The following is a 57,671-nucleotide window of genomic DNA, read 5'->3' on the forward strand; positions in this document are numbered from 1 at the left end:
AACAACAAAAGCCAAACAACAAAAAAAACAACCAACATCAAATAAAAAAGGAACGCTTTCGCGTTCCTTTTTTATTTTATTTTTTCACAATGCGCTCGGTCTTATCCAAGCCATTGCCTTTTATTTTTACAAAATACGTTCCTTTTGTTAGGCCTGTCATATTTACTTCCACTTGATTGGAGGTAAGTGTGGGCAAACTCTGAACTAAACGACCTGTCATATCAAAAATCTCTATTGAAACTCCTTGAACATTCACCTCCTCTGGAATAGTAACATGCAATACATCTACCACTGGGTTTGGCCAAATAGCAAATGACGATTGATCCAATTCAAACTCTTCTGTTGAAAGATTATTAAAGTCATTTCGACTCATAATAATAGAGAACTCTTGACTCCCTCCTTTCAACGTACCTTTATGTGTTACCTTTACAGTATACGTTCCAGCCTCAGCCGCTTCGATTTCTACTTTTTCGATATTATCTACATCATTATCTCCTTTTTGAGCCACTAGATTATTAAAATCTTTGTTTAATCTCCAAGGTAGATATTCCACTCCATCTTTGTACACGCGTAAATCTAAATCGTTGACTAAAGAAGGATTATTTTTCGCGAAGGTTTCATCGTTATTTCTTCCATTATTCCATGAACCTTCAGGATCTGTCCAAGCCATAGTAACGATAACATTAATACCGCTTTCACTCACCAAAAATTGTTTTTCATAGGTTGCACCTTGTACAAGTTCATTTTCTTCTAAAACGACACCGCTTACCTTACTACCCTCTAAAATCTGAACCCCAGCTTTAGCATTAATCAATCCCCAACCAAATTGATGATCTGGACCTTTGTTTGCTCCCGCCTCATCTGCCGTATGTGCCATTAAAGCACGAATTGTTGCAGACTTAAACGCTTCATTATTCTTTTCCATTGCCCATTGTTGCCATAGTGCAATAATTCCCGTTACCGAAGGCGCCGCCATTGATGTACCATTATTATTTAAATACAAATTGTTTTTAGGCGTTCCTGTTACTGGAGTTGGTAATTGATAATTAGTAGAGAACACACGTACACCTTTAGCCGAGATATCTGGTTTAATACGGAAATCATTTGTTGGTCCATAATTACTAAATGATGACATATTCACACTAGTTGGTCCTGAATATACCGTTACCTGTTCTACCGCAGCCACAACAATTGTATTCTTAGCAACTGCTGAACCAGTCAATAAATCATTTCCTCCTTTAGAAGGGTTTATAATTCTGTAATTATCTCTATCATTTCCAGCTGCAATAACTGGTTGATAGTATTTAAACTCAGAAGTAAGTTTATCGTAATTGATACTTGTATAATCATAGGTACCAAAATCACTAACCGCCAAAGTAGCATTACCATAATCATCAATTGCACCATATCCATAGGAGTGATTTGAGACAAGTAAAGCATCTTGTGCAGCTGCACGGCGCATATACTCCATATCTCTATCCCAGTCGTAGCTACTAATTTTTGCTTCTGGTGCCATTCCTTTTGCGGCTCCATTTACTCCTTTTGCTGCAATTGTTCCTGACACGTGTGTTGCATGTGAACGACCACCCTCAAACTCCAAGCGTTGTTCAGGAGTAGCTGTTCCTAAGTTTAACAACGGTTTTTTTAGTGTCATACGACTTACTCCTGCTTGACTTCCTTGAAACTCCACATGCGTATCCAAGGCGGGTGCACCATCCCAAACTCCAACAGTCATTCCACTACCATCTAGATTTAGCCCTAAGCTTCCTCCTGGTGCTATATCATCTACCCTAGCTGTCTTTCTACTACCTGCATTGCTTGTTACATAGTAAATATAAGTGCCATTTTCGTTAATTCGTTGAAGCGAAAACATTCTTCCGTCCTTCGTTATACCTGAAGTTGGTTTATTGTTTTCTTTTGCCATTTGATATGCGTATGCTTTTGCTTGAGCATATTCTTTTTCCAAAGCTTTAAACTCTTCTACATTTACTTTTTCATATGTAGCAATAATTTTTTTTCGAATTTCTTCCGTTTGCGCACTCGTACTTACTCCCCATAAGGTAAACAAGCTGAATAACAGCAAGGTATTTTTTTTCATAAATCCTGTATTTTTGGTTGTTTCTATTTTTAGGTGGTGAAAGTTAAGCATAAAACCTATAATAATGGTAATTTTAACTAAAAATCTATACTACCATCATTAAAACAAAAAAACAGTAGCTAAAACACAAAATAAAAACAACAACACATCATTATTATCAACAATAAGGCGTATATCAAGCGATTAAAACAAAAAAGGTTCGACTACGCATAGTCGAACCTTTTTTATATATTTCTTAGGATAAAAAACAAGCCTATGCTTAGAACAAAAACTACTGCAAACCCATTTGAAAAACCACACTTTTGCATAAATCTTTCATTTTTGAAGATATAACTTTCTATTAGAAGTACATAGATATAAACTAAAACACCTAAATACAGATATATCAATTGGTTATACAGGAATGCTTCTTTAAATTTTCCTTTTATGAGGGCGTCAATTGCTCGTTGTCCACCACATCCAGGACAATCCCATCCTGTATAGTTTTTAATCGAACAGGTTGCCATGACAGGAAAATAATTTAATCCTTGACTAAATACAAGTATGATTCCTAACGGAACTACTGCATAAAGCAGGATACGATAAAAAAAGCGCATGCGTTACTATCTTACAATCCTTGTCCTTGTCTAAAGATTTCTTGAAAGCTTTCCATGTATGCATCCCATCCTCCTAATTGTTGGATATTATACCAAGAATAAGCGATGTTTATTACGAAAATAGCCAATGCGATTAAGCTCAATACTTTTGCATTTTTAGCTGATTTTACTGCTCCATCATAATCTCCATTCTCATATTTTTTACCCGATTGTACAGCCATAACGATAGCTACAATTCCCAATACGAGTCCAATACAAGAACAAAGTCCTAAAACTGTTGCTACGATAGACAAAGCTAAATTATTCTTCGGCCTTGCAGGCATTTGATTTTGTGCTCTACTTACAGCATTATCAAATTGTTGGTTAAACTGGTTTTGATCCATTTCTTAAAATTTTAACGCAATATACTACTTTTTGTTGTTTCTAAACAAAACGTTTGATGAACTGTTCCAATTTTTCTTGAAATGTCGCTTGGGCTCGATCGACGATAGCATCTACATCCTCAATAGTCAGTACAGGTTTCAATTTTGCATCTGTGCGTAACCAGTCTAAATATTCGGTATAAAACTCAGCAGGATTAAATTCCGCTTCTTCTTCCAATACTTCTTTATCTTGGAAATAAAACTCATCTTCATAAACTACTGCCTCCACATCATATGCCGCTATTTGCAATAATTCTTGGATATTGTTCGCTACGACAAAAACACCCCCTTCATCTCCAAATACTACGATTGGCACCTGAGTTAAATCATCTGTTTCGTTACTACTTATCCAAAAAGCATATATACTTCCTGCACTATTTGCTTCAGCAAAGGGAATAAATACCTTTAAAAACTCCTCGTTGGTCGAAAAACTTTCAATCAACGCAGTTTCTTCTGTCATTAAATAAATCGCATTGGAATAATAAGATGGAATGTTTTCGGATACTTGAAACTCTAATAAGCTCTTTAATTCCTTAGGAATTTTGTATCCTTTAAATAATGCAGTAAATTCTTGTTTTACCATTGTACTGTTCATTTTCGCCTTGGATAGAGGCGCTATTTTCAACTTAAATTAAATTAAACTATACAAGATTCAATCCTAATCTGAGAACCTTGTTTGATTGAATAAAGATAAAATTTTTTCTTTTACAAAAAACAATTCTATAAACATTCTTATTTTTTTCTTTCATCATACTATAATATTATGATTTACACTTAGAATAAACACAATCTTTCCTCGAAATCCTATAGAGAACATCGGAGTTTTATTTTTATTTCTCAAAGAACATAGCAAGAATTCTTTTGCTATGCTCTTAATTCTCTTACATTTGAAGCATAAAACAGGAAGAGGTTCATGAAAAAAACAATTTACCTAGCATCGGCTATGATTACCAATATTGAGGGAGCGCTGTTAACAGTTCGAAAAAAAGGGTCTATCTATTATATGATGGCTGGTGGTAAAATTGAAGAAGGTGAAACACCAATTGATGCTTTAATCCGTGAGTTACAAGAAGAGCTACATCTTCGGGTTTCTCCAGATTCGCTAACCTATCTAGGCGTTCATCAGACGCAAGCGGTGAATGAATCGAACACTTTAGTACACGCTACAATTTTTCACCTTTCTCTTGACACACCTCTTTTACAGCCTCAAGCAGAATTAGAAGAAGTCAAGTGGGTCACTTATGAGGACTATCAACAGCTGCCATTAGCTCATCTTTTAAAAGAATTTAGCATTCCCCTTTGGTTAAAAAACAAAAAATCCCAGTAATATCTGGGATTTCCTTATTTTCTAACCTTGTTTCTTTACATATTTAGTAAGTATCACAATCATTTGTCCATCGACTTTACCTTCTATATATTCTACGTTGTTAGGATCTAATCGGATATTGCGAACTGCCGTTCCAATTTTGGCATTTAAGGATGATCCTTTTACATCTAAGTCTTTAATTAACGTAACGGTATCACCTGCAGACAGAATATTTCCGTTACTGTCTTTATGTAATTCAACTGATCCATCTCCTGTATGATCACCTGTTGCTTTAGCAAATTCCATCAACTCATCATCCAAATACATCATTTCTAAATTATCAGCAGCCCAGCTTTCTTGTCTAAAGCGATTCAACATTCGCCAAGCAACCACTTGTACAGCTGGCACTTCACTCCACATAGATGTGGTTAAACACTGCCAATGCTTGCTGTCCAATTCTTGTCTTTTCTCAATTTGATCCAAACAAGTTTCACAAATATAGATTTCTTTATCTGCCTCATTAGCAGCTACAGGAGGAACTTCATAAACCTTTAACGATCCAGTCGATTCACATAATTCACATTTATTTCCACTTCTGTCTTTTAACTCCGCTTCCGTTTTCATAATACGTATAGAATATAATTTAAAGGTGCAAATATAACGTTAAATATCTATTTATAAAAAACAATAAAACACCTTATCATTAAAAGTAAATACACAGATACAATAAGAATTCAATAAAGTTATTTTTCTTTTTCATTTCATTCTATTATTCCTTCATATACGTTTATTTTATCGAACAGGTCTGGAAGAATATTCTGGTAAAAGCTGTAACTTTACTCCATAACAACACATTTCTATTTACTTATGAAAACAGATATTGAAATTGCAAGAGCGAGTGAATTAAAAAACATCGACGAGATTGCTAAAGATATCCAACTGTCGCAAGAGCATCTTATTCCTTACGGCAAACATATGGCAAAAGTTCACCTGGAAGCCCAACAACCCGAACAACAAAAGAAATCCAACTTAATTTTAGTCACTTCCATTACCCCGACAAAAGCGGGCATTGGGAAAACCACGGTTTCTATTGGTCTAGCATTAGGGTTAAATAAAATAGGAAAAAAGGCAGTTGTTGCCTTAAGAGAGCCGTCATTAGGTCCTTGTTTCGGTATGAAAGGGGGAGCCGCTGGAGGTGGATATGCTCAAGTTCTACCTATGGAAAACATCAACTTGCATTTTACGGGTGATTTCCATGCAATTACTTCTGCCCATAATACCTTGAGCGCTCTACTTGATAACTATATCTATCAAAACCGAGCAGAAGCCAATGGTTTAAAAGAGATTTTGTGGAAACGTGTCTTGGATGTTAATGATCGCAGTTTGCGCTATATTACTACAGGACTTAGAGGAAATGCCAATGGCATTCCACAAGAAAGTGGTTTTGACATTACACCAGCGTCAGAGATTATGGCTATTATGTGTTTAGCTACGGATATTGATGATTTACGCAGACGCATCGAAAATATTCTATTAGGGTATCGCTATGACGGCAGTATGTTTACGGTAAAAGATTTAGGTGTCGCAGGAGCGATTACCGTTTTATTGAAAGATGCCTTAAATCCAAATTTAGTTCAAACTACAGAAAATACAGCTGCTTTCATTCACGGTGGTCCATTTGCTAATATTGCCCATGGATGTAACTCGGTTATTGCAACGAAGATGGCAATGAGTTATGGAGACTATGTAATTACAGAAGCAGGTTTTGGAGCTGACTTAGGAGCGGAAAAATTTTTCGACATCAAATGTAGAAAATCGGGTTTATCCCCTAAGCTAACCGTTGTGGTTGCTACCGCACAAGGATTAAAAATGCATGGTGGAATTGCTCTAGAAGAGATTAAAAACAAGCATACAGAAGGCATTACAAAAGGCTTAGAAAACTTGCAAAAACACATCGAAAATCTAAAATCCTTTGGTCAAAGTATTGTAGTTGCTTTTAATAAGTACGCAACAGATAGCGCAGAGGAAATTCAGCTAGTAGAAGCGTATTGTCGCGCCAACGGTTTGGGCTTTGCAGTAAACAATGCCTTTGTCGAAGGTGGTACAGGAGCGATTACTTTGGCTCAAGAAGTGGTACACATGATTGAGCAACATCCAAGTCAACACTTGACGTTTCCCTATACTGATGACCTCACTATTGCAGAGAAAGTTCAGGCAGTTGCTACTAAGATATACGGAGCAACTGGAGTTACTTTTAGCCCAATAGCACAGAAAAAACTGAATCAAATTAAAGGAACCGCTATGGACCAATTTCCCGTATGTATAGCGAAAACGCAATATTCTTTTTCTTCTGATCCACAAGCGTATGGCGTGGCTAAAGATTTTTCAATTGCCATTAACGATATTGTAATTAATAATGGAGCTGAATTTATTGTAGCAATTGCAGGAGATATTATGCGAATGCCAGGCCTTCCTAAGGTACCGCAAGCTACTAAGATTGATTTAGTAGAAGGTTTAATAGAAGGTTTAAGCTAGGTTCCGTCGGACTTTATACGTATAAAAAGCGAAAAATTGAATTTTTCGCTTTTTTTTATTCTCTAATCTAGGAATTAAATAATTTTACCCTCCTCCTTTTTAATTTTTAACTTTTAACAAAATACGATTAACAATCAAAAAAAGTATTCATTATATTTGAGAAAATTTAGAAAAAATAGCAAGTAAAAATACGTATACCCACTATTTTTAATGAAAGATATTATTCACCACTTATTTTTCCCGCTTCCGAACGCAATTATGAGCGTTCTTCTGTTAATTTCAGTAATCTACTGGTTATTTTCAGCAATAATGGGCGGTTTTGATGGAATTCTTCCTGAAGCTGACGTAGACCTAGATGTAGATGTTGACACCGATTTTGATTTTCAGCAAAATCACTTGGATATAGTTCACGATAAGGAACTAGATACTGCTGATCCTGAATCATCAACAACACCAAGCCTTTTTGCAAAGCTCTTGCACTATATGAATGTAGGTCAGGTTCCTTTCATGATGATTTTAACCCTCTTTAAATTTTTCACTTGGGCAGGCTCTATATTAAGTACGTTCTCTCCTAAAATCACCAAACTGGGTAATTGGTCCATAATCATCTTAATTCCCTTAGCCATTATAGCGATTATCCTCACCCATTATGCAACGATTCCCTTAGGGAACTTTCTAAAAAAAACGGGGTATCACGGCGATGAAATAATTGATTTTATTGGCAAAGAGGGCATTATGCAATCTAGTATTCATTCAGACAAACACGGTATCCTACACTTGATTATCAACCAAGACCCTTTCAAGCTTATGGTAATGAGTTGGGATGGGACTCCCCTTCAATTTGGCGACCGCGTATATATTATCGAAAAATCAACAAGCGAAAACCTCTATTACGTGGTCAAACGCATGTAATCATTTTATCAATCACTAAACACAATTTTTATGGACTTTGAATTAGGAACAATAATAGCTATCATAATAGGCGCTTTATTTCTATTAATTCTATTATTCTTTGCAGTACTCGCTACGTTTTACAAGAAAATACCGCAAGGAAAATCAATTGTTAGAACGGGTATTGGCGGTACCAAAGTTGCTTTTAACAAAGGGATCTATGTGGTTCCTGTATTTCACAAAATGGAAATCATGGATATTTCTGTAAAAAAGCTTCAAATTGACCGTATGCAAAAAGAAGGATTAATTTGTAAGGATAATATTCGTGCAGATATTAAGGTTGCCTTTTTTATTCGTGTCAACAAATCCATAGAAGATGTAATTAACGTAGCGCAAACGTTGGGATGTGAACGTGCAAGTGATGTGGAAACACTGCGTAATATTTTTGAGGCTAAGTTTTCTGAAGCGTTAAAAACAGTAGGGAAAAAATTTGAATTCATCGAATTATATGAAGCCCGTCGAGAATTTAGAGATGAGATTATCAATATTATTGGTCGCGATTTAAACGGTTATATTTTAGATGACTGTGCAATTGATTATTTAGAGCAAACGAATATTTCACATTTGGATCCACAAAATATTTTGGATTCTGAAGGGATTAAAAAAATTACAGAGCTAACGGCCTTACAAAACATCAATGCGAACTTGATTCGCCGTGATGAGCAAAAAGTAATCAAGAAGCAAGACGTAGAAGCGCGTGAAGCAATTTTGGAATTAGAACGACAACTGTCAGAAAAAGAAGAGAAACAGCGCAGAGAAGTTGATAATATCAAAGCACGTGAAGAAGCGGAAATTCAAAAAGTACGCGAAGAAGAGCGATTAAAATCAGAAAGTGTTCGCATTTCTACGGAAGAGAGTTTAGCAGTACTCGAAGAAAACAAGCTACGTCAGGTGATTATTGCGGCAAAAAACAAAGAACGCACGGATGCTGTTGAAACTGAACGCGTAGAAAAGGATCGTGCTTTGGAGCAAACCGAGCGCGAGCGCATTGTATCTTTAGCTCAGATAAACAAAGAGCGCGTAGTAGAAGAGGAAAAAAAGACTATTCAAAATGTTATTCGCGAGCGTGTTCAATTGGAAAAAGGTGTAGTAGAGGAACAACAAGGTATCAAAGACGTAGAGGCATTCAGAGCCGTTGAACGAGAGAAACAAGTAGGTATTACCCATGCGAGTAAAACAGCAGAAGAGAATTTAATTAAAACAATAAAAGAAGCAGAAGCAAAGAAATTTGCACAAGAACAACTTTCGCAACAGCTCTTAATCGAAGCAGAAGCACAAAAAGAAGCATCAATCAAACACGCAGAAGCACGTAAGATCTTAGCCGATGCACAAGCCCGTGAAGATGCTACATTAGGACTTGCTGAAGCAGAAGTAATCAAAGCAAAAGCAGAAGCAATCGAGCAAGAGAGTATTGTTGAGGCGGCTAAAATCCAACGTATTGCAACAGCAGAAGCAGAGGGAATAGCTGCAAAAGCAGAAGCAAAACGCAAAGAAGGTTTGGCGGAAGCAGAAGTAATCAAAGAAAAAGCCATTGCGGATGCGGATGGATTAAAAGAAAAAGCAGATGCCATGAAGCAAATGGACGGTGTTGGAAAAGAGCATGAGGAGTTCAAACTACAGCTTCAAAAAGAAAAAGAAGTCGAACTAGCGGCTTTAAACATTCAAAAAGATATTGCTAAATCACAAGCTGATGTTCTTTCTTCAGCTTTACAAACAGCAAAAATTGATATTGTTGGTGGAGAAACGATGTTCTTTGAGAATATTATTAACCAAGTAAGCCGTGCGAAAGGATTTGATCAATTAGTGGAGAAAAGTCAAAATGCACAAGATATTAAGACAGCGCTTTTAGGCGATGGGACTTCCATCAACCAAGGAGACTTATTCAACAATATCAAATACTACGCGCAACAATTTAACGTGACAACGGAAGACCTGAAAAATCTGAGTATTGCTGCTTTAGTCATGAAAATGCAACACAATGCTACGGAAGAGAATCAAGGTCTATTAGGGACAATCTCCGATGCCGTACAGCGTTTAGGTATAGGAAATAAGAAATTATCTTAACTATAAATACAACAGTCACTCCTTTTTAGAAAGAGTGACTGTTGATTCCTTAGACCACTACCCTATTTTTAATTTACCTCCGTATTAGATTTGAATTCTATTACCAAGTATCCTTTATATATGGCTGAATTAGAAAACCAACCTATAGAATCTTTGGATTCGAATACGTATGAGATTATACAGCGCCGACTTCAGCAACAGAAAAGTGATTTAATCCAACGATTACAAGCACTTAATGATGATCGAAAGGAAGTTTTCACCGCTGTTGATTTAAAGCTTATCGCCAATCAGCGCATTACCACAGAAAACAATTGTACGGCTCGAGGAATTATTGCCTTTGACAACCTTTGTATTTTTGGGTATAACGTTCACTTTGGATTAAAAACTGCCATTGAACTCAGCGATGTATTCAGTATTTATCGCTTTGAGAACAATCAGTTTATTCCTCAACCGTTGGATTTTATCAACGATGCAAACTTTGTCAACGATTACAAAAATTTATACAAATACTACCGTGACTCTATTTTCAGTCGATTTCAAAAAACGGCGAATTACCTCTATATGGTTTTTCAAACGAGTAAGCATGTCGATAGTTTAAAAGCGTTTAAGTGGTTGATTAAAGACGGTCAACTGATTTATCAGGATGATCGTAGCATTCACGAAGTAGTAAAAACCCCACAATTTGAATTTGATTGGAACAAAACAACCCTTGAAAACAGACGATTGGGTGTACACCCTCATGTTTCTATTCAGGACAAAGTATTTATCGAAGCTGTTGGCGGTGACATTACCTTTAAAGTTGAAGACAATACAAGTAATGGGCAGGGTATTTACTCAGAGCCTGTACAAAATATTGACCAACAATTGGATGATGCGGATTACTACTATGCGGATTTGGGAAATTTCATCACTATCCGCATTAAGCCGTATCAAGAGGAATTCCGTGCCTTTATCTTCAATACCAAAACCAAGCAAGTACTTAATGTACCCGCCCTGAATCACACGGGAATTTTACTCCCTGATGGACAAGGAATTATGTTCTCCAATGGGTATTATTTGCAAACGGGTGAATACAAAATTTTTGACAACAATATCAAAAACTTAGAATTCATCAAACAGATTCCTTCGCACAACGGAGAGGATTTCTTGTATATTTTTTATCAGGCTGAACAGCACGTTTATACCTTGATGTCATATAATATTATTAAACAACAAATCGAAACGCCAATTGTATGCAGTGGTTTTACGTTGTTTAATGATGGAAAACTCACCTATTTCCGTTCTGAAAATGAAGCAGTCAAACACCATGTAGTTCAAATTTGGGAGACTCCTTATGCGGCAACTTTAATTGAAAACAAGGAGCAAAAAGAAAATCAATTATATAAAATAGGCAATAAGGATTTGGTGAAAGCGATGGCTGAATGTCAAGAGATCATTCACCTCATCGACAAAGAGGATTCTTATGAAGGGTTATATGGTGACATTGCCAAGAGAGCGAATGATATCATCGACGCTTACTATTGGATTAACACAACTGAAACCAAACACTTAAACGAACCTTTAGATCAAATCAAGCGCATTGCTAATACGGCTATTGATGAGTTTGAAAAGGTACAGGAACAACGTAAAAGGGCTTCTACTCGATTAAGTGAATTAAAGGGAATTGTTGAAAAACAATTGTTCAATGTAACCAATGCCAAAGGAGATACCTTAGAAAGCCTGGTTCACTTACTCGCTGAAAACCGAAAACTCTTGGGTGAAATTATCAGTTCACGTCAGATTAAATACATTGATGTTGCTGTATTAGAGCGTTACCAAGAAAAATTGGGTAAAACCAACGAAACCCTTTCTGCTAAAACGATTGATTTTCTCTTACAAGAACAAGCTTTAGTTCCCTACGAACAGAAAGTGCTTGATCAAAAAGCAAACGTTCAGAACGTAACCAAAGTGATTGACGCCAATGCCATTGATGAAAGTTGCAAATCGATTTCGAGTGAATTAGAGCTGCTGATTGATATACTCAACAGCTTAAACATTGAGGATACCACCCAAGCGACAGCGATTATAGCCAAGATTTCGGTTATTTTTGCTTCGCTTAATGAAGTGCGTGCACAATTAAAGCGAAAAATAGATGCCTTGCGTACCAATGAGTCTATTGCAGAATTTCACGCCCAACTTACACTTCTTGATCAAAGTATCATCAACTTTTTAGAACTATCCAATTCACCTGAAAAATGTGATGAATACCATTCTAAAATTAGCGTTCAGGTAGAGGAATTAGAAAGTAAATTTGCCGATTTTGACGAATTTATTTTAAAAATCGCCGATAAACGCGAGGAAGTTTCCAAAGCTTTTGACACGAGAAAAACGCAGTTAGTTGAACAAATCAATCGCCGTACCCAGACTTTAGAGCAAATCGGTGTTCGCATTTTAAAAAACATTGAAAACAAATCCGCTTCTTTTAAAACCAAAGAAGAAATATTAGCTTTCTTTTCTGCCGATTTGATGGTGGATAAAGTACGTCAGCTCATTATAGAGCTCCGCGATTTAGGTGATGTTTCTAAAGCAGAGAGCTTAGAGAATAGCGTAAAAACCAGCCAAGAAGATGCCCTTCGAGCGTTAAGAGATAAACAAGATTTATTCGTTGATGGCGAAAATATAATCAGTTTAGGTACACACAAATTCTCGGTGAATAAACAACCGTTGGATTTGACCATTATTCGCAAAAACGATCTTTTATACTATCACCTAACGGGAACGAGTTTTACTTCTCTTATTCAAGAGGACAGTATTTACTCGTATAAAGAAATTTGGAATCAGGATATTTTATCGGAAAACAATCAGGTCTATCGAGCAGAATACTTGGCTTATCAGGTATTACAATCACCTACTACTACATCATTGACGTCCCTACAAGAAGGAATTAAACTACGCGCAGAGCAAAACTATGCCGAAGGTTACCTCAAAGGTGTACACGATTTTGATGCTTTAGCGATTGCTCAAGCCTTTTTACAGCTAAAAACAGCTTTGGGTATCCTTACCTATCCCCCTGCTATTCGCGTATCAGCTCAACTTTTTTGGCATCAATTGGAAGAGTCAGTAAGTGAAATGCTGTTGAAACAGATTAACAGTGCAACGGCAGTACAAAAACTATTTCCTTCTAGTTCCAACTATCAGTATATTTTAAACCAGTTGGAGGATTTATACTTGCAATGGGAATCTCCTTTTCGCCTCCTTGACTCTAAAGAAATGATTTCTCACTATTTGTTTGAGGAATTTTCAAGTGGCACGTATTTTACAAAATCCAAACAAGCCCATCAACTCAAAAAAGAGTTTATTGCCTTCTTACAACAACACCATGCATTCGTCACGTTTGAGCATGATAGTCAAGAGGAATTCCTATCTACTTGGGATCGTTTCTACCTGATTCAAAACTGGTTGTATTCGTTTTTGGATCATCATCCTGAATCTAAGGTACTACACAAATACATCGATGAAACGTGTTGTTTATTACTCTTTGAGAAACACTACAACTATACCATAAAAGAGAGCGACGATCAACAGGTACTAAAAACGCTTAAAGGCAATCATGCTTTGATTATAAATGACACATACATCCTTGATTACCATTTATTCATGGATAAGCTATGTTCGTTTGAAGCGACGAGTGTGCCGTTGTTTCGCGCATTTCTTTCAACCAAAGAGCGCTTGTTGCGTGAGTACAAACAAAGTTTAAAAATCAATGAGTTAAAGCCGCGTGTTTTGACGTCCTTTGTCCGCAATAAATTAATCAACGAGGTTTATTTTCCCTTGATAGGCAATAATTTAGCTAAACAGATTGGCGTATACGGAGAAAACAAACGCACAGCGCGTATGGGTATGTTGCTCTTGGTTTCTCCACCAGGATATGGAAAAACAACCTTAATGGAATATTTAGCGAATACCTTAGGATTGCACTTCGTCAAAATCAATGGTCCGACCATTGGACATTCCATTACTTCTATAGATCCCAACGAAGCAAAAACTTCAGGAGCTAGAGAAGAGTTAAAGAAAATCAACTTATCCTTTGAAATGGCAGACAACGTGATGCTATATTTAGATGACATTCAACATTGTAGCCCCGAATTCTTACAAAAATTCATTTCCTTAGCCGATGGTCAACGCAAAATGGATGGTATTTTTGAAGGCGAAAGTAAAACCTATGATTTGAGAGGAAAGCGCTTCTGTATTATTATGGCGGGAAATCCTTACACAGAATCTGGAGAGAAATTTCAAATTCCCGATATGCTAGCCAACCGTGCAGATACCTACAACTTAGGAGATGTTATTGGTAGTACCGAACAGCTGTTCAAACTGAGTTTATTGGAAAACGCTATTGCAGAAAACACCTACTTACAACAATTGAGTGGGACGAGTTTGGATGATTTCTATCGATTAATTAACCACATCGAAACCCAATCAGAAGAAACACTTGCTTTGGAAGGTAATTTTAGTCCACAAGAAATCGAAACATTTACGGCTGTATTGAAAAAATCGCTGATTATTCGCGATTTAGTGATTAAAGTCAATCAACAGTATATTCTCAGTGCGAGTATGGATAACGCTTATCGTACAGAACCTGCTTTTAAATTACAAGGTTCTTATCGCGATATGAATAAAATGATCAGTAAAGTGGTTCCGTTGATGAATGACAAGGAGGTTGAAGCGCTCATTTTGACTCATTATGAAAATGAATCCCAAACGTTAACTTCCGATACGGAGGCGAATCTTTTAAAATTAAAAGAACTGGCGAACCAACTTTCAAAGGTAGAACGCGAACGTTGGGAAAATATCAAAGCAATATTTGTCAAACAAAACAAATTGGGCTTTGCTGCTCAAGATAATCAAGCAGCTCAAGTACTTAGTCAATTGATGGATTTTAATGTCAATCTTGAGCAAATTGCAAAAGCAATAAAAATAAAGTAAAAAAAGGCGATTGGTCTAAATCAATCGCCTTTTTTATATGCTGGGCATTTTTTTTACCCCTTGTTTTTTTAATTCATTCCCAACAAAAAACACCGCTTTCCACGAATAGGATCCTTTGGTTAAGGTATTCCCTTTGTCTTTCACATTAAAATAACAATTTACTTGCCTAATGAATTGATGTTCTCTATACATTTGTGCGATTTTATTTTTATATTTGATCCTATTTTAAACGATTTTTAATGTTTACATTTTTGCAAGCTTCACCAGATGCAATTACTACTGCAGTCACTGATTTAAACGAAGTAGTAACACAAGAAAGTCAAATTTCTGCTTTAGATTTTGTTATGAAAGGAGGAATCTTTATGGTTCCTATCATCCTTTTGTTTATTTATACGATTTATCTTTCCATCGAGCGGTATTTGTATATCCGAAAACAAACAAAATTCGACTCATCCGTATTACCCAGTACGCTAACCTTATTGGAAAAGGGACAACTGGATTCCGTAGAACTAACACTTTCTCGAGAGACCAATTCGTATGCTAAAGTTATTTTAGAAGGAGCGCATTCGATTGGTAGACCGATTACGGAAATTGAAGGTAATATGGAGCGACTAGCGACCATTGAGATTGGAAAAATGGAGCAGAAGATGGGACACTTAGGATTAATTGCTGGTATTGCACCTACTTTAGGTTTCGTTGGAACCATTTTAGGAGTAATTCGTATCTTTTATAATATTAGTATTTCTGAAGATATCAGTATTGCTAATATATCAGGAGGATTATATGAGAAGATGATTAGTAGTGGATCTGGTCTAGTTGTAGGTATTATAGCATATGCTGCCTATCACCTGTTGAACTCCTCTATTGATAATTATTTGTTGCGCACCCAACAAACGATTTTAGATTTTATTAATGCAATACAACGACCAAATGGCAATTAAAAGAAATAAACGCTTTAAAGCGGAAATCGCAACTTCCTCTTTAAGTGACATTATGTTCTTCTTGCTTTTATTCTTTCTTATTTTATCAACATTAGCGAATCCCAATGTGATAAAGATGATGCTTCCAAAAGCAGCATCGAATGAAAAGACGAATAAGCAACATTTGACCATCTCGGTTACAGAAGACAAACGCTTTTTCATCAATAAGACGGAAGTCCCATACGAGGAATTAGAACAAACGTTATTAGCGGAATTAGGAGGCAATACGGATCAATCCGTTGTAATTCGAATTCCATTTAATTCACAAATACAAGAATTAGTAGATGTTTTACAAATTGGCGTAAAGAACAACATCAAGTTTGTAATTGCTACACAAAAACAATAAAAAAAAGGAGTAATCAATGATTGCTCCTTTTTTTGTTGCTGTAATGTTTTTCCTTGGTATGTCAACGTCATAGATATAGTGTGAATCCGTGGCTAGTCTATTAAAAAGCCTTGTTTTACTGGAGTCACTATGGACTCACCCTGGAGTCACTATGGACACATTACCTATCAATCTTTTTTTACTTGCTACTAATTCAGTTTAAACTGATAGACGATTTTTCCTACTTGTTTAGCAGGCGCTTTATCGTTGGCTTGCCATTTCGTTTGTAAAGCCGCAATTTTAGCCTGTTCTAATAAACAGTTAGCTGTGTTAGTTGTTCCTTTCACTCCAGCTCTTGCATCTACTGTATTTCCAGCCTGATCAACCCAAACCTCAACCACAACCGTTCCAATTTCATTACAGGTATATTTAGGAATAGCTTTGACTGTTGCACTACGTCCATCGAGTGTATATCCAATACCATCGCCTCGTCCATCTCCATGTCCGTTTCCTACTCCACCGCCAGATCCACTGCCGATACCTGTCCCTGTCCCACTTCCCATTCCGCTTCCGCTTCCTGTTCCGTTTCCAGTACCTGTTCCGTAATATCCTCCATTGGTAGATAGTCCTCCTTTTCCACTTCCTGTTGTTCCACCACCTCCTGAACCTGTTCCTCCATTCATAAAGCTGCTAATTGCATCTTTAGTTGTATTGGAAACATCTTGTTTTGCTGGAGTGGTTGCTTTTTTCTCCGTGGTTTCTACCTTCTTTTCTGTTGTTTTTTTGGCTGTGTTTTCCAACGGTTTTTCTACCACTGCTTTTGCCTTTTTTGTTTCTTCTTTCTTCGCTACAACAACCGTAGTTTCCTCTCCTTTTTCATAAGCTAAAACCTCCTTTTCTTCTACAGGTTCTGCTTTTGCAATTTGTTGCTCTTCTTCTACTACCTCAACTGGCTTTGATGATGTAGTCAAATGATCACCTGGTGTTCCCTCTAAGGAAATAGCAACGCCATCTCCTCCTCCACCTCCTCCACCAAAACTGGTATAAGACGTGTGGCTATCCATAAATTTAATAAAGAATAAAAGAAGGAAAAATAAAAGTGTAATCACTATAGTTATAGCAATTGACGTTTTTTCCTCTTTTGAATAGTTAAAGTTCATCGTATTTATTGCGTGGAATTAAAAGTTCATTTTGTCTAACAAATGTACTTATTTTTTTGACTCTACTCTTTTTCTTGCGTTTTTTTTAAGAAGAGACTACCCTACTTCCCTTTTCTTCGTCTTTGACAATGGATAGAGACATAGGAATACGCTCTTGAAGTTCATCCACATGGGAAATAATACCTACAATGCGATTCTCTTTGTGTAAACTATTCAGCGTTTCAAATACTAGGTTCACCGATTCGGTATCTTGTGTTCCAAATCCTTCATCAATAAAGAAAAAGTTTTTATTAGATTTCGATAAGCTCTGTACGCTTTCTGCTAAGGCTAAGGCTAAAGAGAGAGACACTTGAAAACTTTGTCCTCCAGATAGCGTTTTCACACTACGGGCCTTTCCGTTGTTCAAATAATCAATGATTTCAAACTCGTTACTTTCATTGAGTTGCAGGCTCAACTGATTATTAGTTAAGCGATGAAAACGCTGATTGGCACTATCACAGAGATTGCTCAAGTAAATACTTGATACGTAGTTTACAAATCCAGCTCCTTTAAACATATTATCCAATATATTGATATTTTTCAATCGCTTATCCACTTGATCGAACTCATGTAACAAGGCTTCTTTCTCTTTATACTCTTGTTCCATGCGTTCAATTTCTCCCCCTAGTTTTACAACCAAGGTTGTATGCTCCTTCACTTGCTGTTCTAAGGTTGCTACAACAGTAGTTTGCGTTTGGAAACGCACTGGATCAAAAGAAAGCGATTTCAATTTGGCAGCTAAATGCTCCACTTGATTACGCAATACTTCTAACTTTAATATAAACGCTTGAATCGCGGCTCTTCTTGCCTGTACATCTATATTTTTATCCAAAATATGTTGGACTACTGTCACCTGCTCTAAATGAAATGTTTCAAGCAACTGATGGATATGACTTTCTATAGCCTCCAATGTTTTAGTCTGCTCTTCTATAGCCTGTTGGCTATTCTTCTGCTCCGTTTCCAAAGAAGCTACAATGGGAACAAGTTGCTGTTGCTGTTGTGTCAATGCTTGATAATTTGTCACAACATGTGCAATCATTTCTTCTTTTACACGAATTTCTTGCGCAATTGTTTCTTTGTCTTGTCGTAAAATTTCATTGAGGTTCAATAATTGAATTTGCTTGGCATGAGCTTCAATATCTGCCTCCATTCTTACTTGTTCTAATTCAATCGAAGCTAATTTAGTCGTATATAAATCCACATTCGCTCGAATACTTTCTGCTTTTTTAATTTGCTGTTGCTGTTGGTCTTCTAACTGTTCAAGTCTTTCATTCACTCGAATTGCTTCCTGTTTTACTTGCAGCAATTGTACTTTATTGCCTTTTTCAATTTCCGTCCATATAAAGCTTGTATCCAATTGCTGTAATTGGTGGTGTTTTGTTGCTATTTGTTGATTAATTTCTTGCTCGTGAACCATCAAAAGATGTCGTTTATCCACTAAGGCTTGCACTTCTCGCTCTTTTTGGTTTAACTCCTGCTCTTCTTGTCGAAGCTTCTCTTGTTTGCGCTCTAATTCCGCAATCAAGCTAGATACATCCTCATTCGTTAGAATTGTAGGATGCTCCAGGGCTCCGCACAAAGGACAAGCTTCTCCTTCTTCTAAGGCCGTTGCATAATGTGCCAATTGTTGAGAGACGCGCAGTTGTTCTAATTCCTGAGTAAGTAACAATTGAATCCCTTGACTTAGCTCTCTTTGTTTACTCAGATTTACACGCCAGGCTTCTTCCGTAACAAAATCCAGCTTTTCCAAGGTATTATTCATCTGTTGAATTTCTCCTTGTACTTGTATCAGTTTGTTTTGTAGCTCCTTCTTATTCTGCTGAACATACTCCCAATCCGTAAACCATTTATCCAAAGCCATCAAACGCATCGCATCCATTCGATTGACTTTTAAGTCTTGTATTTGCTGCTCAATCGTGGCGATTGTCTGTTGAACTTCTTGTAATTCCTTTTTCGTTTGTACCACAACTTCATTGCCCTTTCTCAAACGTTCACCTAAGGCTTTTTGAGATTCTTCGGTTAATTTAATACTCTGTATAAACTGTAGTTCTCGAAGTATTACTTTCTCTTGCTCAATCGTTGCATACTGTTTTTCAACGGCTACCAATGCTTCCGATAGCTGTGTATACTGTACCTTCTTCTGTTGGAAATCCTTGATTTGTTTTGCTAAAACAGCCTGTTTTTCAACTAATTTAGCTTTGTTTTGTTGCTGTTCTCTTAATACAGTACGAAAAGCTTTATCTACTTGTTCATATTGCTCTAATTCCTTTTGTTGCTCCTGAATTTGAACTTCTTGCACTTCCAAGGCTTCTAATTCTCTTTTACTTGTTTCTAACGTTTCAAAATCACTCTTAACGGCTTTCAACTGTTGAAAGTGTTCCTGTTCCTTTTTAAACGTTGCCGTTAATTGCGTTAACTGATCTTCTTGTATTTTATGTTGTGTTTTTTTCTCCTCAATCTGTTCTACTGTAAGCAAAGTAAAACGCTGTAATTGTCCTTGCAAATGATCATAACGCTGACGTGTTACGCTATACAAGGACTTCGTTTTACCCGTTAAATCAAAACGATCAAGACCAAAAATTTCCTGCATCATCTTGGTTCTATCTTTTCCACCTAATTCAATAAATTCTTTGAATTTTCCTTGGGGAATAATAATTGTTCGCTTGAAGTTTTCATAACTCAAACCGATGATTTCCTCTATATTTAATTCAGGCAGGGGAACCCATTGCTCTTCCTTCCATTGGTATAAAACAGCATCTCCGCGTTTAACATCATCAAAGCGTTTTGAATTACGTCTAAATTCTCTGTAAATACGGTATTTCTCCTCCTTAAAATTGAAAAACTCAAAATCAATACTCATGCGATTTGATTTTAAATTCATCATATTATACGCGCGATTATCTCGTGCATTCAGGCGTTCAATCTCACCATACAATCCAAAAGAAATAGCTTCTAAGATGGAGGATTTACCCGAACCTACTTTTCCAAATATTCCAAATAAACCAGCTTGAATTAGCTGAGAAAAATCAATAATCTGTTTCTCCTGATAGGAGTAAAAACCTTCTAAGGCTAAACGAATAGGGATCATGGTAAAAACTTAATTTATAATTTCCTTAAACAACTCCATAATTTCCTCATTGGGTTCTTGTCCGTTGTTTTTTTGTTTAAAATAGTCTGTAAAAAGTCCTTGAATATCTTGCTCTAGGTTGACTTGTTTTCTCTTATTCTCCTCAGTTTGATTGGCTACGTTCACCAAAGGGATAATGGTAATAATTCCATCATGTGCTTGGTAAATGCGTTTGATATCATCTGCTTTAAGAAAAGTATCGCTGACAAGTGTTAGCTCTACCAAGTGATGGGGATTTTGTTTGAGCCAATCGACAGCCTCATCAACGGAAAAAAACTTTTTACGCGATAAAGGACGTCCTTTTGTCAAGCCTATCTTTTGATAGGTTGCCGTTTCATTCGGGGCAACTTCGACCATCATGACGTATTTTTCTTGTCCTGCTTCACTAAAACTATAGCACAAAGGACTTCCTGAATATACCACAGGGCGCTCTGCCTCACCAATTTGATGGGCCCGGTGTAAGTGGCCTAGAGCCGTATATTGAATTTGCGCGGGAATACTGTCGCTGTAAATCAAATCAGCATTTCCTATTTTTAGTGGTTTTTCACCATCAGGTTCTTCTAGTTCTTCTCCACCTTTTTTCATCATATATAGATGAGAAATCAAAAGATTGACTCCTTCAGTATCACAATATTCTTCTGCTAATGTATCCCAATTATGTTGTAAAACTTCATTTAATGCGGTCGTCTTATCTTCAATATGGAGTGCTTTTTTCAAGCGTACTTCATTGGCATAAGGGGTGTGAATCACACGAATAGGAAAAGGAAGATGAGTTAGCTTCAGTTCAATAAAACCTGCTGCTGATTGAGTTAACATGAAAGCATCATTCTCCTCTACCGGTTGTACCACGGTATTAGGTAAACCAACCAAAAGTATTCCGCAAGCACGAGCGAGTGGGTCTGGAGCATCAATGCGCTCTGGGCTATCGTGATTGCCTGCAATAGCAATCACAGGACGCTGTCCATTACGCGTCAAGCGACGAAGGGTTTTATAAAATAAATCCTCTGCCTCGATCGGTGGATTAAACGTATCGAACAAATCACCTGCAATCACAATAATATCGGCTTGTTGTTCATCTGCCACTTGACAGATTTCATCCAATACTTCTTTTTGTTCTTCTATACGCGAAAAATTATCCAATCGTTTGCCTAAATGCCAATCCGCTGTGTGTACTATCTTAACTTTCATTCTATCCTTGATGTTTACCTCTCAAAGATAAAGGATAAATCAGGCAATCGCTAGTGTTTTTATTTCATTTCAGTACACCAAGAAGAGGGAAATAAAATGCTACTTTTGTTTGAAATACCCTAAAAATGAAAAAGACGAATAGAAATTCGTCTTTTTTTGTTTTATTTTCCTTGTATAGTCAACTGTCAACACTGAAGCGTTAACTAAACCTCACATCCCTCAGGGCCACAGGCATTTGCATCCTGATCCCCTTTCATTTCGAATTTAGGTTGGCTTTCTTGGTACGCTTGAGTTAACGCTTCTGCAAAGGTATCAATCGGTTGTGCTCCTGAAATCCCGTATTTTCTATCTACGACAAAGAAAGGTACACCTGAAATACCCAACGCTTGAGCCTCATCAATATCATTTTTCACTTCTTGGGTTTGTTCTTCACTTTGCAATAAAGCAACAACCTCTTCTTTATTTAATCCAATACTCGTAGCAACTTCCGTTAATACGTCGATATCTCCTACATTTTTCCCCGCTGTAAAATGCGCATAGAACAAGGCTTCTTCCATTTCATTTCCCTTTCCATGACTTTGTGCAAAGTGAATTAAACGGTGTGCTCTGAAGGTATTTACAGGAATAGAAATATCCTGTCTGAATTCAATCCCTACAGCAGACCCCGCTTGATCTAGATGATTCATCATCCCTTCTATTTGCTCTTTCGGCATCCCTTTGCGCTTCACTAAATATTCTATTGTTGATTCTGATGCGCCGTCAACAGGTAACGTTGGATCGAGTTGAAAACTCTTCCACTCTACTTCAATCTTATCTTTGAAAGGCAATTGTGCTAACGCGTTTTCAAAGTGTTTTTTACCTACATAACAAAAAGGACACATCACATCCGACCATATTTCTACTTTCATTTCTTTACTTTTTTAGATTATTACCGAGTTTTATAAACACCCTATTCTTCAAAGATACGATTTAAGGAGGACTCCTCCCTACACTTTTAACAGTTACTATCTGGTTACTACCGTTCTCTAATTTAAAAAAAACAACCGTGCAAATGACTCTTATTCGCTTGGGTTGTGTTATGGAATCGTACGCTACTTAAGCCAACTAGGACAGGACACATGACCAACCATTTTTCGCTTCTTTCTCTTTTCTTTTGTCTGTAGTTCTATTCTAGAGTCAAGTAAATAAATCAAAAGTACAGTAGATAATCTCCAAGAGTATATTCCTTTCAAAAGAAAATAATCAACTTATTTAAGGTAAAAAAACAAATCTTTCATTTTTTTTTCTCTAGTTTTACTCCTGTGTATAAATTAATTATTAATTCACCTTATACTTTTTATACCGTATCAATTTATTACCAACCAATCAAACAGTATAGATTAAAAAAAGGAAGCTGATGAGCTTCCTTTTTTTACTTTCTATGTTACGCTTATTTCACCCAAGTATCTTTTCCCGCGATAATTCCCGAAATTAGGAGTGTTGCAGACATCACCAACAAGAACAGTAGAGAATAAATCCAATCCTGAGACCAATCAAATAAGGCTCCGAAAATTGGTGGTCCACAAGCAGCAATTAAATATCCAAAAGATTGTGCCATTCCTGATAGTTCAGCTGATTGTACTGTACTTCGTGTACGCAAGACAAACAACAACATCGACAAGCTAAAAGCCAAGCCACTTGCCAATCCAATCAGAATGCACCAAAGAAGAATATACTCCGTACGGAAAAGTAGAATTCCTCCTATTCCCACCATAAACAACACACCTACAACAAGAGCTAATAGTTTTTGATTGTTCATTTTGCTAGCGATGATTGCACCGATAAACGTCATTGGCAATTGAGCAAATTGAACATAAGATAAGATCCATCCTGAATCTTCTACCGACATCCCCCAGGTTTGCATCACCTTAGGCAACCAAGCTGCTAAGCAATAAAACAGGAGCGATTGAACTCCCATAAATACCGTTACAGCCCAAGCTAAACCTGACTTATACAGATTAACCGTATTTTCTTCTATGGCAAAATTCCCTTTCACTGGGTCTTGTTTCTTCTTCTTTACTTGAGGAATCCATACAAAAATAGTCACCAAAGAAAGCACCAACCAAATTCCGATAGATCCCTTCCAGCCCATAGTTGTATACGAGCCCAAACTAATACTGAAACCTGCAGCTAAAGCCGCTGTTAGATTCATCGCCACCGAATAGATTCCCATCATACTCCCCACTTTATGCGGAAAGTTATTTTTAATGAAAGCTGGCATTAATACATTTCCCACTGTAATAGCTGTTCCCACCAAAGCAGCACCTAAAAAAAGAGATACCATATTTCCTAAGGGGCGAATCAACAAGCCCACACTCAACAAAATTAAGGAGAGAAGCAAAACCAATTCCATCCCATATTTTCTAGAGAACTTGGGAACAATACCCGATAGAAAAGCGAACGCCATCAAGGGAATCGTTGTCACTAAACCTGCAGTTGTATTAGACAAAGCTAAGGATTTACTTATTTCTCCAATCACAGGTCCTACTGAAGTGAGTGGAGCACGAAGATTGGAGGCAATAAATATAACCCCTAGCAGCATCAAGATTTCTTTCGTTTTTGAAACTTTTACGTTCTCCTTATCGATCGAATTATTCATATTTATTTTATGCGTTTGTTTTATGGAGTAAAAATAAAAGGAATTAAATGATTATATTCGCCATATAACATAACTAAAACGACAAGCATGTATGGACCAGAACTAGTAGATCAAGTCAAGAAAAACGGATTTGTTTGGCATGCTGAGAACTGGAAGCACAACAATGAGTTTCACCAGCACCACAAGGCTCAATTAGTCTTTGTAGAGTCGGGTTATCAGTATTTACACACGACTGACAATCAGTTTTTATTACCTCAACATCATGCCGCTTGGATTCCGTCCAACGTACCACATAAAACCACTTCTGCCTCGGAATCGGTTTCGTTGCGAACCTTGTATTTCAATACGGATGGAATGTCTTCTTTTTACGATGATTTGTATTTATTTTCAGTTCCCCCCGTATTGAGGGAAATGATTATGTACACCGAAAAATGGTCGTTAAATCAGGAATACCGCCAAAGCGAACAAACCTTTTTATTAGCTATTTTAGAAGAACTCCCTTCCTTTATTCAAGAGGCGATTCCGTTAATTACACCCGTTCCAAAATCAGCTAATTTGCTGGCGGTTACGGCTTTTATTCACCAAGCCTATGGAGGGCCAATTGCCATGGAAGATTTAGCAGCGAAGGGCTTTGTGAGTATTCGCACCTTGGAGCGTCAATTTAAAAAAGAAACAGGAATTAGCTTGGCAAAATACATCCAAATGGTTCGTATTATTAAATCACTAGAGCACTTGAGTGAGGGACAACTCAACATTAGCGAGATTGCTTTTCGCGTGGGATACAGTAGTGCACAGTCCTACAGCAATGTATTTACGAAGCTATTAGGGAAACGCCCTAGTGCGTATTTTGAATCTCCACTCCGATAACAGCATAAAAAAAGCCAACGCAATCGTTGGCTTTTAGTGTATTTAGTTTACTGCAGGTAAGAAATTGTATTCTTTCGCGTAGTATAACATTTGCTCTTCAAACGTTTTTGGTTGTTTAATGATGTAATCTGTAACTTCTCCTTTATCATTTGTTACAGGAACGATATAAGGGTTTACAAATCCTCTATATGGAGCTGAATTAAACTTAGCATTGCGTTCCAATACTTCTTTATGAATCGCTTGATCTACTTTCACTCCGTAATTTTCTACCAATTGTTTGGCTGCATTGTAATCTCCTTCTGATTTGATTCGTTGTGTTTCTTTCAATAACTCACCAAACAACGCGTGTAATTTTTCGTAATCCGTAATATTGAAATACGTTTTTCCATCGCGAACCACTTTTTCAATGACATTGTCTTTCTTTCCTTTTTCGAATACCCATGCACTCACCCATTGGCGGTTTCTCATGTGTGCTTCTTCAATATCAGCTCCTGGCTCTAAACGAACCAATTGCGTCATTAAACCATTTCGGATATACCCATCATAAGCAGCCATACCAACCGCTTTCCAATCGTCTACTAATCCAATTTCTTGTAATTTAGGATTGTATAGGTAGAATAATCCCACTAAATCTGCACGTCCTTCTTCTAAAGTAGAGGCATAACTTTTTAAAGTTTCTTTTGGTTGACCAATCCCTGGGTTAATTTGTCCAGAGGCATGTCCGATTACTTCGTGTAAAGCTGTGTGTAATTTATCCGCTAACTCGCCGTATTTTTCTTCTAATTGTACTTCTTCTTCATCGTGTGCAAACTCTTTTAGTTTACCTGATCCCCCTGCGTGGTTATAAGAATCAATAATGTTTCCTAAAGAAATTGATTTTGAACCGTGTTCGGCTCTAATCCAATCTGCATTCGGTAAGTTCACTCCAATTGGCGTTGAAGGAGATGAGTCTCCAGATTCTGACGCTACAATTACAGTTTTATACGTTACTCCTGTTACATTTTTCTTTTTGTGTTCCGCCATTAATGGAGAGTTGTCTTCAAACCATTGCGCTTCTTTTGACAATACTTCCATTTTTTTCGACATATCGAAGTCTTTAATTTGCACTACACTTTCGTAAGATGCTTTATGTCCTAATGGATCGTTATACACTTCGATAAATCCGTTGTTGTAATCAATATTACCTTCTGTTGCTGCAACCCATGCTACGTTGTAATCGTCCCATGTTTTTAAGTCACCCGTTTGGTAGTATTTGATTAGTAGTTTCAACGCATCTGCTTGTTTTTGATTTTCTGCTACGGTTACTGCTTTTTCCAACCAGTAGATGATTTTGTCAATCGCTTGACCATACATTCCACCGCTTTTCCAAACTTTCTCTACTAGTTTACCATTTTCTTTAACCACTTTAGAGTTTAACCCTGTTGAAAGTGGACGTAATGGATCTGGGCTTTTCATGTTGTTGTAGAACGCTTCTACCTCAGCTTCTGAAATTCCTTCTCCATAAAAGTTCACGGCAGATCCTTCTACTAAACCTTTAGACAAATCTAGGTTTACTTTTTTATTGTCAACATCGTTGAATAAAATAGCTACAATACCTTCGTCTAAGCTTGTTTTTGTTTCGGTTAACAAGGTATTGAAATACGCTTGTGTAAAGGCTGGTTTAATTTTATCGTTAGAGTAATGGTGGTGAATACCGTTTGAGAACCACACTCTTTTTACATATACGACGAAGTTTTTCCAGTCTTCTGTTTCCTTATCCCCAGCATAATTCACATAGATGTTCTCTAATGCTTGACGGATCGCTAAGTTGTGTTTGTAGTTTTGGTCCCAGATAATATCACGTCCAGCGTATCCTGCTTGACTTAAATAGTACACCAATTCTTTTTCCTTCAACGTTAGATCTTCCCAACCTGGAATTTGGTATCTCAACACTTCAATATCAGCAAATTGATCTACGCTAAATTCAAAATTCTCCACTGCATCTACTGTATTTTCTCCTTCTTTTTCTTTGTTTTTTCCGCATGATAATGCCATTGCCGAAGCCAATACAATACATGCCATTGTGTTTAATTTCATAATTACTGCTTTATTCGTCTTTCAACAAATATATAAAATATGGTTATACGCCGTATCTTTTTCCTTGGTCAAAAAAGTTATTCTTATTTTTTTTCCTTTACTTTTTTAAATAATCATCAGTAAAATGGGTATCTGAATTTGGATTATTAAATTTTTCCTGGTTATACTCCTTAGATTTATTTCGGGGAATAGACAGCGATTGCCAGGCTTCATTTTTAATGAGTTTACCGATATAGACAATTTGCCCAATATGGTAAGGGTAATGAGCTAATTGACGATACAACGCTTCTCCCACCGTATGCTCTTGATTTCTAATTTTTACCACAGCCTGCACATTGTCCTCCGTTATGGAATCTAAAACGTCAAATAAAATAGTCCAGCTTTTGTCCCAGTTGGTGATGAGCTCATGTCGATTGTAGGTTCCTAATGCAAATTCTCCCTCTCGATCTCTCCAGTCTTTTTCTCCATCTTCTGTAAAAAAATTGGTAAAACGCGAAGCTAAATTTCCAGTAATATGACGCATCAACATAGCAATAGAATTACTTTCTTCATTATACTGCCAATTCAATTCTTCTTGCGATAGAAGGAGTATTGTTTTATCTGCTAACGTGCGATAGTACTCGAATTGTTTACGGATGCCTTGTACTTCTTGTGTCGTCATAATCGTTTATTTTATTCCTTCTAAATGTACTTCATTTTACAAAAACAGCCATAAAATAACACAAAAAAATGATTTACTTTAAATGAATACTTCTTATATAACGGGTACTCCTCTTTCTCCTTTTTTATACAAAAAATGGCATAATAATTGTAATACTAGTAGAAACTTTTTTTCATACTACTTTTGCCCTATACGCCCCCAAATTTCGTATAGGGCATTTTTTGTATACTATTTTAATCAAACGCATTGGTTTTACTTGTTCCTAAATTCTTTTTTTACGTGGCGGTTCCCTTCAAATGTTTTTTCTTTGTAAGAAACAACAAAAACAATATTCCCATGATACTAGAAATGGAACGAACATACTTTAGAGCTTTAACTTCTCATGATGAAACGGCTCTATTGCAAATCTATTCAGACAAGGATGCTATGCAATACAGAACCAGTCTTCCCTTTGAGACCTTAGAAGATGTTAGAACCTTCCTTGATCAAGTACAATCCGAACAAGAAACAGGAAAAAAATTCCGCTGTGCTTTTGTACACCGAGAAACCGATCAATTAATGGGTACAGGCGTTTATACGTATCTCGATGCTGAATCGGTAGAGATTGGTTTTTCCATTGGACGTGCTTTTTGGAAAGGAGGCTATGGTACTGAAGGTACTTGGGGATTAATCGAACTGATTAAACAACGCGAACCACAAATTAAACGCATCATCGGTATCGCAAAAACAGCCAATGAAAAATCAGTGCGCATGATGGAACGCATGAATTTTACTTTTATTAAACAGGAGGGAGATAAGAGTTATTTTGAGTATGTGGTTTAGTTTACAGTAATCGGTTAACGGTTAACGGTTAACTGAATCCGTTAACTAAAACTCTAAACCGTAAACCGTAAACAAACTTGTCTAGTCCGATTTATTCCGATAAATTTGCAGCAATTTACTTCCATTATGGCCCTATTCTCCCAATCGGCACATCCGATTTACAACTTGCAATTTATGTTAGTCTGTTTAAGCTCTTTGTTATTCTCTGCGAGTTTCAACATGCTTATTCCGGAATTACCAGACTATTTATCGGGTTTAGGGGGAGCCGAATACAAGGGTCTTATTATTGGGTTATTTACAATTACGGCAGGTATTTCTCGACCGTTCAGTGGAAAGTTGACGGATAAAATTGGCCGTGTACCTATCATGGCTATTGGTTCTATTGTTTGCTTTATTTGTAGCTTGCTTTACCCTATTTTAACGACGGTTTCTGGTTTTTTATTCTTGCGTTTATTACATGGATTTTCAACGGGATTTAAACCAACAGCTACAGCGGCCTATGTTGCAGATATTGTACCTAAAGAGCGTTGGGGAGAAGCATTAGGTCTTCACGGCATCTGCTTTAGTACCGGGATGGCCATTGGTCCTGCCATTGGAAGTACAATCAAGATTTATACCTCTATCAATTTCTTGTTTTATACCTCTGCTCTATTTGCACTCCTGTCGATTTTAATCTTATTGAACATGAAGGAAACCTTACAAAAAAAGGAAAAATTTTCTTTTGCTCTCTTTAAGATTTCCCGCAAAGATTTATTCGATTTTAACGTATTTCCAGCCGCTTTAGTTACCTTCTTATCCTATATTGCTTATGGGGTTATTTTAACTTTAATCCCCGATTGGACGGGACATCTCGGTTTAGAAAACAAGGGAATTTTCTTCATGATTTTCACCGTTTCTTCGCTGTTGGTTCGCTTTTTTGCAGGTAAGGTATCTGATCGCTATGGTCGTGTTTTGATTATTAATCTGGGATTAGTCCTCCTGATTATTTCCTTATTGATAATTGCCTTTTTCCAAACTATTAACGGCTTATACTTAGGCGCGTTTATGTATGGAATTTCGTTGGGAATTTTATCTCCAGCCTTGAATGCTTGGACCATCGATTTTAGTTCACCCGATCAAAGAGGAAAAGCAGTTTCTACCATGTATATTGCTCTAGAAGCAGGAATTGGTGGAGGTGCGTTTGCCGCTGGTTGGTACTACAAAGATCATATCGAACACATTCCAACGATTATGTATATTAGTACAGCTATTATCGTTCTGAGTTTGGTCTATATGTTTACTAGAAAATTCAAGACACACTAGCAGGGTTCGCTTTTTTGTTTTTTTTGTGAAGGGTTGGTGAGGGGTTGGTGAGGATTGGGTGAGGGTTTGGTTGGATGTATCAACGAACGAAAAACAAAGGACGAACAACAAAAAAACAAACTACACCAAATACTTTGCTGGTGTTGTTCCCGTGTGATTTTTAAAAAAATCAATAAAAGCACTATCGGAAGAGAATTCCAATTGATCGCTGATGGAGGTGATGGATGCTTGTTCTGCGAGTAGTTCGATGGCGCGATACACTCTCCACTGTTGACGCCAAGCTTGGTAGGTCATCTTGGTTTCTCGCTTAAAAATACGTGTAATTGTTTTCTCACTTGCGCCTACATATTGGGCGAGTTCATGTAAAAAAGGAGGAACTTTCTTCTCCAACATAAAATCAGTCATAAACGATTGTAGACGGTAATCTGTTGGAATGTCCAAGGTATACGATTCTCTCTTGGCTTCTTGGAATTCATCCCAAAAAACACCAAGGATACGTTGTTGTGGCGGAGTATATTCTTCTTCCCAGTCCCACCAACAAATGCGCTCAATCAGCTCGGTTAACAAAGGAGACACAACGCGAACTTGTAACGTTAAATCTTCCAAATCAAACTGGTGTACGTCTAAGTAAATCGATCGATAAGCCACTACATTGCGAAAAGCTACCCGATGTTCAAGCCCAGCGGGAATATACAATAGTTTTTGAGGTGGGAGAATCACTTGGCTCTGACGCGTCAACAAGGTCATACATCCGCTTGGCGCATAGAGAATTTGGGCATGATGAGTATGGCTGTGAAATCCCGAATCGTGCTGAACCAAATCTGAGGCCAAACCAATCACTTTTTGCTTCATCTCTTCTAATTTTAAGACCTGTTCTTTCTTCAAATACGCCATATGTCCGATTTTTGATATTTTTTGTTTTTATCCTGTTATAAAGATAAGCTGAATTCAGCTGAATTTTGCATCAGAAATACAAAAAGAAATGAAAACAACCGTACAATTGAGCTTTATGGTGCTCTTACTAATGTTTCCTCAATTTGTTGAGACGATTTACAGTCCTGCATTACCCCATATTGCTCAATCTTACCACGTCACAGACACCCAAGCCTTACTAACCATTAGCACTTATTTTATTGCTTTTGCGCTGGGAGTTATTTGGTGGGGGATTCAAAGTGATTATATCGGGAGAAGAAAAGCAATGCTTTGGGGATTAACCACCTATATGATTGCTTCGATTATTGCGCTACTGGCTCCTACTTTTGAGTGGGTATTAGCCGCGCGTATTCTTGCTGCCTTCGGCATAGCGGTAGGCTCCGTCATTACACAAACCATGATGCGCGATTTGTATACTGGAGTAGAACTTAGTAAGGTATTTTCTATTATGGGAATTGCCTTATCGATTAGCCCTGTAATTGGCTTATTATTAGGTGGAATAACAGTGTCTGCCTTTGGTCATGTAGGAATTTTTGCCTTGTTGGCTTTCTTAGCTTTACTCTTAGTAACCAAAGCTTTTTATCAATTACCTGAAACCAAACAAACGCAGGATAAAATCTCTGCTCAAGCTATTGTCCAACTCGCTAAAAAAATGTACACGGATCGTACTATTTGGCGTTATGCCTTGCTAGTTATGAGTTATAACGTACTGCTATTTAGCTACTACTCCTTTGCTCCATTTATCTTTGAATCCAACGGTTATAACGCTTCAATTTATGGTTACAGTGGAATTGTATTAGCTTTGGGATCTTTTGCGGGAAGCTATTTTAACAAACGCTGTATCAACAAGGGAATCACGAGTAATCGATTGATTCTAGGTGCTGCTGTCTTTGCACTCATCAATTCACTTTTGGTTTATCTTTTGTTGAACTCAATGTGGTTTTTACTCCCTGTTCTATTGGTTGTAGCTTCCTTTGGTATTGCGATTCCCAATATTCTAAGTCAGGCCTTAGTAACTTACAAAACTTCCGTCGGCTCTGCAGGCGCACTCTTTGGGTTGTTGTACTATATTCTCATAGGTATCGGCTTATACAGCAGTAGTTTACTGTCCAATCTTGGTTGGGTTCTCTTACTTTTCTCCAGTATTGCTACTGTCTTAGCCTTCACTTTACCCAAACAACAGAATTAGCGCTCCTGTAACGCTAAGCGCGTTACAATAGGAAAATGATCAGAATTTTTAAAATTACTATAGGTCTTGAACGATTTTACCTCTATGCTCGGATCGACAAATACATAATCGATACGCATCGGATAGTACGGAAAATCATAACTCTTACCAAATCCACTACCTGCTTCTATAAAGGCATCTTTTAAATCTCCTTTGATATTACTGTATACATAAGAAAAGGCGCTATTATTCATATCTCCGCAAATCACTTTGCGGTGGGTAGCGTCTTTCATATGGGACTGAATTAATTCAGACTGCATCTGTTGTTCCTTAAACGCAGTTGCAATGCGTTTAAAAATACGCTTGGACTTTTCTTCATCCAATTTTTCATGTATATCAGGACTAATACTAATGGACTGTAAATGAATACTGTACACACGAATCGTATCTGCTTGAATTAACAAATCAGCAAAAATAACGTTGTTATTGGAGTTTGGAAGATTAATTTCTCCTTTATCAATAATGCGATGTTTGGAATAAATTGCTTGTCCCGTTTTAATTTTGTCACCGTGAGATACGACGTATTTATAGGGGTATTGCTTAAAATTCAAGGCTGCACTTTTAGAATATTCCTGTAAGCATAAAATATCCGGATCTTGTAAATCGACAAATTCTTTAATTTTTTGAGGAACAAATTCATCAGGAATCCACTTGAACAAATTAAACAAGCGAACGTTATACGTCATTAAAACAATATCCTTGGGATGAGTTGCCTCATCTTTCCCTGTAATCTTATAGAATTTGGTGATAAACGTAAATCCAAGAAGGAGAATCAAAGCAGATAGAATCACTTGTCTCTTCAGTTGAATGGCCCAAAAGAGCAAAAAGAAGAAGTTTAGCAACAAGAGTGAAGGAAGAATCAGTGTAAATACAGATAAAAGAGGAAACAGCTTCGGGGCTAAAAAAGGCAATACATAGCCCAATAATGTTCCGAATGCAACGAGAACATTACAGAAAAATATCACTTTATTAAACCACGATAGTTTCTTCATACTTACTTATTACCTTGACGAAAAAGAAATTCCTTTTCCTCTTTACTCAAACTTTCATACCCCGATCGGCTGATTTTATCCAAAATGGTATCGATTTTCTTTTGGCTACTTTCTTCTTTAGAAACGTTTTTTTCTACTGATTTATTGACATAAACCTGTTTAAAAGTCGATTTATTTTTGGGCTTGTGTTTTTTAGGTTTAGCGAGGTCTATCCCCCTTTTCAACAAGAAAATATAGCCAAATCCCACGAAAGCTCCTCCTAAATGAGCTAAATGCCCACCTACATTGCTAGAGGACAATTGAAATAAATCAATCAGGATAATAACCGCTGCAATATAAATCATTTTTACACGTCCTAGCAATGCCAAGCGCACTTCCATTTGTGGAGCAAAGGTAGCCAAGGCAATTAGCGGAGCCATTACTGCTGCTGAGGCGCCCACTAAACCATAGCCCATACCAAAGAAGAAGCTACTCAAGTAGTACAATACACTTCCACCAAATGCACCAATTATGTAAACAAATAAAAATTGACGGGTAGTAAAAAAGGTAAAAAATAAATTACTGACAAAGAACAGCATAATCATATTCAACAACAGGTGCCAAATATTGGCATGCACAAAAGCATACGAGAGGAAGGTCCAAAAGCGCACTAAAGACGAGGTTCCATCTGCTACGAAGGCAACATAAGGAAACAGGCTATGATAGACTGCCGGAGCCACAACAGAAAGACCGTAAAGCAAGACAAAAACAACGATATTGCAAATAATCAACAGTTGTACTTTATCTCTAACATTAATCTTTCTCTTTAAATCATCTAGTATATTCATCTTACAAATCCCAACGATTTTGTTTGAACTGATTCTGTTTCCAGTATCGCACGAGTAAGAATCCTGTTAAGGCTCCTCCCACGTGAGCGAAGTGTGCAATTCCCGTTCCGCCACCAAAAATACTAAACCCTCCTGTTAACCCACCAATTAAGTCAATGGCTAAGATTCCAGGAACAAAGTATTTCGCTTTGATAGGTACCGGAATAAACATCATCATCAGTTCTGCATTCGGGAACATATAGGCAAAAGCTACTAAGAAACCATAAACTGCTCCTGAAGCCCCTACAACTGGCGTATTAAAAGCCGAAATCATAGCAGTAAAGTCCGAAGCACTCAAATGAGATTCCCAACGTCTGTCATACATTCCATTTTTCAATAAGTTATAAATCTCTGTTTCTTGAAAGCCAGCCGTAACCAATTGATTTACTCCGTTAATCACCGAGTAGTAATTGACGCCCATATGCAATAAAGCAGCTCCTAAACCTGAAATCAGAAATAAAAGATATAATCTCTTGGTTCCAAAGATCATTTCTAAGGTGGTTCCAAAAGAGAATAGCGCAAACATATTAAAGAAAATATGCATGATTCCTCCATGCATAAACATATAGGTTAGTGGTTGCCACACTTGAAATTTAGCATTGTCAAAATAATACATCGCTAAATAATCATAGGTTGCAGGTACAAACTGACTTCCTATAAAAAATAGGATATTTATAATCAATAACTGTTTTACTCCTTCTGATAGTCTCATTACAGTATAAATTTTCGTTCAATATCTTCTACTTTCATGGTAACGAAAGTAGGTTTCATAAATGGAGATATATTGGGTTCTTTACATCCAAATAAAGAATTCACAATATCTTCTTGTTCTGTTTCATTTAAAATCGTTCCCGATTTTACGGACAAACTTTGTGCCAAGGTCTTGGCAATGCGTTCCGTTTGAATATAGTTGGTTTCTGGAATTCCTTCTTGGAAGCTCATAATCAAATCATCTAATACAATTTGCGCCTCACTTTCTGCTACGTTTACAGGTAATCCCGATAGAATTACGTGATCTTCTCCCATAGCTTCAAAATCAAAGCCCATTTGCTTTAAAGCCTGGCGAATTTCTTTTAACAACACCACTTCATACGGGGCATAATACAACGTTAAAGGAAAGAGCAGCTGTTGGGAAACAGCATTGGATTTAGTGATATTTCCAATGAATTTTTCATACAAAATACGTTGATGTGCACGCCCTTGATTAATGATGACCATTCCAGATTTAATCGGACTGACAATATACTTTCGCTGAATCTGAAAGGTACGAGAAGCCAATGTGGTTTCTGTCGTCTCATCAAACAAACTCCCAGTTACTTCCTCTTCTTCCAAGATTAATCCACTCACATCAATAGCACCACCTTTGCCTTTAAGTCCTTCAAAAACTTCCTGCCAAGCTCCAACTTCATTCGCTGCTGATTTTTTAACTTCTGTCTTATTGGACTTACTAGAAAAGAACACCGCTTCATCAGCTTTTCTGCCTTCTTGTTTAAAGGATGAGAAATCTACCTCTGCTTTGGCTGAGGTCCATTTACTTTCAAATACTTCAGATTCTTCGGCTTGTACTTCTGCCATTCCCTCTACTTCTTCTGTTTCATCTTTACGCAAAAACGAACTTTCCTCAAAAGGATTAAATCCTCGATCTACAAAATCTGACGGCAATCCGTTACTCGTACTTGCAGGGGTTTGCTTAAAAGGATTGAAAATTTCTTCTTCTAGATTCAACAATTCATTAGTAAATGGATTGTAGTGCGTATCGATTTCAATCAAGGGTGTTTCGGCTTCCTTATCTTTAAATTCATAGGGGACATCTAATTCCTCATCTCGATGAAAATCGAGTACAGGTGCAACATTAAACTGTCCTAAACTGTGTTTGATTGCTGAACGTAAAATGCTGTATAACGCTTGTTCATCATCGAATTTAATTTCCGTTTTTGTTGGATGGATATTAATATCGATGGAATTTGGCGGTACAGACAAATAGATAAAATACGTGGGTTGCGTTCCTTCTTTGAGCAAACCTTCATAGGCGGCTAAGACAGCATGATGCAAATATCCACTACGGATAAATCGGTCATTGACAAAAAAGAATTGTTCTCCGCGACTTTTTTTGGCGAATTCAGGTTTGCCAATAAACCCGCTGATGGTAACTATTTCAGTAATTTCCTCAATGGGAACTAATTTTTCATTGGTTCTAGCACCAAAAACATTGACGATGCGTTGACGCAAATTAGAACTTGGTAGGTTGAATACCTCACTGCCATTGTGAATCAAGGTAAAACTAATAGCGGGATGTACCAGAGTAATGCGTTCAAATTCATCGACAATATTGCGGAATTCTACATTGTCAGACTTTAAAAAATTTCGACGGGCGGGAATATTAAAAAATAAGTTTTTAACGGAAAAAACGGTCCCTGGAGGAGTAACAGCAACTTCTTGAGCGATTACTTTAGACCCTTCGATGACGATATGAGTTCCCAGCTCACTTCCGTGCAAGCAGGTTTTTAAATCTACATGTGCAATGGCGGCAATCGAAGCGAGCGCTTCTCCTCTAAACCCTTTGGTGTTTAAGGCGAATAAATCTTCAGCTTTAGCTATTTTAGATGTAGCATGGCGTTCAAAGGCCATTCTAGCATCCGTTTCATTCATCCCTTTACCGTTATCGATTACTTGAATTAACGTTTTACCCGCTTCTTTTAGCACCAATTTGATTTCCGTTGCCTCCGCATCTACTGCATTCTCAATCAATTCTTTTACAACAGAGGCTGGTCTTTGTACCACTTCTCCTGCGGCAATTTGATTGGCTACGTGATCTGGTAATAATCGAATAATATTAGACATGTAAAAAAAGAAGTTTTTTGATTAAAACGTTGAACTCTATCCATACAAATTTAAGTAAATAAATAGGGGAATTGCTTCCTTAACTATTTTTTCACTTTTTCATTTGATATGATAAAAAAAGCCTGCTTTTACACAGGCTGATTTTTTTCTTTTATAAACTATTTAAAGCTATCATTTTCAAGGCGGTGACCGCAGCCTCAACCCCTTTATTCCCCATATCTCCACCACTTCGAGCGAGTGATTGCTCTATTGTGTTATCTGTGAGTACACAGAAAATGACTGGGATATCTGCTATTAAATTTAGATCTTTAATTCCATGTGTCACTCCTTCACACACAAACTCAAAATGCATTGTTTCCCCTTTAATAACACAGCCGATTACAATAACCGCATCAAGGTCTTCGAAGCGTTCAATCATTCGTTTTGCACCGAAAACTAACTCAAAGCTTCCCGGTACATCCCAACGAATTAACCCTTCTTCTTGTAAGCCACAATCTAAAAGTGTGCGTTTTGCCCCATCAAATAATCCTTCAGTAATCGTATCATTCCAGTTCGAAACGACAATTCCCACTTTCATATCTGTTGCGGAAGGTAATGTTGTTTTATCGTAAGCCGATAAATTTTTATTTGCTGTTGCCATACTATTGAGCCAGACCGATTAAAGACTCTACCATCGTTGCTTCCATAGCCGTTGCGTAGTTGTTCTTCACCTCGTTAAACATTTTTAATGCCTCTGCTTTTTTCCCTTCTTCTAGAGCAGCAATTCCTGCTTTGTATAAGAATCTCGGTGTAGTAAAGTCATTTTTATTGTGTTCTGCTGCTTTTTTATAGTAATCAAAAGCATCTGCATGTTGGCCTAATTCAGAGAATGCATCTCCGATAGCTCCCAATGCTTGAGCCCCAATAATAATATCAGTTCCCAATTTATATTGCTCTAATTGCTCAATTGCTTTTTTGAACTCTCCTTGGTTCAGGTAAGTTGTTCCTGCATAATAATGCGCTAAATTAGCCGATGCAGTTCCTTTATAGTTATCAATGATTCCCAAAAACCCTAATTTACCTTCTCCACCGTTTAAGGCTAAAGTCAATAAATTTTGTTTATCTGCTTCATTGGTAAACGCATCATTGTAATAGGTTTGTGCCTGAAACATTTCATTTGCTGCTTCGTCGTTTTTAGGCTCTACGACAAACTTATTATAACCAACATACCCAATAGTAACCAAAGCAATAGCTCCAACGATACCAAAAATTGCTTTTTGATTCTTCGCTACCCAACCTTCCATTTTATTTGCTCCTTGATCTAAGGAATTAAATACCTCAGCCGTAGTACTGTTAGCAGTATCAACAGAACCATACTGATCAAATTCGTTATCTACCGTTTCGTCTTGCGGTTTTGGAGCTTTATAACCTCTTTTATTATAAGTTGCCATGTATAAAAAGTTTAATGAAAGGCAAAAATATGATTTTTATTGTAATATAAAAGTGCTTACTATTAATATTTTTGATAATTTGCAACCAAATTAGATCATACTATCACTCACTCGTTAAAAACACCTCTATTCTCGTGTATTTAAAAAAAATAGATCTTCTCAATTTTAAAAATATTGAAGATAAATCTTTTGAATTTAACGCTAAAATCAACTGTTTTATTGGATTAAATGGCGTTGGTAAGACCAATATATTAGATGCCATTTACTATATGGCCTATGGACGTAGTTATTTTAATCCTATTGCCATTCAAAACATTAAACAGGGCGCTGATTTCTTTGTCCTTGATGCTCTCTTTGAAAAAAACGAGCAAAGTGAACATATTTTGTGCAGTTTAAAAAAAGGACAAAAAAAGATACTCAAGCGCAACAACAAAAACTATGAGCGTTTCTCGGATCATTTTGGTTTTATTCCCTTAGTGATTATTTCTCCTTCAGATAGCGATTTAATCATTGAAGGAAGCGAAACGAGACGAAAATTTCTCGATAGCGTTATTTCACAAATGAACAGCAACTATTTGCAATTGCTCATTCAACATCAAAAGTTAATTACCCAACGCAATGCTCTATTAAAGAGTTTTGTGAGTAACAATTACTTTGATCGCGATACGCTAGAGATTTACAATGATCAGATTAACGCTTTGGCACAACCTATTTATGAAACACGTCGTGATTTTTTGCATGACTTCATTCCTATTTTCAACCACTATCACCAATTAATCACAGGAGACAAAGATGAAGTACATTTGGTGTATGAATCTCAATTGGAACACCACAGCATGCAGGAGCTCTTTGATCAAAACTTGCAAAAAGACCGCGCCTTACAATATACCTCCGTGGGTATCCACAAAGACGACCTCGTATTTTTACTCAAGGGAAGTCCCATTAAGAAGTTTGGCTCGCAAGGGCAACAAAAATCATTTTTAATTGCACTCAAATTAGCTCAATTTGAATTTTTAAAGAAACAGCATAACATCTCACCAATTTTGTTATTTGATGATATCTTTGATAAATTAGATGAACTTCGAGTACGACAAATTTTAGAACTGGTAAATTTGGAAACCTTTGGGCAGATGTTCATTACAGATACCCATTTAGAGCGAACAGAATCACTCTTAAATTCCATCAATCAAGATTTCAAGATCTTTACTATAGAATAAACAACGCATTCATTTCATACGCTATGATTCAAGAAAATATTTCGCTAAAACCCTATAACACTTTTGGTATTGATGTGCAGGCTAAGCGTTTTACTCAGGTGGACGCTATTCCAGCCTTAAAAAAACTGATCCAAACCTTTCCTGATGAGCCTTACTTTATTCTGAGTGGAGGCAGCAATATGTTGTTGACCCAAGATATTGAGCAGTTGGTTATTAAATTAGATTTCAAAGGCATTAAAATAATCAAAGAAGATGAAGCGTTTGTTTGGGTGGAAAGTCAAGCGAGCGAAGTATGGCATGATTTTGTACAATGGACGTTAACGCGTGATTACGGAGGCTTGGAAAACCTATCCTTAATTCCTGGACATGTAGGCACAACACCTGTTCAAAATATCGGAGCTTATGGTGTAGAAATCAAAGACACAATGGTCAGCTGTAAGGCCTTGAATATTGATACCCTCGCGATTGAAGAATTTTCTAACGCAGCTTGTCAATTTGGCTATAGAGAAAGCATCTTCAAAAAAGAAGCCAAAGATCGTTACATCATCCTTTCTGTTGTGTATAGACTAACCAAAAAGAATCACGTCTTGCGTACCAATTACGGTGTAATTAATAGTGAATTAGAACGCATGGGCGTTGTTACTCCCACTATTCAAGATATTAGCCGAGCAGTGATTGCCATTCGCAGTAGCAAATTACCTAATCCAGCCGAATTGGGCAACAGTGGTAGTTTCTTTAAAAATCCGATTGTATCCAAAGCGGTGTTTGAAACACTACTAAAAAAATATCCAACCCTCCCTTACTACACTATTGATGAGGAACACATCAAGATTCCTGCGGGTTGGCTAATTGAGACTAGTGGATACAAAGGATACCGCATTGGCGATGCAGGAGTACACAGCAAACAGGCTCTTGTCTTAGTCAACTATGGAAACGCTCAAGGTATAGAACTAAAAAAATTAGCTGAAACCATTCAAAATGAGATTTTTAATATTTTCGCTATCCACTTAGAAGCGGAAGTGAATATCTTCTAGATCTGTTGCACAAAAAGGCGATTATTGATACCTTTGCCCCTTGCTTAAACTAGTACATACACCATGCTCACCATCTTATTTTACATACTGATTGGTATTTTGTTATTCCATGCGCTTTATTACGTTGTTTTATACAGTACTATCGCCTTCAACAGCTCCTTAAAGAGCAAATCAACCGGACAGCAACTACCGGTTTCTGTCGTGGTGTATATCAAAGACAACGAAGTCGAACTTCCTGCATTCTTAAATGCCATGCTTTTACAGGAGTACCATACCTATGAATTAATCTTAGTGAACAATGCTTCTGAGGATGATAGTTTGGAAATAATAGAGCAATTTGTTGCTCAACATCGATGGGCAAAATTAGTGAATGTCGAAAACAACGAAGCTTTTTGGGGCAATAAGAAATATGCTCTAACTCTGGGAATTAAAACAACGGTTTATGACCATCTTTTATTTACAGAACCCAAAGCTCTTCCTGATTCGCCTTATTGGATTGCGAGCATGACAGCCCTGTTTACAACAAAAAAACAAGTGGTAATTGCTCATACTACCTTAGCAAAAAAGAAAAAAAGCCTCAGTAATAAATACGCGCGTTTTCAACTGTTTCTCAAAACCCTTCACAATTTCATCTGGATAGAAGTAGGAAAACCTTTGTACGGGAATAACATCAATCAAGGGTATAAAAAAACCTTGTTCTACCAAGTCAATGGTTTTATCAAAGAGATGAAAATAAGTCAAGGAGAAGAACAAGAATTTATCCGACATATTGGAACCAAGTCTAATACAGCCATTACAATTGCCCCAGAGAGCATGAATACCCTGCAACAACAGGTTACCTGGCGTTCTGCTTTTCAATTGCAAAAAAAACACGATTTACTCTTTAAACGACTAGGGCTTTTTCAACAACTAAAACTAAGAGTATACCATCTAAGTATTTTAGCCTTTTATCTTGTACTAACCATTCTGTTGCTCCATTTGTATCAATGGGAAATTGTGTTAGGAGTATTTGTTTTACGATATATAATCACTATCTTTTACTTTGCAAAACTTTTGAAAAACTTCAATGAAAAAGACTTGGTGTGGTTGATTCCTTTTTTTGAGTTTACGCACATACTATCGGGTCATTATTTTGCGTTTAAACATTTTATCACACGTAAGAAAATTTGAAAACAAGCTTAACAAGTCAAACCATAGAAGCTGCTAAAACAGGAGATCAAACGGCTTTTACTTCTCTATTAAATCAATATTGGTCTGAAGTATATTATTTCATACTCAAGCAAACGGGTAATGAAACAGATGCGGAGGATATTACTATTGAAACGTTTTCTAAAGCTTTTAGCCGCATTGCCTCGTATAATAGTCAATTTGCTTTTAATACTTGGTTGCTTACTATTGCAAAGAATACGCATATTGACTTGATTCGCAAAAGAAAGAATATACACTTTGTTGATATTACAGATGAAGCACAACAATACAACAATATTGTAGATGACTCTGATACGATTGAAGAAGAATTAATTCGCGAACAAAATTTAGAAATCTTCAAAAACTACATCCGATTACTCAAACCGCACTACCAAGAAGTCATTGAGTTGCGATTTTTTCAAGAACTTTCCTATAATGAAATTGCAAGCATTCTCAATGAACCCCTGAATAATGTCAAGATTAAAATTATGCGAGCCAAAAAACTATTGGCTGAAATTATCTTGAAGCAAATTGATCAGAATTTTACGATTTAAGTTTCTTTTGAACTGCTAACTAAGCAATGTCTTAGAAAGGGATATACAATAAACAATATTTTTTAGGATGTACTTTACGTCTATTTCAGTGTATTCCCCCATAGCGTACAAAACTTCCTAAAACGAGCATCAATATACTGATTGCTGTCACAGATAGAATATGAAAAATCATCAAAGGAAGTTTCGAACTATCCTTCTTTAGACGAGGAAGAACATAAAACTGGGCACTTAGCGCGAATAATACAATTGCAATTAAGCAAATTAATTTGAGTGAAATCACACGTTCTATAGGGCTTTGAAAAGTAAACCACATTGTCAATGTTACTTGATATAAATAAGCCATACGCACCCCCGTTACCAACAGTACTCCCAAGGCAGGCATACCCACCCATTCGTACCTTCTTTCAAAATCTAACAGCTTATAGACTGCCTTTTCTCTCCAAACTTGAGGCAATAGAACAACACTCAAGATGATATGTCCCCCAACCCAAATGGCGGCTCCCATTAAATGAAGTAGTACTAAAATATGGATTTCACTCATAATTGACGTTTTACATCTTAACCCTCTTTCTTACAATACGCATTTATTTTCCTTTTTTAAACAAGAAAGTGTCTCCCCTTTTTTAGCGAGACACTAGATTAGTTCTATGTAGATTAGTTCAATTTTTGTTCTAATACGATGGCATTGGGAAACAGAATATTATTTTCTAAGTGAATGTGTTTGTGCAAATCTTCCTCAAATTCTTTTAACATCGCAAAAGTTACTTTATAGGTATTACACGCATCCGCTGGTGGTGTATATTGATTCGATAAAGCTGCAATTTTTCGGAATCGTTCGCCCTCCCCATCATGTTCATGCATCATCATTGCAACAGGATTTTCAACCGTTCCAAAATGAGGAGCTTCTACAGACTGTCCTGTTATTGTTGCGTTCACCATTTTACGTACAAAAGGGAATAATACTAATTCTTCTTTTTTCAAATGTTGACTTAGTTCCTGCGCACACCCATTAAACAATTCATTAATTTCATGCAGTTCTGGATGCCTGTCTCCGTAAACCTTACTTAGCTTATTTAAAAACTGTAAGAGCACTGGAATCTTTTCTTCTACATAGCGATGATGCGTTTTTTCGATGTAATCGGCTAATAAATCTAACGGCCACTGTCTAAAATCAATCGTGTTTTCTGCTTGTTGACTTACTAAACGTTCCAGTTCACCCAGTAAAACTAAGGCATCTATTTCTTTTTTGTCACACACTTCTTCTAAGGTACGACCTCCTTTGCAACAAAAATCAATACCATATTTATTGAATATAGCTGCTGTTCTAAAATCTTCGGCTACGAATGAGCCTATTGTTCTATTTTTCATCACTTTGCTTTTTTTTAAACTATTAGAAGATATATTTGTCTTTTATTTTTGTAAAATGAACCTCCGTTCTACTGTTTGCAATCTATTTAACTATAAACCTCCTCTAGCTATGTTGTTCTACCATACAAATATAGCTATTCTTTTTTAATAAAAGACAAAAAAGTCTTTTATTATACTAAAAAAAGCGACCGCAGTTGTATGCGGTCGTTTTGTATACTAGTTATCGTAGAATAAGATCTGTAATCAATCCTCGTTTAAGTTCCTCATTGAGCATTTTTACAATTTTTTCTTTACCATAGCTCAATTCATCACGCACAATAGAAGACGAAAGCTTAACATAGAGAACCTGCCGTCTAAACGCAATATCCATCGTATAAGAAGCAATACCGGGGCCTAATACGGTTTTCCAAGCCTCGTAAACATCAAACTCATTCAATCCTTGATCTAAGTTGTTTTCCGTTCTAAACAGCTGTAACAAGTCAGATATCCCCTTACTCTCTCTCGTTCGAGGGCTGATTTTATTTCGATTATACGGATTGTTTTTATTCACGATTACTCTTTAATTTGAATGGGATGTGCTCTTTTGTAAAAGTATTTGATTTGATTTTCATTTTCCATCACCATATGCTCTTCGCTTATGGAGATTACACGCTCTTCCCAAGTGGCAAAATCTGTTTTATACTCCAACCAAACCGCCCCTTCTTTTTCTTTCATCGAAAAAGCTTCTGGGCTATCATTGGTAAGAAATTCACCATTGAACTGTGGCACCACTTTAAAGCGAACTCCCGTTTGGTTCCCTTTCCACTCCAAATAATCGATGGTTGAATTAATGGTATAATCTTTTTCAGTTCCGTCAGGTAATTGCGCTTTTTCGATTTCCCAATACCCAGTGATATGTTTTTGTACGGCTTCTACATCTGCTTTGGATTGACAGGCTTGTAGAACCATCACGAGCATTACACTAAACAATACTTGTAACTTACGCATCCTATAGGCTATTTAAAAAACGAATCTACGAATTCGTATTTGTTGAACACTTGTAAATCTTCGATTCCTTCTCCCACACCAATGTAACGCACCGGAATTCTAAATTCATCCGAGATTCCGATTACTACTCCTCCTTTAGCCGTTCCATCCAATTTAGTAACAGCTAATGAAGTAACCTCTGTTGCAGCAGTGAACTGTTTGGCTTGTTCAAAGGCATTTTGACCTGTTGATCCATCGAGTACTAACATTACATCATGAGGCGCATCGGCAATTACTTTTTGCATCACGCGTTTCACTTTCGATAGCTCATTCATCAAATTCACTTTATTGTGTAAACGACCCGCTGTATCAATAATTACAACATCCGCACCTTGAGTTACCGCGGATTGTAGCGTATCAAACGCAACAGACGCAGGATCACTACCCATTTGCTGACGAACAATAGGCACACCAACGCGATCCGCCCATACTTGCAACTGATCAATCGCAGCAGCTCTAAAGGTATCCGCAGCACCTAAAACCACGTTTAACCCTGCTTTTTTAAACTGATAGGCTAATTTCCCAATCGTTGTGGTCTTTCCAGCACCATTTACTCCAACGACCATAATCACATAGGGTTTTTTATCTTTTGGAATTTCAAATTCCGTTGATTCACCTAATGCTGTTTCAGATAGCAATCCTGCGATTTCCTCTCTCAGAATTTGGTTCAACTCTTCCGTTCCAACGTATTTGTCACGTGTAACTCTAGCTTCAATGCGATCAATAATCTTTAATGTCGTATTTACTCCAACATCAGAAGTAACTAAAACCTCTTCTAGATTATCTAAAACATCATCATCCACCTTCGATTTTCCTGCTACTGCTTTGGTTAATTTTGAGAAAAAAGATGTTTTGGATTTCTCTAAACCTTTATCTAAAGTTTCCTTTTTTTCGGAAGAAAATATTCTTTTAAAAAAACTCATAACGTTCCTATTAGTTTGTACAAATATAAAGAATAAAAGTATATCATCTTATAGTGGGTGCTATAACAAAACCATATAAAAATGAAAAAAGCTACCTGAATCAGGCAGCTTTTTTTCAAGATATTTAATGGTAAATTACTTTTTACTCAAGAATTCATCTACAAAATCAGGAGCCATAACAGACTCAACAAATGTGTAAGCACCTGTCTTTGGAGATCTAACCATTTTAATTGCTTTAGTCAACTTCTTAGAAGATGTTCTTAAAGTAGCTACGGTTTTCTTTGCCATGACTTAATTATTTAATTTCTTTATGAATTGTTACTTTTTTCATGATAGGGTTGAATTTTTTAATTTCCAATCTATCAGGTGTGTTTTTCTTGTTCTTAGTTGTGATGTATCTTGAAGTACCTGGTAAACCAGATGCTTTATGTTCAGTACACTCTAAGATTACTTGGATTCTATTACCTTTCTTTGCCATCGTTTTCCTTGTTTTTTATGGTGCGAATTATTTTACTAATCCTTTTACTCTTGCTTCTTTCAAAACAGCAGTAATCCCTTTCTTATTAATTGTTTTCAATGCAGTGGTAGACAATTTTAATGTTACCCATCTGTCTTCTTCAGCAATGTAAAAACGTTTTTTAATTAAGTTTACAGAAAACTTTCTTTTAGTTTTATTCATCGCGTGAGAGACGTTGTTTCCAACCATCGCTCTCTTTCCGGTAATTTCACAAACTCTTGACATTATATCTAATCTTTTATTTCAATATTCAAAATCAGGGTGCAAAGTAAAGAAAAAGAATTTTATTAAACAAAATCTTTCGACTATTTTTTTAATATTTCGTTATAAACCAACTCTAAAGCCCTACTAATTGTACGTTCGATGACTTGTTCCCTTGGTTGTCCTAATTCACACTTTACTGCAAAGGTGCCGTGTTTCGAGGCAATCCCTACATAAACAGTACCAACTGCTGCCTCAGAATCTCCTTTGGTAGGCCCTGCATTTCCTGTTGTCGACACAGCAATATCCGCTTTAAATTTATGGTGGGCTTGTTCAGCCATTTCACAAGCAACTTGCTCGCTCACTACGCTATATTGCTCAATGGTCTCTTTGCTAACCCCTAGCAGGTCAATCTTCGATTGAGTTGCATACGTAACCACTCCTCCTTTAAAAAAAGCAGAAGCGCCTTCTTTTTCACTAAACAACACGGCTAAGCGTCCCCCTGTACAACTTTCTGCACAAGCCAGGGTTTGCCCAGCTGTTTTCAATTGTTCAATCACCACATCCGACCGACTCAAATCACTATAAGCACGGATGTGTTCTTTGACCTCTGCTGGAATTCGCTCAATATAAGTCGCTAAATTCGCTTCGATTTCTTTCTTATTTTCTCCCGAGGATGACAAACGCAAACGCACCCTACCTCGACTTGGCAAATAGGCCAATTGAATGGACTCAGGCAAAGTATCCTCCCAATCGCTCAAGTATTCTGCTAAAAGGCTTTCTCCAATTCCATACACTACAATCGTTTGGTGTACATTAAATCGCAACGTAAATTGTTCTTTAAGTACGGGTGTTAGCTCTTTTTCCACAATCCCCTTCATTTCAAAAGGAACCCCAGGCAGAGACACATACTGTGTGTTGCCTTTTTTCATCATCATTCCAGGAGCAGTCCCCAAGGCATTAAACAATACCGTAGCTTTTGAGGGCACTAAGGCTTGTCTTCGGTTAATATCAGAAATTGGGCGCTTAAAATGGCCTTCTATGAACTGCTTGACATGATTAAAGACAGTTGCATCTTCAACTAAAACATCGTCAAAGAAATCGCAAAAAACCTGTTTGGTCAAATCGTCTTTAGTGGGGCCTAACCCTCCTGTTAAAATCACCAAATCTACGCGACTCAACTGTCGGTCCATTGCCTCTCTTATGGCACTTTCTCCGTCGGAAATCGACATCATCTCCGTCACTTCAAATCCCAATTTATCCAGATAATCCGCTAAATAATGGGAATTGGTATCGGCGATTTGTCCAATTAGAATCTCATCGCCTATAGTTAGGATACTTGCTTTCATTGTACAACGATATGATAGTCTTTGGTAATTTCTTTCACTGCCGATCGAAGGTGTTTTCGCAGTAATTTATAGACCTCTTTAATTTCTTTAACCTTTCCTTTTTGCTCGATCCATGCTTGTATTGTTGCCAATTCTTCCACCGCTTGATCCATCCCCAAAGCCTCGACTAAAGGTTGAAGTGTAGTTATGTGTTTCTGAAGTTTCTCATAGTTCTTGGCATTGATGTGTTTTTTCATCTTATCCAATCGCTTTGTCATTTGTTGTACATAATACACCAATTCTTCTACTACGCGTTCTTCCTGGTTATTATGCTTAGCATATAACGATCGCACATCATAAAAAAGAGCCATAGTCCGTTATTTTACTATTAAATCAAATACTTTCTCTTCTCCAAAAAATCCTGTTAAAAGATCTCCGGGATTCACTTTCCCAACACCCGCAGGTGTACCCGTAAAGATCAAATCACCTGTTTTTAGTGTAAAATACTTGGAAATTTCCGCAATTAATTCGTCCACTTTCCAAATCATTTGAGCCGTTGTCGCTTGTTGTACCACACTGCCATTTTGCATTAAGGAAAATGAAATTTCTTCCATCGACGCAACTGTCGTTTTAGGCAAAAAATCACCGACAAAAGCGGAATTATCAAAAGCTTTCGCTTTTTCCCAAGGTAGCCCTTTTTCTTTCAATTTACTTTGCAAGTCACGCGCAGTAAAATCAATCCCTATTGAGAGTTGATCGTAGTACTTATGAGCAAATTTTGGTTCAATATACTTCCCTACTTTATTGATTTTCACCACTACTTCCGCCTCGTAATGAATATCTTGAGAAAAATCTGGAATAACAAATGGAAATTCCTTGCTCAACAAAGCTGTGTCTGGTTTGATAAACAACACGGGAGCCTCAGGTCGTTCATTATTTAACTCAGCGATATGATCGACATAATTTCTTCCTACACAGATAATTTTCATTTTGTTTTCTTTTAAAGTTTGTTGTTGAGTTTTCTCAATTTAATGGCAGTCAACACCTTTTTGGTGTACAAGGGAAAATCTGCATTTTGAATCCATCCATAGTATCCAGGTTCATTTTCCAGCACCACATCCACCAAGACTCCTTTGTGTTTCCCAAAGGTAAAGACCTCTTGACCTTCTTCATTTAAGGCAATAAAACCTGCAAAATCAACGCTTTTCTTTCTCGTTGTAAATTCAGACAACAAACGCATATCATTTTCTAGGTCTTCATAGCGGTCTAGCTGTGCTTTGAGTATTTCGTACGTCGCATGCGTATCTGCTGCAGCTGAATGTGCATTTTCTAAACTTTGATTACAGTAGAATTTATAGGCTGCACTTAGGGTACGCTCTTCTTTTTTGTGAAAGATGGTTTGAATATCCACCGTCACGCGGTTTCCCAAGTCAAAATCAACTCCTGCACGCAACAATTCTTCTGCTAGTAAAGGGATATCAAATCGGTCCGAATTAAATCCAGCCAAATCAGCATCCTTTATCATTTGATATACCAAGGGAGCTAATTCTTTAAATGTAGGCTCATTGGCTACCTTTTCATCCGTAATACCGTGAATTTTAGTAGACGCTTCAGGAATTGGTCGTTCTGGATTGACCAACCAGGTTTTGCTTTCTTTGTTTCCGTTAGGAAAAACTTTTAAGACTGCTATTTCCACGATTCTATCTCTTGCAACATCCACACCTGTTGTTTCTAAATCAAAAAAACAAATCGGTCTATGTAATTTCAACTCCATATCTCTTAGTTTATATCCCTACAAATATAAGAAATGTAAAAGCTTAGCCAATACAAATCCCTGGGTTTAGTTTCAATTCGCCTTTACGAAGCAGGTCTAACCCGCACAAATAGAGAACTTCATCACAAAAAAACAAAAGCTGTTCAACCATAGAACAGCCTTTGCAACCAACTTTTACTAAACACTACTCGTGCATTACTATTGAAAGGGGGACTTTTTCACTTCGTCTGGAATATCGCCGGATAAGCTTCCTAAAAACACGGTAATATCATCTATTTGTTCTTGGCTTAATGTGATATTCGTTTGTAAACTAGCCATAATTCGAACCGCTTCTTTGAGATCTTTGACTGAACCATCGTGAAAATACGGTCCTGTATGGGCTATATTTCGCAATCCTGGTACTTTAAAAAAGTAGTTTTCCGCTTCTTTTTTACTTAGATCTGCTAACCCTTTATCGACTTTATCCGATTTAGTTTCTCTCCAATAATCACCATAGAGTCCGAATTTTTGAAACATTTGTCCTCCTAAGGCTACGCCGCTGTGGCAAGTAGTACACCCTACGGTCATAAAGGCCTCAAGTCCTCGTTGTTCTTGTTCAGTTAATACTGCGCGATCTCCTTCTAAATACGCATCGAATCGACTCGCAGGCATGAGGGTGCGTTCAAAAGCTCCGATAGCATTGGTGATGTTTTTAAACGTAATCGGCTGTTTGTCTGTTTGATAAACAGCTGCAAACATTTCTTTATACAGCTCTACCTGGCGCAATCGCACTTCTAATTCTTTTTCATCTTTGATGTTGTGTTCGACAGGATTCAGAATTGGCCCTCCAGCCTGCTCTTCCACATCCTTGGCTCGACCATCCCAAAACTGCATGCTGTGCAAGGCAGCGTGAAAAACCGTTGGCGAATTACGTCCTCCTAAGGAACCGTCATCTCCAGGAGAAAAAGCAAGATTATCTACCCCATAAGTATTCAGGTTGTGACAAGAATTACAACTGATATTTCCTTCTTTCGACAAACGCGTATCAAAATACAGGTACTTCCCTAAGGCTACTTTCGCCGAGTCTAAAGCAGGAAGCTCTACGGACGAAATAGGTTGAAAAAAGGTTTGTGCCTGCGTTAGCAATTCCGAATTTCCCTTCTGTACAAATTCAAACGCTTTGGATTTATCTTTTTTACACCCAATAAACATTAATAAAACAGCAAATAAAATAACTTTTTTACTCATAATTCACACTACTTTAATTTGTAGTATTAAATTACACCTTCTTTTTTTCATAAAGCCTGATATATATCATTATGCTAAAAAAGAAGTTTATGCATATTCAGCAAGCATTTCGCTTCAAAACCCTTTACTTTCTAACAAAAAATGAATCAAAAACAAATTTTATGTAAATAATATTTTGTTTTATTGAATTATTATTCTATTTTGGTCTTATTGAATTACACCAATTAACCTTATGAAAAAACTATTTCTTCTTACCGTACTTGCTTTGACACCTCTTGTACAGAGCTGTCAAACAACTGAAACGATAGTTTCTTCACCTTACACATTAGATAAAAATAAAACCAAAGTTTTTGCAGCAAAAACCTTTATGTTCAAAAACTATTACTTTACCTATAAAGATGGTAAAGCTACTTTAGTTTATCAACAAGACACGAAGTTAAATGGGGTACAACCTCCTATTTTCCTAACTTTAGAGGAAGATCAAAACTCAAAAAGACAACAATTATTTGTAGATTCATCGGGACAAATTACCGTAAGAGTCATCAACAAAACTAAAGTAAAGCTTCGTTTAGACAAAGTTACCTACACACTCTATACGGCTAACTACTTAGACGAACTACACGCTGACACTGAAAAAATCATGGCTGATGTAGCCATTTGGCGCCAAGATAATTACTAGGCATTTTCGTGAAATACGCGAGGTTTATGAATCATCTCCTGCCTTTTTTGAACCACCAACTTAATGCCAAAAAAAAAGTTCTTGTAGTTAAACAAGAACCTTTTTTATTTGTTACAATTAATTACATTATTAATCCAAATATTCTTTACGATGATGATCCGCATAATTTACTACTTCATCATAATTGTCGTGTTCATACTCTTCTTCTCCTGAATCGAAAAGCACGACATTCAATCGTTTAAACAACAAACCTAACATTTGCTTTTGCCCTTCTGCATCAAGATCAAATTGCATTTTCACTAAATGATCTTTAAACGGAGTACTTTTTTCCTTGTCCACACAAAGCATGGTCAATTCAAAATTTTGAATTCCTTGTAGCGATACGCCGACAACTCTAAAACGCTCCTGATCTACACCGAAGTACTCCCCAATACTACTGATGTAATTACCTTTGTTAACTGCAATCATATCTGATATGTCTGCAGCTACAGTACCTTTAAAATCGTTATACTGTACTTTTGCTTTCATAAACAACAAATTTTATATTTTTTTCTTACGTGAATTTATGAATTATTACCTAATCTAAAAAACAACATCTAACTTTTACTAATCCTCCAAATATCCCGCCCCCTACACACCTTTTAATCATTTATTTTATTAAATATCAAATAAAAAATTAATTTAATAAAGAACAACATAGCTTAAAATCAAAACATTAACAGCAAAAACCATAATAAAACAAATAAATAATTCAAAATTTTATGATAATCAACTATAAACACGAAATTATGAACATATAGTATTCATTTTTTGCCATTCAAAAAGGTTTTTTTAGGGTAAAACAGGGGAATTTTTGATTTAATCAGCAGTATTTACTTTGAATTACTTCCTTTAATCGTTCCCAATAAAAAAAAGGAAAGCCATGGCTTTCCTTTTTTTTGACTTTTTCTATAGCAATCCAACAACAGTTCCTACTCTTTTTCATAGCAAATAAAGTTGTATTTGCTGCTGTTGTACTCTTAAGACAGGTACTGATGACAAAAGTCACATAATTAAGTTTTATTTAACACATTGCTTCTCCGCGGACAAACAGATTTAACGTATCTGGGGATAGGAAAGGGATATTTAACCCTAGGCCTCTAATGATAAATAACATTCCAATTACCACAATAACAACAGGATAGTATTTCATAATTCCTCTTCTAAATGAATCGGAGAATAAATTTTTAAAATAAATGACCAGACTCATCAAGGGGATCGTACCTAGTCCAAACAAAGCCATATAGGCCATCCCTAGCAATACATCTTGCGTAGCCAAGGCACCAAATAAAGCGACATAAACCATTCCGCAAGGTAAGAAACCATTAAAGAAACCGATTAAGAACAAGGCTTTGGGTGACTTTTTTTTAAATTGTTTTCCCAAAGACGCTTTTATCCAGTTGACAAATCGATACAGCGGTTTCATCAGATTAAAATTACCGATTCGATTGGCAGGAATAAGCGCCAAAACAATCATAATAATACCCACAACGATGGATAACTGTTGCTGAAACCCTGCTAAAAACAAGCCTTTACCAAATAAGCCAAAAACAACCCCTAATAAAGAATAGGCAGCTATTCTCCCTATATGATAGGTGAACATCTGCCTAATTTTTACTGCTTGATTATGCTGGCTAATGGGCAACATCAGGGCGATAGGTCCACACATACCAATACAATGCAGACTGCTGACTAAGCCAAAAATGAGTGCCGAAATCAAAGCTTCCTTATTTTATCGTTAATTTTTTTACGTTGCGATACGATACATCCTTATAGTTCCATTCCACCACAATATCCCAACGACCGTCTACCAGATTTGTGTTAGGTATGAGCAAATTGGAAGAAGACAATGATATGAGAGTATCAAAGTCTAATTGCTGGTTAGACGGTCTGTATAGGAATATTTTTCCATGTATGTCATTATAGTCAAAACTTTCAGGAAATGTAATTTTAATTCCTTCAGATGTACTATATATTGTAACTTGTTCTTTTAGTTTCAGTGCTTCCATTTCTCTCTCACGACGTGAATCCACCTCAACCTCTTGCTGGTAATAATTTTCTGTTACCAGTTGATTGTCATATTTCGCATCAATTTGTACACGAATGACATATTGTAAAATGAAAATCATAAATAAGCCAATAGCTATTACAATTCCCGTACCAAAATTAAACTTCATACCTAACTGTTTTTTAATTTTTAATTCAATAAGCGCGGGCCTAAAAAGTTGGTTTTCGTCGTTTGAATAAGACGATCGCCGTCATACACTTCAATGGTTACTTTTGTACTGTATCCATCGAGGTCTTTTTGTGGAATCTCGATAAACAATACCCCTTCGCTATAATCTTCTTTTTTCACTTCGATGACGTCTTTACCGACTAATTTCACTGCTGCACTTTGTGGATTTTTCACCTTAAAAGTCAAGTGATCATAATCTTTCATCGTTTTGTTCATAATCTTAAACGTATACACATTGGAGATATTCGCTCCTTTGTGTTCAAACGTTTTACCCGCTACACGTAGTACCCTTGCTTCTACGTCTGTTCTCAGGAATAGGAGCCCGATGAGTACAGCCACTAAAACAGATAACACAACAGTGTATCCTCTTTGACGCGGCGTAAAAGAATACGGTTTATTCTCTACAATTTCCTCCTCTGAAGCATAGCGGATTAACCCTTTAGGTAAACCTGCTTTTTCCATGACGAAATCACATTCATCAATACAAGCGGTACAGTTCACACATTCCAGCTGCGTTCCATTTCGGATGTCAATTCCCGTTGGACATACATTCACACATTGCTTACAGTCAATACAGTCTCCAATTCCTTCTGCTTCTCTATCTACGCCTTTTTTGAACTTTCCTCTTCCATTTGTTCGTTCACCACGTACGTGATCATAGGCTACAATAATCGATTTATTATCGAGTAAAACTCCTTGCAAACGTCCATATGGACAAGCAATCACACATACTTGTTCTCTAAACCAGGTAAAAACGAAATAGAACGCTCCTGTAAAGATAATTAGTCCAATAAAGTTCCCCATATGGGCAAATGGTCCATCTTCTACCATCAGCAGTACTGCGTCACTTCCGATTATATAAGATAAGAACACGTTAGCGATAATAAACGAGATGAGGAAGAAAATAACCCACTTCAAAAGTCTTTTTCGTATTTTTTCTGAATTCCAAGGTTGTTTATCTAATCTCATTTGCGCTCCTCTATCCCCGTCGATCCAGTATTCGATACGCCTGAAAACCATTTCCATAAAAATAGTCTGCGGACATATCCAACCACAGAAGATACGACCAAAAGAAACCGTAAATAAGGTTACAAAAACAACACCGATAATCATTGAAATTACGACTAGATAGAAGTCTTGTGGCCAAAAGGGAAAACCAAAGATATTGAACTTGCGATCAATCACATTAAACAGCAACAATTGGTTTCCGTTGATTTTAATAAAAGGTGCAGCTATCAAGAAAGCCAGTAATAAATAGCTGACGATTTTTCTTTTGTTGTAAAATGGCCCGGATGGTTTTTTCGGATAAATCCACGCCCTTTTTCCATCTTTGTCAATGGTACTTATCGAGTCTCTAAAACTCTCATTATTTCCATTTTCCATAGCCTTATGTGTTTTTTATAAAAAGGAGTTGAGCATGTAAAATACTCACTCAACTCCTTTTTTATGTGTTTATTAGTTTTTTTTGTTTTAGGTCAAGTCGTTACTCTTGACTTACGTCTGCTACCTCAGCAGTAGAAGCTTCTTCTGTTGGTGCGGCCTCTTCCGTTGCTTCAGTTTCTGCTGCTCCTTCTAATTCTGCTTTTGACCAAATGATATCTCCTTCTGCCTCTTTCGGACTTGCTGGAGTGGTACCATTTAATGAGATAATATAAGAAGCTACTTTTTCAATTTCCGATGGTTTTAATGTTTTTTTCCAATCCACCATTCCTTTTCCAGGTCTTCCCCCTTCTGAAATTGTATGGAAAATATTTTTCATTCCACCACCTAAAATCCAATGATCATCCGTTAAGTTTGGCCCGATTCCTCCACCACCGTCTGCTTGGTGACAAGCTACACAGTTCATGTCGAAAATCTTCTTACCAGCAGCTAACGAGCTTTCATCACTTAAGTATTGTGCTTCATCTGCAGAAATTAAGTCTGCAGCAGTTTTTCTATACTCTTCAATTTGTTCTTTGGCTAATGCCACTGACTTTTCGTATTCTACAATTTGGTTGTCGCCTCCAAATACGTGGAATCTCAATAAGTAAACAACAGAGAATATTACAGTGATGTAGAATAAGCCCACCCACCAAGGTGGCAATTCATTATCTAACTCTTTAATTCCGTCATAGTCATGATCCATTAACAACTCACCTTCATCACTTACAGATGTAGTACGCGTCATTTTTTGCATCAATTTTTTCACCCATGGACGATCTGCAAACGAAAGGTTGTCTTCTTTTTCTTTCGCCGCAATTTCTTCTGGTGTCATCAAGCGTCTCAGTACTCTGTTTGTTGCAGAAGCTACTATTTCTACTGCGATTAAAGCGAATAAAAACAAGCCCAACAAAATAAGCACCGCAGGATGATCAACAAAAGCAGGTCTTTGTGCTGTTCCGCCTGCTACCCATTCTACTAGTACATAAAATAGCAAGAATAGTAATGGAACTCTTACATATACTGGAAAATACTTTTTCATAATTTTTCTGAATTAGGATCAACATTCTGCTTTTCATCATCTAGAAACGGCATATTGCTCAATTCTTCAATTGTTTCTTTTTTATAGGTAAATACCCATACAAACAAGCCTACAAAAAAGGTAAAGAATATTAGTAGGGATATAATTGGATAAATCTCAATCCCTCCTATTGTTTCCATTGTATGTTTAATAAATTTCAACATAATGCTTTCTCTTTTTTATTATTCCTCAACTCTATTTTTGATGTCTGTCCCTAAACGTTGTAAGTAAGCAACCATAGCAACAATCTCACGTTCGCTCATTGGAACGAACTCCTGTCCATTTTCTTTCGCCGCTTTTTCGCTTGCTAAATATGAATCTTTATAATCCGGATCTGTTTGGAAATTTAAAGCAATTTGTTCCCCTTGTTCCTTCATGGACTGTCTTGCATTGGCAATATCTTCATCTGTATAAGGAACCCCTAGCGTTCTCATGACACGCATTTTCTTTTCAATGTGTGAGAAATCCGCTTGTTTATTATCGAACAACCATTTGTATCCTGGCATAATAGACCCTGGAGAAGTTGATTGTGGATTATACATATGGTTGAAATGCCAGATATCTGAATATTTCTGTCCCACACGCATTACATCTGGTCCTGTTCGTTTAGAACCCCATAAGAACGGGTGGTCATATACATACTCTCCTGATTTAGAATACTCTCCGTAACGTTCCACTTCAGAACGGAAAGGACGAATCATTTGCGAGTGACAGCCCACACATCCTTCACGGATATATAAGTCACGTCCCTCTAACTCCAATGGCGTATACGGTTTCACACTTGCGATAGTTGGAATATTGGATTTTACGAAGATTGTAGGTACAATCTGTACAATACCACCAATTAAGATTGCTACTGTTGTAAGAATTGTAAATTGGATAGGTCTTCTTTCCAACCAAGTATGCCAAGCTTCTCCTTTTAAACGAGAAGCAGAGATTCTTTTTAATTCTGGTGCTTCTGCTAGCTCATCTTCTACTGGTTTACCAACACGTACGGTTTTGTATACCAAGTAAATCAATACAAATAATCCAATTAAGTAGAACGAACCACCAATAGCACGCATCACGTACATCGGCATAATCGCTGTTACTGTTTCAAGGAAGTTCCCGTATTTTAGCGTTCCAGATGGATCGAAGTCTTTCCACATTAAGTGTTGAGAGAATCCAGCTACATATAAAGGAATAGTATACAAAATAATACCTAAGGTTCCAATCCAGAAGTGGAAGTTTGCTAAGGCTCTAGAGTACAATTCCGTTTTTGTCATTCTTGGGATTAACCAGTACACCATACCGAAGGTCATGAAACCATTCCAAGCTAAAGCTCCAACGTGTACGTGAGCTACGATCCAGTCCGTATAGTGGGCAATTGCGTTTACGTTTTTCAGGGACAACATAGGCCCTTCAAACGTAGCCATTCCGTATCCAGTGATCCCTACTACGAAGAATTT

General features: G+C 36.9%; 56 protein-coding genes (1 of these 56 running past the window's edge). 16 read left to right on the plus strand and 40 right to left on the minus strand.

Annotation, left to right across the window (positions count from 1 at the left end; genetic code table 11):
- Positions 1 to 76 precede the first annotated feature (76 nt).
- The 4 genes from ACLJX0_RS07835 to ACLJX0_RS07850 form a co-directional block, all read right to left on the minus strand.
- Complete coding sequence (locus tag ACLJX0_RS07835; protein ID WP_410879631.1) at positions 77 to 2,098, minus strand: S8 family serine peptidase; 2,022 nt, start codon at positions 2,096 to 2,098, stop codon at positions 77 to 79.
- A gap of 224 nt (positions 2,099 to 2,322) precedes the next feature.
- Positions 2,323 to 2,694 carry a DUF2752 domain-containing protein gene (locus ACLJX0_RS07840; RefSeq protein WP_410879632.1) on the minus strand — a complete coding sequence of 124 codons (372 nt, stop codon included), beginning with the start codon at positions 2,692 to 2,694 and terminating at the stop codon, positions 2,323 to 2,325.
- A gap of 11 nt (positions 2,695 to 2,705) precedes the next feature.
- Positions 2,706 to 3,077, minus strand: a complete 372-nt coding sequence (locus ACLJX0_RS07845) for a CD225/dispanin family protein (RefSeq protein ID WP_410879633.1) — start codon at positions 3,075 to 3,077, stop codon at positions 2,706 to 2,708.
- 40 nt (positions 3,078 to 3,117) lie between these two features.
- Complete coding sequence (locus ACLJX0_RS07850; protein WP_410879634.1) at positions 3,118 to 3,711, minus strand: cell wall assembly protein; 594 nt, start codon at positions 3,709 to 3,711, stop codon at positions 3,118 to 3,120.
- A 318-nt stretch (positions 3,712 to 4,029) separates the two neighbouring features.
- Between ACLJX0_RS07850 and ACLJX0_RS07855 the strand changes: the two genes are divergently transcribed.
- Positions 4,030 to 4,443: an NUDIX hydrolase gene (locus ACLJX0_RS07855; protein ID WP_410879635.1), complete on the plus strand. Its 414-nt coding sequence runs from the start codon at positions 4,030 to 4,032 to the stop codon at positions 4,441 to 4,443.
- A 21-nt stretch (positions 4,444 to 4,464) separates the two neighbouring features.
- On the opposite strand, the gene ACLJX0_RS07860 is transcribed toward ACLJX0_RS07855, so the two are convergent.
- Complete coding sequence (locus tag ACLJX0_RS07860; protein ID WP_410879636.1) at positions 4,465 to 5,046, minus strand: PhnA domain-containing protein; 582 nt, start codon at positions 5,044 to 5,046, stop codon at positions 4,465 to 4,467.
- 243 nt (positions 5,047 to 5,289) lie between these two features.
- Between ACLJX0_RS07860 and ACLJX0_RS07865 the strand changes: the two genes are divergently transcribed.
- From ACLJX0_RS07865 to ACLJX0_RS07880, 4 genes are all read left to right on the plus strand, one after another.
- Positions 5,290 to 6,957, plus strand: coding sequence for a formate--tetrahydrofolate ligase (locus tag ACLJX0_RS07865; RefSeq protein WP_410879637.1), 1,668 nt, complete (start codon positions 5,290 to 5,292; stop codon positions 6,955 to 6,957).
- 210 nt (positions 6,958 to 7,167) lie between these two features.
- Positions 7,168 to 7,869 carry a hypothetical protein gene (locus ACLJX0_RS07870; protein ID WP_410879638.1) on the plus strand — a complete coding sequence of 234 codons (702 nt, stop codon included), beginning with the start codon at positions 7,168 to 7,170 and terminating at the stop codon, positions 7,867 to 7,869.
- Positions 7,870 to 7,899: 30 nt separating this feature from the next.
- Positions 7,900 to 9,972 (plus strand): flotillin family protein, encoded by a 2,073-nt coding sequence (locus ACLJX0_RS07875; RefSeq protein WP_410879639.1) that lies wholly within the window; start codon positions 7,900 to 7,902, stop codon positions 9,970 to 9,972.
- Positions 9,973 to 10,092: 120 nt separating this feature from the next.
- On the plus strand, positions 10,093 to 14,937 hold the full coding sequence (locus ACLJX0_RS07880) for a DNA repair ATPase (protein ID WP_410879640.1): 4,845 nt from the start codon (positions 10,093 to 10,095) through the stop codon (positions 14,935 to 14,937).
- A 33-nt stretch (positions 14,938 to 14,970) separates the two neighbouring features.
- Here ACLJX0_RS07880 and ACLJX0_RS07885 read toward each other — a convergent pair whose 3' ends face one another.
- A complete protein-coding gene (locus tag ACLJX0_RS07885; RefSeq protein WP_410879641.1) occupies positions 14,971 to 15,129 on the minus strand; it encodes a hypothetical protein in 159 nt (52 codons plus the stop codon).
- A 47-nt stretch (positions 15,130 to 15,176) separates the two neighbouring features.
- Between ACLJX0_RS07885 and ACLJX0_RS07890 the strand changes: the two genes are divergently transcribed.
- Together ACLJX0_RS07890 and ACLJX0_RS07895 are read left to right on the plus strand one after the other, a co-directional pair.
- Complete coding sequence (locus tag ACLJX0_RS07890) at positions 15,177 to 15,878, plus strand: MotA/TolQ/ExbB proton channel family protein (protein ID WP_410879642.1); 702 nt, start codon at positions 15,177 to 15,179, stop codon at positions 15,876 to 15,878.
- Complete coding sequence (locus tag ACLJX0_RS07895) at positions 15,868 to 16,263, plus strand: ExbD/TolR family protein (RefSeq protein ID WP_060872976.1); 396 nt, start codon at positions 15,868 to 15,870, stop codon at positions 16,261 to 16,263. The genes ACLJX0_RS07890 and ACLJX0_RS07895 overlap by 11 nt, the downstream gene beginning before the upstream one ends.
- Positions 16,264 to 16,451: 188 nt before the next feature.
- Here ACLJX0_RS07895 and ACLJX0_RS07900 read toward each other — a convergent pair whose 3' ends face one another.
- The 5 genes from ACLJX0_RS07900 to ACLJX0_RS07920 form a co-directional block, all read right to left on the minus strand.
- On the minus strand, positions 16,452 to 17,306 hold the full coding sequence (locus tag ACLJX0_RS07900; protein WP_410879643.1) for an energy transducer TonB: 855 nt from the start codon (positions 17,304 to 17,306) through the stop codon (positions 16,452 to 16,454).
- Between the two features lie 181 nt (positions 17,307 to 17,487).
- On the minus strand, positions 17,488 to 20,529 hold the full coding sequence (locus ACLJX0_RS07905) for an AAA family ATPase (protein ID WP_410879644.1): 3,042 nt from the start codon (positions 20,527 to 20,529) through the stop codon (positions 17,488 to 17,490).
- Between the two features lie 9 nt (positions 20,530 to 20,538).
- Entirely contained in the window at positions 20,539 to 21,756 is a 1,218-nt protein-coding gene (locus ACLJX0_RS07910) for a metallophosphoesterase family protein (protein WP_410879645.1), read from the minus strand.
- Positions 21,757 to 21,959: 203 nt separating this feature from the next.
- Positions 21,960 to 22,664 carry a DsbA family oxidoreductase gene (locus ACLJX0_RS07915; RefSeq protein ID WP_410879646.1) on the minus strand — a complete coding sequence of 235 codons (705 nt, stop codon included), beginning with the start codon at positions 22,662 to 22,664 and terminating at the stop codon, positions 21,960 to 21,962.
- A 521-nt stretch (positions 22,665 to 23,185) separates the two neighbouring features.
- The gene (locus ACLJX0_RS07920) at positions 23,186 to 24,394 is read right to left on the minus strand and encodes a CynX/NimT family MFS transporter (protein WP_410879647.1); all 1,209 of its coding nucleotides are present in this window, start codon (positions 24,392 to 24,394) and stop codon (positions 23,186 to 23,188) included.
- Between the two features lie 87 nt (positions 24,395 to 24,481).
- Between ACLJX0_RS07920 and ACLJX0_RS07925 the strand changes: the two genes are divergently transcribed.
- Positions 24,482 to 25,261 (plus strand): helix-turn-helix domain-containing protein, encoded by a 780-nt coding sequence (locus tag ACLJX0_RS07925; protein WP_410879648.1) that lies wholly within the window; start codon positions 24,482 to 24,484, stop codon positions 25,259 to 25,261.
- A gap of 42 nt (positions 25,262 to 25,303) precedes the next feature.
- On the opposite strand, the gene ACLJX0_RS07930 is transcribed toward ACLJX0_RS07925, so the two are convergent.
- Positions 25,304 to 27,337 (minus strand): dipeptidyl-peptidase 3 family protein, encoded by a 2,034-nt coding sequence (locus tag ACLJX0_RS07930; protein ID WP_410879649.1) that lies wholly within the window; start codon positions 27,335 to 27,337, stop codon positions 25,304 to 25,306.
- A gap of 97 nt (positions 27,338 to 27,434) precedes the next feature.
- Positions 27,435 to 27,998: a DUF1572 family protein gene (locus ACLJX0_RS07935; RefSeq protein WP_410879650.1), complete on the minus strand. Its 564-nt coding sequence runs from the start codon at positions 27,996 to 27,998 to the stop codon at positions 27,435 to 27,437.
- Between the two features lie 336 nt (positions 27,999 to 28,334).
- Between ACLJX0_RS07935 and ACLJX0_RS07940 the strand changes: the two genes are divergently transcribed.
- Complete coding sequence (locus ACLJX0_RS07940; RefSeq protein ID WP_410879651.1) at positions 28,335 to 28,820, plus strand: GNAT family N-acetyltransferase; 486 nt, start codon at positions 28,335 to 28,337, stop codon at positions 28,818 to 28,820.
- 126 nt (positions 28,821 to 28,946) lie between these two features.
- Entirely contained in the window at positions 28,947 to 30,122 is a 1,176-nt protein-coding gene (locus tag ACLJX0_RS07945) for an MFS transporter (protein ID WP_410879652.1), read from the plus strand.
- A 120-nt stretch (positions 30,123 to 30,242) separates the two neighbouring features.
- Here ACLJX0_RS07945 and ACLJX0_RS07950 read toward each other — a convergent pair whose 3' ends face one another.
- On the minus strand, positions 30,243 to 31,016 hold the full coding sequence (locus ACLJX0_RS07950; RefSeq protein WP_410879653.1) for an AraC family transcriptional regulator: 774 nt from the start codon (positions 31,014 to 31,016) through the stop codon (positions 30,243 to 30,245).
- A gap of 88 nt (positions 31,017 to 31,104) precedes the next feature.
- Here ACLJX0_RS07950 and ACLJX0_RS07955 point away from each other — a divergent pair, with 88 nt between their 5' ends.
- The gene (locus ACLJX0_RS07955; RefSeq protein WP_410879654.1) at positions 31,105 to 32,244 is read left to right on the plus strand and encodes a multidrug effflux MFS transporter; all 1,140 of its coding nucleotides are present in this window, start codon (positions 31,105 to 31,107) and stop codon (positions 32,242 to 32,244) included.
- Here the strand turns inward: ACLJX0_RS07955 and ACLJX0_RS07960 are convergent.
- The 6 genes from ACLJX0_RS07960 to ACLJX0_RS07985 all read right to left on the minus strand — a co-directional run bounded on the left by ACLJX0_RS07960 (position 32,241) and on the right by ACLJX0_RS07985 (position 38,412).
- A complete protein-coding gene (locus tag ACLJX0_RS07960) occupies positions 32,241 to 33,275 on the minus strand; it encodes an endonuclease/exonuclease/phosphatase family protein (RefSeq protein WP_410879655.1) in 1,035 nt (344 codons plus the stop codon). The genes ACLJX0_RS07955 and ACLJX0_RS07960 overlap by 4 nt on opposite strands.
- A gap of 2 nt (positions 33,276 to 33,277) precedes the next feature.
- Positions 33,278 to 34,102 (minus strand): rhomboid family intramembrane serine protease, encoded by an 825-nt coding sequence (locus tag ACLJX0_RS07965; protein ID WP_410879656.1) that lies wholly within the window; start codon positions 34,100 to 34,102, stop codon positions 33,278 to 33,280.
- A 1-nt stretch (position 34,103) separates the two neighbouring features.
- Positions 34,104 to 34,853: a rhomboid family intramembrane serine protease gene (locus ACLJX0_RS07970; protein WP_410879657.1), complete on the minus strand. Its 750-nt coding sequence runs from the start codon at positions 34,851 to 34,853 to the stop codon at positions 34,104 to 34,106.
- Positions 34,853 to 36,982 (minus strand): DNA mismatch repair endonuclease MutL, encoded by a 2,130-nt coding sequence (gene mutL, locus ACLJX0_RS07975; RefSeq protein ID WP_410879658.1) that lies wholly within the window; start codon positions 36,980 to 36,982, stop codon positions 34,853 to 34,855. The genes ACLJX0_RS07970 and mutL overlap by 1 nt, the downstream gene beginning before the upstream one ends.
- A gap of 151 nt (positions 36,983 to 37,133) precedes the next feature.
- The gene (gene ribH, locus ACLJX0_RS07980) at positions 37,134 to 37,622 is read right to left on the minus strand and encodes a 6,7-dimethyl-8-ribityllumazine synthase (protein ID WP_410879659.1); all 489 of its coding nucleotides are present in this window, start codon (positions 37,620 to 37,622) and stop codon (positions 37,134 to 37,136) included.
- Between the two features lies 1 nt (position 37,623).
- The gene (locus ACLJX0_RS07985) at positions 37,624 to 38,412 is read right to left on the minus strand and encodes a tetratricopeptide repeat protein (protein WP_410879660.1); all 789 of its coding nucleotides are present in this window, start codon (positions 38,410 to 38,412) and stop codon (positions 37,624 to 37,626) included.
- Between the two features lie 134 nt (positions 38,413 to 38,546).
- On the opposite strand from ACLJX0_RS07985, the gene recF reads away from it, so the two are divergent.
- The 4 genes from recF (at position 38,547) to ACLJX0_RS08005 (ending at position 42,405) form a co-directional block, all read left to right on the plus strand.
- A complete protein-coding gene (gene recF, locus ACLJX0_RS07990) occupies positions 38,547 to 39,629 on the plus strand; it encodes a DNA replication/repair protein RecF (protein WP_410879661.1) in 1,083 nt (360 codons plus the stop codon).
- Positions 39,630 to 39,652: 23 nt separating this feature from the next.
- Positions 39,653 to 40,663 carry a UDP-N-acetylmuramate dehydrogenase gene (gene murB, locus ACLJX0_RS07995; protein WP_410879662.1) on the plus strand — a complete coding sequence of 337 codons (1,011 nt, stop codon included), beginning with the start codon at positions 39,653 to 39,655 and terminating at the stop codon, positions 40,661 to 40,663.
- A 63-nt stretch (positions 40,664 to 40,726) separates the two neighbouring features.
- Positions 40,727 to 41,833: a glycosyltransferase gene (locus ACLJX0_RS08000; protein ID WP_410879663.1), complete on the plus strand. Its 1,107-nt coding sequence runs from the start codon at positions 40,727 to 40,729 to the stop codon at positions 41,831 to 41,833.
- Positions 41,830 to 42,405, plus strand: coding sequence for an RNA polymerase sigma factor (locus tag ACLJX0_RS08005; protein WP_410879664.1), 576 nt, complete (start codon positions 41,830 to 41,832; stop codon positions 42,403 to 42,405). Before ACLJX0_RS08000 ends, ACLJX0_RS08005 begins: the two co-directional genes overlap by 4 nt.
- An 85-nt stretch (positions 42,406 to 42,490) precedes the next feature.
- Here the strand turns inward: ACLJX0_RS08005 and ACLJX0_RS08010 are convergent, their stop codons facing one another.
- The 13 genes from ACLJX0_RS08010 to ACLJX0_RS08070 all read right to left on the minus strand — a co-directional run bounded on the left by ACLJX0_RS08010 (position 42,491) and on the right by ACLJX0_RS08070 (position 50,769).
- Entirely contained in the window at positions 42,491 to 42,946 is a 456-nt protein-coding gene (locus ACLJX0_RS08010; RefSeq protein ID WP_410879665.1) for a CopD family protein, read from the minus strand.
- Positions 42,947 to 43,059: 113 nt separating this feature from the next.
- The gene (gene ric / locus ACLJX0_RS08015) at positions 43,060 to 43,773 is read right to left on the minus strand and encodes an iron-sulfur cluster repair di-iron protein (protein WP_410879666.1); all 714 of its coding nucleotides are present in this window, start codon (positions 43,771 to 43,773) and stop codon (positions 43,060 to 43,062) included.
- A 220-nt stretch (positions 43,774 to 43,993) separates the two neighbouring features.
- Entirely contained in the window at positions 43,994 to 44,323 is a 330-nt protein-coding gene (locus ACLJX0_RS08020) for a DUF721 domain-containing protein (protein ID WP_410879667.1), read from the minus strand.
- A 2-nt stretch (positions 44,324 to 44,325) separates the two neighbouring features.
- Positions 44,326 to 44,760, minus strand: a complete 435-nt coding sequence (locus ACLJX0_RS08025; RefSeq protein WP_410879668.1) for a hypothetical protein — start codon at positions 44,758 to 44,760, stop codon at positions 44,326 to 44,328.
- An 8-nt stretch (positions 44,761 to 44,768) separates the two neighbouring features.
- Entirely contained in the window at positions 44,769 to 45,722 is a 954-nt protein-coding gene (gene ftsY / locus ACLJX0_RS08030; protein ID WP_410879669.1) for a signal recognition particle-docking protein FtsY, read from the minus strand.
- 135 nt (positions 45,723 to 45,857) lie between these two features.
- Positions 45,858 to 46,010 carry a DUF4295 domain-containing protein gene (locus tag ACLJX0_RS08035; RefSeq protein WP_002990306.1) on the minus strand — a complete coding sequence of 51 codons (153 nt, stop codon included), beginning with the start codon at positions 46,008 to 46,010 and terminating at the stop codon, positions 45,858 to 45,860.
- A gap of 7 nt (positions 46,011 to 46,017) precedes the next feature.
- Positions 46,018 to 46,200 (minus strand): 50S ribosomal protein L33, encoded by a 183-nt coding sequence (gene rpmG, locus ACLJX0_RS08040; RefSeq protein ID WP_002990305.1) that lies wholly within the window; start codon positions 46,198 to 46,200, stop codon positions 46,018 to 46,020.
- Between the two features lie 27 nt (positions 46,201 to 46,227).
- On the minus strand, positions 46,228 to 46,464 hold the full coding sequence (gene rpmB / locus ACLJX0_RS08045) for a 50S ribosomal protein L28 (protein WP_002990304.1): 237 nt from the start codon (positions 46,462 to 46,464) through the stop codon (positions 46,228 to 46,230).
- 80 nt (positions 46,465 to 46,544) lie between these two features.
- The gene (locus ACLJX0_RS08050) at positions 46,545 to 47,789 is read right to left on the minus strand and encodes a competence/damage-inducible protein A (protein WP_410879670.1); all 1,245 of its coding nucleotides are present in this window, start codon (positions 47,787 to 47,789) and stop codon (positions 46,545 to 46,547) included.
- A complete protein-coding gene (locus ACLJX0_RS08055) occupies positions 47,786 to 48,139 on the minus strand; it encodes a hypothetical protein (RefSeq protein ID WP_410879671.1) in 354 nt (117 codons plus the stop codon). Before ACLJX0_RS08055 ends, ACLJX0_RS08050 begins: the two co-directional genes overlap by 4 nt.
- 6 nt (positions 48,140 to 48,145) lie before the next feature.
- The gene (locus tag ACLJX0_RS08060; protein WP_410879672.1) at positions 48,146 to 48,757 is read right to left on the minus strand and encodes a fumarylacetoacetate hydrolase family protein; all 612 of its coding nucleotides are present in this window, start codon (positions 48,755 to 48,757) and stop codon (positions 48,146 to 48,148) included.
- 11 nt (positions 48,758 to 48,768) lie between these two features.
- Positions 48,769 to 49,542 carry an exonuclease domain-containing protein gene (locus ACLJX0_RS08065; RefSeq protein ID WP_410879673.1) on the minus strand — a complete coding sequence of 258 codons (774 nt, stop codon included), beginning with the start codon at positions 49,540 to 49,542 and terminating at the stop codon, positions 48,769 to 48,771.
- A 198-nt stretch (positions 49,543 to 49,740) separates the two neighbouring features.
- Complete coding sequence (locus ACLJX0_RS08070) at positions 49,741 to 50,769, minus strand: cytochrome-c peroxidase (RefSeq protein WP_410879674.1); 1,029 nt, start codon at positions 50,767 to 50,769, stop codon at positions 49,741 to 49,743.
- 232 nt (positions 50,770 to 51,001) lie between these two features.
- Between ACLJX0_RS08070 and ACLJX0_RS08075 the strand changes: the two genes are divergently transcribed.
- Positions 51,002 to 51,448, plus strand: a complete 447-nt coding sequence (locus ACLJX0_RS08075) for a hypothetical protein (protein ID WP_410879675.1) — start codon at positions 51,002 to 51,004, stop codon at positions 51,446 to 51,448.
- A gap of 129 nt (positions 51,449 to 51,577) precedes the next feature.
- Here the strand turns inward: ACLJX0_RS08075 and ACLJX0_RS08080 are convergent, their stop codons facing one another.
- The 7 genes from ACLJX0_RS08080 to ccoN all read right to left on the minus strand — a co-directional run.
- On the minus strand, positions 51,578 to 51,976 hold the full coding sequence (locus tag ACLJX0_RS08080; RefSeq protein ID WP_410879676.1) for a hypothetical protein: 399 nt from the start codon (positions 51,974 to 51,976) through the stop codon (positions 51,578 to 51,580).
- Positions 51,977 to 52,511: 535 nt separating this feature from the next.
- A complete protein-coding gene (locus ACLJX0_RS08085) occupies positions 52,512 to 53,207 on the minus strand; it encodes a sulfite exporter TauE/SafE family protein (RefSeq protein ID WP_410879677.1) in 696 nt (231 codons plus the stop codon).
- A 7-nt stretch (positions 53,208 to 53,214) separates the two neighbouring features.
- Positions 53,215 to 53,664 (minus strand): FixH family protein, encoded by a 450-nt coding sequence (locus ACLJX0_RS08090; RefSeq protein ID WP_410879678.1) that lies wholly within the window; start codon positions 53,662 to 53,664, stop codon positions 53,215 to 53,217.
- Positions 53,665 to 53,684: 20 nt separating this feature from the next.
- Complete coding sequence (gene ccoG, locus ACLJX0_RS08095) at positions 53,685 to 55,106, minus strand: cytochrome c oxidase accessory protein CcoG (protein WP_410879679.1); 1,422 nt, start codon at positions 55,104 to 55,106, stop codon at positions 53,685 to 53,687.
- Between the two features lie 100 nt (positions 55,107 to 55,206).
- Positions 55,207 to 56,184, minus strand: coding sequence for a cbb3-type cytochrome c oxidase N-terminal domain-containing protein (locus tag ACLJX0_RS08100; protein WP_410879680.1), 978 nt, complete (start codon positions 56,182 to 56,184; stop codon positions 55,207 to 55,209).
- Complete coding sequence (locus ACLJX0_RS08105; protein WP_410879681.1) at positions 56,181 to 56,387, minus strand: cbb3-type cytochrome oxidase subunit 3; 207 nt, start codon at positions 56,385 to 56,387, stop codon at positions 56,181 to 56,183. The genes ACLJX0_RS08100 and ACLJX0_RS08105 overlap by 4 nt, the downstream gene beginning before the upstream one ends.
- Before the next feature lie 18 nt (positions 56,388 to 56,405).
- On the minus strand, positions 56,406 to 57,671 hold the 3' portion of the coding sequence (ccoN, locus tag ACLJX0_RS08110) for a cytochrome-c oxidase, cbb3-type subunit I (RefSeq protein ID WP_410879682.1). 918 nt of this gene lie beyond the right edge of the window; only the last 1,266 of its 2,184 coding nucleotides appear in the window; its start codon lies off the right edge, out of view; its stop codon occupies positions 56,406 to 56,408.

Source organism: Myroides sp. DW712 (genome assembly GCF_046557355.1).
Lineage (GTDB): Bacteria > Bacteroidota > Bacteroidia > Flavobacteriales > Flavobacteriaceae > Flavobacterium.

Excerpts from the sequence above, each read along its gene's own strand:
- ACLJX0_RS07865 (WP_410879637.1), top strand. The coding sequence starts at position 5,290 with ATGAAAACAGATATTGAAATTGCAAGAGCGAGTGAATTAAAAAACATC.
- rpmB (WP_002990304.1), bottom strand. The coding sequence starts at position 46,464 with ATGTCAAGAGTTTGTGAAATTACCGGAAAGAGAGCGATGGTTGGAAAC.
- ACLJX0_RS07890 (WP_410879642.1), top strand. The coding sequence starts at position 15,177 with ATGTTTACATTTTTGCAAGCTTCACCAGATGCAATTACTACTGCAGTC.
- ACLJX0_RS07950 (WP_410879653.1), bottom strand. The coding sequence starts at position 31,016 with ATGGCGTATTTGAAGAAAGAACAGGTCTTAAAATTAGAAGAGATGAAG.
- ACLJX0_RS07835 (WP_410879631.1), bottom strand. The coding sequence starts at position 2,098 with ATGAAAAAAAATACCTTGCTGTTATTCAGCTTGTTTACCTTATGGGGA.
- ACLJX0_RS07840 (WP_410879632.1), bottom strand. The coding sequence starts at position 2,694 with ATGCGCTTTTTTTATCGTATCCTGCTTTATGCAGTAGTTCCGTTAGGA.
- ACLJX0_RS07900 (WP_410879643.1), bottom strand. The coding sequence starts at position 17,306 with ATGGATAGCCACACGTCTTATACCAGTTTTGGTGGAGGAGGTGGAGGA.
- ACLJX0_RS07945 (WP_410879652.1), top strand. The coding sequence starts at position 28,947 with ATGGCCCTATTCTCCCAATCGGCACATCCGATTTACAACTTGCAATTT.
- ric (WP_410879666.1), bottom strand. The coding sequence starts at position 43,773 with ATGAAAAATAGAACAATAGGCTCATTCGTAGCCGAAGATTTTAGAACA.
- ACLJX0_RS07850 (WP_410879634.1), bottom strand. The coding sequence starts at position 3,711 with ATGAACAGTACAATGGTAAAACAAGAATTTACTGCATTATTTAAAGGA.
- rpmG (WP_002990305.1), bottom strand. The coding sequence starts at position 46,200 with ATGGCAAAGAAAGGTAATAGAATCCAAGTAATCTTAGAGTGTACTGAA.
- ACLJX0_RS07960 (WP_410879655.1), bottom strand. The coding sequence starts at position 33,275 with ATGAAGAAACTATCGTGGTTTAATAAAGTGATATTTTTCTGTAATGTT.
- ACLJX0_RS07935 (WP_410879650.1), bottom strand. The coding sequence starts at position 27,998 with ATGACGACACAAGAAGTACAAGGCATCCGTAAACAATTCGAGTACTAT.
- mutL (WP_410879658.1), bottom strand. The coding sequence starts at position 36,982 with ATGTCTAATATTATTCGATTATTACCAGATCACGTAGCCAATCAAATT.
- ACLJX0_RS08000 (WP_410879663.1), top strand. The coding sequence starts at position 40,727 with ATGCTCACCATCTTATTTTACATACTGATTGGTATTTTGTTATTCCAT.
- ACLJX0_RS07910 (WP_410879645.1), bottom strand. The coding sequence starts at position 21,756 with ATGAAAGTTAAGATAGTACACACAGCGGATTGGCATTTAGGCAAACGA.
- ACLJX0_RS07920 (WP_410879647.1), bottom strand. The coding sequence starts at position 24,394 with ATGAATAATTCGATCGATAAGGAGAACGTAAAAGTTTCAAAAACGAAA.
- ACLJX0_RS08065 (WP_410879673.1), bottom strand. The coding sequence starts at position 49,542 with ATGGAGTTGAAATTACATAGACCGATTTGTTTTTTTGATTTAGAAACA.
- ACLJX0_RS07955 (WP_410879654.1), top strand. The coding sequence starts at position 31,105 with ATGAAAACAACCGTACAATTGAGCTTTATGGTGCTCTTACTAATGTTT.
- ACLJX0_RS08090 (WP_410879678.1), bottom strand. The coding sequence starts at position 53,664 with ATGAAGTTTAATTTTGGTACGGGAATTGTAATAGCTATTGGCTTATTT.
- ftsY (WP_410879669.1), bottom strand. The coding sequence starts at position 45,722 with ATGAGTTTTTTTAAAAGAATATTTTCTTCCGAAAAAAAGGAAACTTTA.
- ACLJX0_RS07965 (WP_410879656.1), bottom strand. The coding sequence starts at position 34,102 with ATGAATATACTAGATGATTTAAAGAGAAAGATTAATGTTAGAGATAAA.
- ACLJX0_RS07885 (WP_410879641.1), bottom strand. The coding sequence starts at position 15,129 with ATGTATAGAGAACATCAATTCATTAGGCAAGTAAATTGTTATTTTAAT.
- ACLJX0_RS07985 (WP_410879660.1), bottom strand. The coding sequence starts at position 38,412 with ATGGCAACTTATAATAAAAGAGGTTATAAAGCTCCAAAACCGCAAGAC.
- murB (WP_410879662.1), top strand. The coding sequence starts at position 39,653 with ATGATTCAAGAAAATATTTCGCTAAAACCCTATAACACTTTTGGTATT.
- ACLJX0_RS08080 (WP_410879676.1), bottom strand. The coding sequence starts at position 51,976 with ATGAAAGCAAAAGTACAGTATAACGATTTTAAAGGTACTGTAGCTGCA.
- ACLJX0_RS07925 (WP_410879648.1), top strand. The coding sequence starts at position 24,482 with ATGTATGGACCAGAACTAGTAGATCAAGTCAAGAAAAACGGATTTGTT.
- ACLJX0_RS08035 (WP_002990306.1), bottom strand. The coding sequence starts at position 46,010 with ATGGCAAAGAAAACCGTAGCTACTTTAAGAACATCTTCTAAGAAGTTG.
- ACLJX0_RS07940 (WP_410879651.1), top strand. The coding sequence starts at position 28,335 with ATGATACTAGAAATGGAACGAACATACTTTAGAGCTTTAACTTCTCAT.
- ACLJX0_RS08100 (WP_410879680.1), bottom strand. The coding sequence starts at position 56,184 with ATGAAAAAGTATTTTCCAGTATATGTAAGAGTTCCATTACTATTCTTG.
- ACLJX0_RS07860 (WP_410879636.1), bottom strand. The coding sequence starts at position 5,046 with ATGAAAACGGAAGCGGAGTTAAAAGACAGAAGTGGAAATAAATGTGAA.
- ACLJX0_RS07970 (WP_410879657.1), bottom strand. The coding sequence starts at position 34,853 with ATGAGACTATCAGAAGGAGTAAAACAGTTATTGATTATAAATATCCTA.
- ACLJX0_RS07880 (WP_410879640.1), top strand. The coding sequence starts at position 10,093 with ATGGCTGAATTAGAAAACCAACCTATAGAATCTTTGGATTCGAATACG.
- ACLJX0_RS08060 (WP_410879672.1), bottom strand. The coding sequence starts at position 48,757 with ATGAAAATTATCTGTGTAGGAAGAAATTATGTCGATCATATCGCTGAG.
- ACLJX0_RS08055 (WP_410879671.1), bottom strand. The coding sequence starts at position 48,139 with ATGGCTCTTTTTTATGATGTGCGATCGTTATATGCTAAGCATAATAAC.
- ACLJX0_RS08105 (WP_410879681.1), bottom strand. The coding sequence starts at position 56,387 with ATGTTGAAATTTATTAAACATACAATGGAAACAATAGGAGGGATTGAG.
- ACLJX0_RS07930 (WP_410879649.1), bottom strand. The coding sequence starts at position 27,337 with ATGAAATTAAACACAATGGCATGTATTGTATTGGCTTCGGCAATGGCA.
- ACLJX0_RS07870 (WP_410879638.1), top strand. The coding sequence starts at position 7,168 with ATGAAAGATATTATTCACCACTTATTTTTCCCGCTTCCGAACGCAATT.
- ccoG (WP_410879679.1), bottom strand. The coding sequence starts at position 55,106 with ATGGAAAATGGAAATAATGAGAGTTTTAGAGACTCGATAAGTACCATT.
- ACLJX0_RS08025 (WP_410879668.1), bottom strand. The coding sequence starts at position 44,760 with ATGCGTAAGTTACAAGTATTGTTTAGTGTAATGCTCGTGATGGTTCTA.
- ACLJX0_RS08070 (WP_410879674.1), bottom strand. The coding sequence starts at position 50,769 with ATGAGTAAAAAAGTTATTTTATTTGCTGTTTTATTAATGTTTATTGGG.
- ACLJX0_RS08010 (WP_410879665.1), bottom strand. The coding sequence starts at position 42,946 with ATGAGTGAAATCCATATTTTAGTACTACTTCATTTAATGGGAGCCGCC.
- ribH (WP_410879659.1), bottom strand. The coding sequence starts at position 37,622 with ATGGCAACAGCAAATAAAAATTTATCGGCTTACGATAAAACAACATTA.
- ACLJX0_RS07915 (WP_410879646.1), bottom strand. The coding sequence starts at position 22,664 with ATGAAAGTAGAAATATGGTCGGATGTGATGTGTCCTTTTTGTTATGTA.
- ACLJX0_RS07875 (WP_410879639.1), top strand. The coding sequence starts at position 7,900 with ATGGACTTTGAATTAGGAACAATAATAGCTATCATAATAGGCGCTTTA.
- ACLJX0_RS07855 (WP_410879635.1), top strand. The coding sequence starts at position 4,030 with ATGAAAAAAACAATTTACCTAGCATCGGCTATGATTACCAATATTGAG.
- ACLJX0_RS07895 (WP_060872976.1), top strand. The coding sequence starts at position 15,868 with ATGGCAATTAAAAGAAATAAACGCTTTAAAGCGGAAATCGCAACTTCC.
- ACLJX0_RS07845 (WP_410879633.1), bottom strand. The coding sequence starts at position 3,077 with ATGGATCAAAACCAGTTTAACCAACAATTTGATAATGCTGTAAGTAGA.
- ACLJX0_RS08050 (WP_410879670.1), bottom strand. The coding sequence starts at position 47,789 with ATGAAAGCAAGTATCCTAACTATAGGCGATGAGATTCTAATTGGACAA.
- ACLJX0_RS07905 (WP_410879644.1), bottom strand. The coding sequence starts at position 20,529 with ATGATCCCTATTCGTTTAGCCTTAGAAGGTTTTTACTCCTATCAGGAG.
- ACLJX0_RS08075 (WP_410879675.1), top strand. The coding sequence starts at position 51,002 with ATGAAAAAACTATTTCTTCTTACCGTACTTGCTTTGACACCTCTTGTA.